The sequence below is a fragment of the Pseudomonas sp. AP42 genome, assembly GCF_001728935.1.
Classification (GTDB): Bacteria; Pseudomonadota; Gammaproteobacteria; order Pseudomonadales; family Pseudomonadaceae; genus Aquipseudomonas; species Aquipseudomonas lactis.
Window position 1 is genome coordinate 1 of sequence record NZ_LYSO01000039.1, and the last position, 49,127, is coordinate 49,127.

Here is a 49,127-nt window from a genome sequence, read left to right on the forward strand (position 1 = left end):
AAGTGGCCGTTACCGCAGCAATGGATATGTACACTATCCAACTGTGTTGACTGCCAGGCCGCCTTCGCGAGCAAGCCCGCTCCCACAGTTTGATCGTGGGGTGTCAGGTAGATAGGGGGCGGCTGGCAGGCTGTCATCGCAGGCAAGCCAGCTCCCACAGTTTGATCGCAGGGTGCCAGGTAGATAGGTGTCGCCTGTCAGGCCGTCTTCGCAGGCAAGCCAGCTCCCACATTTGGATCGTGGTGGGTCAGGTAGACAAGCATCGGCCGTCAGGTCGTCACGGGAGCAAGCTCCCTCACCACAGGGTCAGCTTGGTACCGAAGTTGTGTAAATACCTTGCCTCGTAAGGCCTTCAGGCCTTGCGCAACCAATAGCAGTACACGCCAGCAGCCTCTTCTTCCCGAACCAGCGTATGGCCCGCCAACCTGGCAAAAGTGCGGAAGTCACGCTGGGAGCCTGCATCGGTGGCGGTCACTTTAAGCACGGCGCCGCTGGCCAATCGATTGAGCTCCAGCTTGGCCTTGAGCAAGGGCAACGGGCAGTTCAGACCGCTGGCGTCGAGTTCGGCGTCACAGGCTACAACGTCGGTCATGGTGTTACTCCAGGCAAACATTCGGGCTGCTTAGAATATCTGGTCCCAAGCTCAGTGTCCGGCTACAGTAAGCTCTTTGTCGAAAGGCTTTGTGCATGACTTTTTTGCGCCCTACCCTGCTGACGCTGGCCTGCCTGCTGGCCTCCCCGGCCTTCGCTGACGACCTGCCGTCACTTGGTGACGCCAGCTCTGCCATTGTCTCGCCGCAACAGGAATACCAACTGGGCCGCGCTTGGCTGGCTTACCTGCGCGGCCAGGTCTCGCAACTCAATGACCCGCAACTCAAGGATTACGTCGAAACCAGCGTGTACAAGCTGGTGGAGACCAGCCAGGTCAATGACCGGCGCCTGGAATTTATCCTGATCAACAGCCCACAGCTCAACGCCTTCGCGGCTCCGGGTGGGATCGTCGGGGTCAACGGCGGTTTGTTCCTCAATGCACAGACCGAAGGCGAATACGCGTCGGTACTGGCCCACGAACTGGCGCACTTGTCTCAACGCCACTTCGCCCGAGGCGTGGAAGCGCAATCACGCATGCAACTGCCGATGATGGCTGCCCTGCTTGGCGGCATTATCGCCGCCGCTGCGGGTGCCGGCGATGCCGGTATCGCCGCGATTGCCGGCTCACAAGCCGCCGCGATCCAGGAACAGCGCCGCTTCTCCCGCCAGAACGAGCAGGAGGCCGACCGTATCGGCATCCTCAACCTGGAGAAAGCTGGCTACGACCCGCGCTCCATGCCCACCATGTTCGAACGGTTGATGCGCCAATACCGCTTCGACGCCAAGCCGCCGGAGTTCCTGCTGACTCACCCGGTCACCGAATCGCGTATCGCCGACACCCGCAACCGCGCCGAACAAGCCAAACCCGGCGGCAAGGAAGACAGCCTGCGCTATCAATTGATTCGCGCGCGGGTACAACTCAAGTACGAAGACACACCAGGCCTGGCTGCCAAGCGCTTCCAGGCGCAGCTGGACGAAAACCCTAAAAATGACGTGGCACGCTATGGCCTGGCCATCGCCCAGATCAAGGGCACTCAACTCAAGGAAGCACGGGAAAGCCTGGCGCCGCTGCTGGCCAAGGCGCCCAACGACATCACCTACAACCTGGCCCAAATCGAACTGGACATCACCAGCAACCGCATGCCGGATGCGCAGCAACGTACCGACCGCATGCTCACCCAGTACCCCAGCAACTATCCGCTGAACCAGGTACGGGTAGACCTGCTGCTTAAACAGAACCGTACCGCCGATGCAGAAAAGGCACTGGACGGGCTGCTCAAGTCGCGCCCGGACGATCCGGACGTGTGGTATCAGGTCGCCGAAACTCGCGGCTTGTCCGGCAACATCATTGGCCTGCATCAGGCCCGCGCCGAATATTTCGCACTGGTGGGGGATTTCCAGCAAGCGATCCAGCAGTTGGACTTTGCCAAGCGGCGCGCGGGCAGTAACTTCCCGCTGTCCTCACGCATCGACGCCCGTCAGCGTGAACTGATCGAACAAGAGCGCCTGGTAAAAGGCATGATGAGCTGAACCCGCCGCCCACAAAAAAGCCCCGCTGCCGTTAACCGGCAGCGGGGCTTTTTTTATGGGGCTAGCGGATTACTCGGCCAGCTTGAAGGTGATGAAGCTGGCACGGCCTTGACGCAGGACGCGCATCGACACCGAGCGATTCTTCGGCAACGCCTTGGCGATGTCGGCGAATTCCTTGGTGGTGTCAATTGCCTGGTTGTTCAAGTGAGTGATCACGTCACCCGGTTGCAGGCCGATCAAGGCGGCTGGGCCGTCCTGAACTTCCTTGATCACCACACCGCTTTGCAGGTCGAAGGTTTTCTTCTGCTCGGCGGTCAGTTCAACCACGGCGATACCCAGGCGGTTACTGCTGCGCTCGGCACCGGGCTTGGCGTTACCCAGGGCATCCAGGGTCGCGCCTTCTTCCGGGATTGCCCCTACGGTCAGTTCGACGTTCTGGCGCTTGCCATCACGAATCACTTCCAGCTTGGCTTTGCCGCCAGCCTTGAGCGCGCCGACCAGATGAGGCAGGTCCGCCGACATGATGATCGGCTGGCCGTTCATGCTCAGGATGACGTCACCCACTTTCAGGCCGCCTTTGGCCGCGGGGCCATTGTCCTGAATCTGCGCAACCAGGGCACCGGCCGGCTTGTCGAGACCGAAGGACTCAGCCAGGTCCTTGTTCACTTCCTGGATGACCACGCCCAACCAGCCGCGGCTGACCTTGCCGCCGCTTTTGAGCTGATTGGAGACGTCCATGGCCACATCGATCGGGATCGCGAAGGACACACCCATGAAGCCACCGGAGCGGGTGTAGATCTGCGAGTTGATCCCCACCACTTCGCCGGCCAGGTTGAACAGCGGGCCACCGGAGTTACCCGGGTTGATCGGCACGTCGGTCTGGATGAACGGCACGTAGTTTTCGTTTGGCAGGCTGCGACCGATGGCGCTGACGATGCCTTGGGTAACGGTGTGGTCAAAGCCGAACGGCGAACCGATCGCGACCACCCACTGACCGGCCTTCAGGTCCTGGGACTTGCCCAGTTTAAGCACCGGTAAATCCTTGCCATCGATTTTAAGCAAGGCCACGTCGGAACGTGGATCGGTGCCAATCAGCTTGGCCTTGAGTTCACTGCGATCGGCCAGGCGCACGAGAATTTCATCGGCATCGGCAATCACGTGGTTGTTGGTGAGGATGTAGCCATCAGGCGAAATGATGAAGCCGGAGCCCAGGGATTGGGCTTCGCGCTGGCCACCACCGCCACGGGGGGAGCGCGGTTGCGGCATCCCTCGCTCGAAGAACTCGCGCAGCATGGGCGGCAAGCCTTCCAGGTCGGGCATCTGCTGGTTCGAGACCTTGCGATCCGGCAGCTTCTGCGTGGTACTGATGTTCACCACGGCAGGCGAGGCCTGCTCCACCAGTTGGGTGAAGTCAGGCAACTCGACCGCTTGCGCAGGTAAGGCCTGACCCAGCACCAGCACTGTGGCGACTATGGATAAGTAAGACTTCAAACGTGGTATCGACATACAGCTCCCGTTACGACGAGCAGGGTTAAGCGACAGGGTTCAATAAACGCCGGATACGGCGACCGGCATTTTTGTTCCGCGAACAAACAAGGCCAGAGCCATCAAACCCTGACCTATAAAAAACATGGGAAGTTTTTGCAAGTGAAAATGCTGATCCAGAAATTTCATACGCCCAGCGTCCAACCAAATTCGGGCTCAGATTGAAAGAACAGGATGAACATAAGATTAACAATCTCAGGGCTTGGCGGCGGCCTTTTCACCACGCACCGACAACGCGATGCGTTCCGCAGTGCCGATGGGAATTTCGCCCACCACCGTGACCATCATTTCGCCATCGACCGTATTCAAACGCCGCGAGACTGCCACGGTTGGCCCAAGCTGAGCGCGGGTTTCATTCACGTCAGCGCCACTGGCCGACTCGAGAAACACCGAAAAACGCGCGAGCCCATCGTCATACATCAGGCTGTCGACGGTAGATTTCGTTTGGGGATCTTTGCGCGTAGCGCTGCTGATCTGTTGGAAACCAGGCGGTAGCCAGTCCAGATGCCACCTTTGCGTGGCAGACAGGTCAGGTGTTTTAGCGGCAGACATTGTTACCGGTGAACAGTCGCTGCTGGGCTGCAAGTCCTGGTCAGAAGGAGTAGCCGAAGTATCCAGGCGCGTGAACTGAAAACGCTCCAACAACTGCCCTTGATCGTTGAGCAGCAAGGACTTGAGCGGCAGCGCAGTCTCACGATCCAGGTGTAATTCAAACCCATAACGGTAAGGGTCACGCGCACTGATCGAGACAATCACCGCATTACGACCAGCCACGCGGGATTTGCCAATGACGGCCAGTTCATAGAATGGATTGAGTTTTTTGGGATCGAGAATACGCGAGGGGGCATCAGAAGAATGACCGAGGCTGGCAACCAACGCGCCACTGACGCATTGCGCCCGGCCGTCTACCCGAACCGCTTCCTGGGCGGAGCCGTCAAGCTGCAACAAGCGTTCACGGACATGACCATCCTGGACGCGGTGCCAGATGTCATGGGTGGAAAAACTGCCGTTACGTTCGTAGACAAACGTACCTTCAAAGCTTTGCTGCTGCTCTGCACGCCCAAGTCGAGTCAGCCAGTCTTGGGCTTCATCGGCATGGGCGGATAGTGCAAACCAACTACTGAGAAAAAGCGCAAGGAGCGGTATGGCGCGCATAGGGCTCCTTAGCGAATCAGCGGTTTTCCTGGCTCGCTGCACGAGCGTATGGCAGAGCGCTTTCAGTGCCTTTGGCGGCCGATTCCTGCGCATGTTGACGCAGGTAGCCTGGAAGGCGCTGATCCTGCCAGCCGGATTGCCCCTGAAGTACACCATTGGCCATAGGGCCGGTGGTATCGGTGCTTTCCTTGTAGCCAGCCAGCACGGCAGGGCCTTTGACTTGCGGACCGGCCATGACCGGCTGCTGAGTCTGTTGGGCCAGCTCGTTGCCTGCGATCTCGTCCTGGTTGTACAGGCGAACACCTGCCAACACAGCAACGGTCACCGAGGCGGCCACTGCCAGACGACCCAGGCTGCGCCATGGACCACGCGAGGCTTTTGCCGGAACGGCTTCATCAGCCAGTGCAGCAGAAACGGCCGCAGCAATATCCAGACGAGGGATTAGGAGATCCTTGTGCATCACCGCCCGAGCGACTTGGTAACGAGACCAGGTATCACGGGTTTCGGCGTCATCAAATGCATTGAGCACTCGACGAAGTTCCAGTTCATCCGCTTCGTTATCCATCACTGCGGACAGCGATTCCTGCAGGGCATCACGACTCATGGCGGTTCCTCTCTTGGCTGTCGCCGCTGTCTTTAGTTTTCCTGCAACAACGGTTGCAAGGCTTTGTCGATGGCTTCCCGGGCCCGGAAAATCCGCGACCTCACAGTCCCCACCGGACATTGCATGACGCTCGCAATGTCTTCGTAACTCAGACCATCGAATTCACGTAAAGTTAACGCCGTACGCAAATCTTCTGGCAGTTGCTGAATAGTGCGATGGACGGTGCCTTCGATCTCGTCGCGCAGCAATGCACGCTCCGGCGACTCGAGATCTTTGAGGCCGTGATCACCATCGTAAAATTCTGCATCTTCTGAACTGACATCACTGTCTGGTGGGCGACGACCGCGTGACACCAGATAGTTTTTCGCCGTGTTAATGGCGATGCGGTACAGCCACGTGTAAAACGCACTGTCACCGCGGAAATTTCCAAGTGCACGGTAAGCCTTGATAAAGGCTTCCTGTGCAACGTCCTGCGCTTCATGGGTGTCGTGCACAAACCGCACGATCAACCCGAGAATTTTGTGCTGGTATTTCAGCACTAGCAGATCAAATGCTCGCTTATCACCGCGCTGTACGCGCTCGACCAGCTGCTGATCCTCTTCCTGGGTTAGCATGAACACTCCTCGTTGTACTTGAAGGAGGCTTGCATAACTAAACGATCAGGCTTGCAAACATAGACTCGGGCTTTTCGCAAAAGTTCTCCCCCTTCAAGCAAGTTTCCGGCATGCACTGATTTGGCACACACGAAAAACGCAGCACGGTCGGTGCCGGCTGCGCGAATAATCTTGTCGCCGGTTTCGTGACGCGTCCAATGCTCCCGACGGGCCAATAAACTCAACGTTTTCCCAGCTTTCGGGCAACCTGCTATTGAGTCGGGGCTCATGCAAAAAGTTCCCGTCCCGCCAACCGGCCGTTTCCCAAAGCTGCGCAGCATAATCTCACAATGCCACGAAGGCGTGGCTATTGTGCCGCTCCACCCCTCTATATACTAGTGGCCCGTGTGACCCTTTGATTCGCCGATCCAGGCGTCCTGTTTGCGCCCCCTCTGGATCGCTTTTTGCGGAATCCGTCAAATGAGCCAACAGTTTCAACACGATGTCCTGGTTATCGGTAGCGGCGCCGCCGGCTTGAGCCTGGCCCTGACGCTGCCCAGCCATTTGCGTATAGCGGTTTTGAGCAAAGGCGACCTGGCCAACGGCTCGACCTTCTGGGCCCAGGGCGGTGTCGCCGCAGTGCTGGACGACACCGACACCGTGCAATCCCACGTCGAAGACACCCTCAACGCCGGCGGCGGCCTGTGCAATGAAGACGCCGTGCGCTTCACCGTCGAGCACAGCCGGGAAGCCATCCAATGGTTGATCGACCAAGGTGTACCCTTCACCCGTGATGAACATGCCGGCAGCGACGACGGCGGCTTTGAGTTCCACCTGACCCGTGAAGGCGGCCACAGCCATCGCCGAATCATTCACGCCGCCGATGCCACCGGGGCTGCGATTTTCAAGACCCTGCTCGACCAGGCCCGCCAACGCCCCAACATCCAATTGCTGGAGCAGCGCGTCGCCGTCGACCTGATCACCGAAAAACGCCTGGGCCTGGCGGGCGAGCGCTGCCTGGGCGCCTACGTACTCAACCGCACCAGCGGTGAAGTTGATACCTATGGCGCACGCTTCACCATTCTCGCCTCGGGCGGCGCCGCCAAGGTCTACCTCTATACCAGCAACCCCGACGGTGCCTGCGGCGACGGCATTGCGATGGCCTGGCGCTCGGGCTGCCGGGTCGCCAACCTGGAGTTCAACCAGTTCCACCCCACGTGCCTGTATCACCCGCAGGCCAAGAGCTTCCTGATCACCGAAGCCCTGCGCGGTGAAGGTGCGCATTTGAAGCTGCCCAATGGCGAGCGCTTCATGCAGCGCTTCGACCCACGCGCCGAGCTGGCGCCACGGGATATCGTCGCCCGCGCCATCGACCACGAAATGAAGCGCCTGGGTATCGACTGCGTGTACCTGGACATCAGCCACAAGCCCGAAGCCTTTATCAAGACCCACTTCCCGACGGTCTACGAACGCTGCCTGACTTTCAATATCGACATCACCAAGGGCCCGATCCCCGTGGTACCGGCCGCGCACTACACCTGCGGGGGCGTAATGGTCGACCAGCATGGCCGCACCGACGTGCCGGGCCTGTATGCCATCGGCGAAACCAGTTTCACCGGCCTGCACGGCGCCAACCGCATGGCCAGCAATTCACTGCTCGAATGCTTCGTGTATGCGCGCTCGGCGGCAGCGGACATTCTTGAGCAACTACCGCGCATCCCGGTACCGGCCGCCCTGCCCCGCTGGGACGCGAGCCAGGTTACCGATTCGGACGAAGACGTGATCATCGCCCACAACTGGGACGAGCTGCGGCGCTTCATGTGGGACTATGTGGGCATCGTGCGCACCAACAAGCGCCTGCAACGGGCGCAACATCGAGTGCGCTTGCTGCTGGATGAGATCGACGAGTTCTACAGCAACTATAAGGTCAGCCGCGACCTGATCGAATTGCGCAACCTGGCCCAGGTGGCCGAGCTGATGATTCGTTCAGCCATGGAACGCAAGGAAAGCCGCGGCCTGCATTACACCCTCGACTACCCTCAGATGCTGCCCGAAGCCCGGGACACTATCCTGGTGCCAACCACCTACGGCGGCTGAACTTCAGGCGTACCCGCAGGCGCCGATGCACATCGGCGGCCTGCGCATCCTTGGGCACGCAGATGGACCGCACTCGCCGTTCACCCTGCACCCGGTAACGCAACACCACGATCAGCGGCAACGCCAGGCTGTCGGGCCGCAGTTGCACAGAGTGCCACCCGCGTGCGGCGCTCCATAATTGCCAGCCATCGTCGTCACGGCGCAGGCCACGAATCGACGAACGGTGAGTGAGCAGGATTCGCCGCGGTAATATCCAGGCACAATGAGCCAGGCATAACAGGGTGCCAAGGCTTGAGTAAGGCAGATTTAGAACCAGCAGGCTGCCCAACGCGATCAGTTGGGCAAGCACATAGGCCGCCAGCAACAGCCGCGAGGCCTGCCAGCGGCATTCGAAACGATTACTTGGGCTGGACACGGTCCAGGATCATCCGAACCATGCGCTGCAGCTCCGGGTCTTCGGATTCGGCGCGCTCCATGAACCAGCCAAACATGTCCTGGTCTTCGCACGTGAGCAACCTGACGTAGAGGTCGCGGTCCACCTGATTGAGCGTCGCGTACACCTCTTTGGTGAAAGGCACCAGCAACACATCCAGCTCCAGCATGCCGCGACGGCTGTGCCAGTAGAGGCGATTGATTTCTACATCTTCGACCATGGAGCCCTCCTAAATTAGAGCGCAAGTATACAGCCCCGACGACACCGGAACAGTCGGCTTTGGTCGACCGCGACGAAACTATGCATTTGCCGGACGCCCCTCTATGATGCACCCATGACTTTTTGACCTGCGATGACCCATGGCTGACTCCGCTTTTTTCTGCTCCCTGTCCCACGAAGGCGTTCTCGCCGTCCGCGGCTCCGATGCTGCCAAGTTCCTGCAGGGCCAACTGACCTGCAACCTCAATTACCTGAGTGATACCCAGGCCAGCCTTGGCGCGCGCTGCACGCAAAAAGGCCGGATGCAGTCGAGCTTCCGCATCCTGCTACAGGGTGATGGCGTACTCCTGGCCATGGCCACCGAGTTGCTAGAGCCGCAGTTGGCGGATTTGAAAAAGTACGCGGTGTTCTCCAAGTCCAAGCTCACCGACGAAAGCGCTGCCTGGGCGCGCTTCGGCCTGGCTAACGCAGACGCGGCCTTGACCGCTCTGGGCCTGGAACTGCCGGTCGAGACCGACAGCGTGGCACGCAACGAGGCATTGATCGCCGTCCGCGTTTCCCCGGGCCGTGCCGAACTCTGGGTACCTGCCGAACACGCCGACACCGTGCGCAGCCAATTGGCCGCACAATTGCAGCAGGCTGACTTGAATGCGTGGCTGCTTGGCCAGATCCGTGCCGGTATCGGCCAGGTGATGCCCCAGACGCGCGAGCTGTTCATCCCGCAGATGCTCAACCTGCAAGCCGTGGGCGGCGTGAGTTTCAAGAAAGGCTGCTACACCGGCCAGGAAATCGTCGCGCGCATGCAGTACCTGGGCAAACTCAAGCGGCGCCTGTATCGCCTGAGCCTGGAAACACCCGAACTCCCCGAGCCAGGTACTCCACTGTTTTCCCCCAGCCATAACAGCGCAATCGGCGAAGTGGTCATCGCCGCAAAAGCTGACCAGTCGATTGAACTTCTCGCGGTGCTGCAAGCCGAAGCTGCCGACAGTGGCGACGTGCGCTTGGGCACCTTGGAAGGCCCGGGCTTGCACCTGCTTGACCTGCCCTACCAACTGGACCGAGATCGCGAGATCCAGCGTTAATCGCCGTACTTTTTTGCAGCACCCTAGAGAGCATGAATGAACAAGCTGGCGGAAAAAGTCCAACAAGCGTTGGTAACGGCCATCGATAACGATGACCTGGTTCTGCCGACATTGCCGGAGGTGGCCCTGAAAATTCGCCAGGCCGCCGAAGACCCGGAGATCAGCATCAGCCACCTGAGCAAAGTGATCAGTCGTGACACGGCCCTGTCGGCGCGCCTGATCAAAGTGGTCAACAGCCCGTTGCTGCGGGCCAGCCAGGAAGTCACCGACCTGCACACCGCCATCACCCGGCTCGGTACCAACTACAGCAGCAACCTGGCTATCGGCCTGGTGATGGAGCAGATCTTTCACGCCCGCTCCGAGGTGGTCGAACAGAAAATGCGCGACGTGTGGCGCCGCAGCCTGGAGGTGGCAGGCGTGAGCTACGCCTTGTGCCGTCGCCACAGCCAGCTCAAGCCAGACCAGGCGGCGCTGGGTGGCCTGGTGCATCAGATCGGCGTGCTGCCGATCCTCACGTATGCCGAGGACCATTATGAGCTGCTGGCCGACCCCGTCAGCCTCAACCACGTCATCGACAGCATCCACCCGGTGCTGGGGGACAAGCTGCTACGGGTGTGGGACTTCCCCGAGATGCTGGTGAACGTGCCAGGCCAATACCTGGACCTGACACGCGACTCTGCCAGCCTGGACTACGTCGACCTGGTGCAGGTCGCCGCGCTGTACTGCCACCGCGGCACCGACCATCCCCTGGGGAGCGCGCCGATTGCCACATTGCCGGCCCTCATGAAGTTACGCATAGACCTGCACAGCGACGCCCTGCGCAGCGAACTGGACGAAGCGCGCTCGATGTTTTACTGATCAACCCGCGATAAAACTCACGCGTACCTTAAGCCCCGCCAGCTCGCCATCATGCAGGCTGATCTGCGCCAGGTGCGCACGGCAAATCTCCCCGACAATCGCCAACCCCAAGCCCGAGCCCATGCCCTGCTGGCTGCGTCGATAAAAACGCTCGAACACCCGGTCCCGCTCATCCAGCGGGATACCGGGGCCGTCATCTTCCACCTCCAGCACCGCCGGGGCCGTCACCCGCAGAATCACATTGCCGCCGGGTGGCGTATGGGCCAAGGCGTTGTCCACCAAGTTGCTCAGCAACTCGTTGAGCAGCGTCGGTTCGCCACGCAGCCATACCGGCTCATCGGCCTCCAGCGCCAGGGCCACGCCTCGCGCGTGAGCCAGCGGCGCCATGGCCATACCGAGCTCACGGGCCAACTGGCTTAAATCGAGCAACTGCGCACCGCCTTCGGCAATGGCGCGGGCACCGTTTTCGATGCGGGCCAGAGACAACAACTGATTGGCCAGGTGCGTCAGGCGGTCGGTGCCCTGAGCGGCCGTTTCCAGGGTGCTGCGCCAGGTGGCCGGTTCTTCGGCGCGCAGGCCCAGCTCCAGCCTGGCTTTGAGCGCCGCCAACGGTGTGCGTAGCTCGTGGGCAGCGTCGGCAATAAACTGCGCCTGGCGCTCGAACTGCCCGCGCAGGCGTTCGGTGAAATGGTTGAGCGAGCGCACCAGTGGGCCGAACTCATCCTGAACTTCCACCAATGGCAGGGGCCGCAGGTCATCGGGCTGGCGCTCTTCTACCGCCGTGCGCAGGCGTTCCAGCGGGCGCAGGGCGGCGCTTACCGCGAACCACACCAGCAACAATGCGCCGATGGCGAGCATACCCAGGCGCAGCAGGGTGTCGGCCATCAGGCTGCGGGCCATGGCCACCCGCGCTTCGTCGGTCTCCGCGACACGAATTTCGGCCATGCCATTCATGTTCGGTTCCGAGACGGCCTTGAGCAGGCTCACCACCCGTACATGCTGGCCCAGGTACATGGCGTTGTAGAACCGCGCCAAGGCTGGGTAATCGTCGGTGCGGGGCGTGCCGGGCGGCGGGCCGGGCAGGTTTTCGTAACCGGAAATCAGCTTCTGATCAATGTCATTGACCTGGTAATAAATGCGCCCGGCACTGTCGTAGGCAAAGGTGTCCAGGGCGACATAAGGCACATTGGCGCTGAGGGTGCCGTCCACCTGGGTCAAGCCGGCGGCAATGGTGCGCGCCGAGGCCAGCAGCGTACGGTCATAGGCGGTGTCGGCGGCTTCGCGGCCGTTCCAATAAGCGCTCATGCCGCTGGCGAGCATCAACAGCACCAGCAACAGCGCCAGGTTGCACAGCAAGCGCCAGCGCAGGCTGCTGGGCTTATGCATCACGGGCTTCCAGCAAATAGCCAAGGCCGCGGAAAGTGACGATGGCGATGGGCTGGCCATCGAGCTTTTTGCGCAGGCGATGCACGTAGATCTCGATGGCGTCGGGGCTGGCCTCCTCGTCCAGGCCAAATACCTGGGAAGCCAATTGCTCCTTGCTCATCACGCGACCCGGCCGGGCGATCAAGGCTTCGAGCACTGCTTGTTCTCGGGAGGTCAAGGTCATCAGTTCGCCCGCCACTGTGAAGCGCCGGGTATCGAGGTCGTACACCAACACACCGCAGGTCTGCTGGCGCTCGCCGCCCAACACGCTGCGCCGCAACAGTGCCTTGACCCGCGCTTCAAGTTCCGTAAGTTCAAACGGCTTGGCCAGGTAGTCATCGGCGCCCAGGTTCAGGCCGTGCACGCGGTCTTTTACATCACTACGAGCGGTCAGCATCAGCACCGGCAGGTTTTTTCCACGCGCCCGCAAACGCGCGAGCACCTCGAAGCCATCCAGGCGCGGCAACCCTACGTCCAGGATCGCCGCAGCGTATTCCTCGCTGCTCAAGGCCAGGTCCGCCGCCACGCCGTCATGCAACACATCAACGGTCAAACCCATGCTCTTGAGCGCTTGGGCGACACTTTCGGCGAGCTGCAGATGGTCTTCAACCAACAGGACACGCATGGATTTCTACCTCATTCAGGGGTGGTCGGCGCCACGCTTTGCCCGGCAGTTTACAGCCGCAACCTGGCCTGTGAAGCCCGAAAACATTGAAAGGCGATTGAAAGGTTAGTGAAAGCTTCGCCCTTTAGCATCCAACCACGGTGGTCTATGCCCGCCGAGTTGCCTGACCCGTAGCGCCCGAAAAACGCCTCGAAGCGTTTTCGCCAAAATAAGAACAATAACGGAGTACACCACGATGCTGTCGACCCAGCCACAGGCTTGCGCGCCTGTTCGCTCTTCCCGCCTGACCCATACCGCCCTCGCCAGTGCCGCCGCCCTTGCCGGCTTTGCGCCGCTCAGCCAGGCTGCCTTCTTCGAAGACAGTAGCGCGACCCTGGAAACCCGCAACATGTACTTCAACCGCGACTTTCGCGACGGTACCAGTGCGCAGCAATCCAAGCGCGACGAGTGGGCACAAGGCTTCATGCTCAATGTGCAATCGGGCTACACCGACGGCACCGTCGGCTTTGGCGTGGATGCGCTGGGCATGCTCGGCGTCAAGCTCGACTCCAGCCCCGACCGCACCGGCACCGGCCTGCTGCCGACCCACGATGACGGCCGCGCCGCCAACGAGTACGCCAAGCTGGGCCTGACCGGCAAAGTGAAAATCTCCGCCACTGAGCTTAAGATCGGCTCGCTGATCCCCGAACTGCCGATCCTCAAGCCCAACGACGGGCGCATCCTGCCGCAGACCTTCAACGGTGGCTTGATCACCTCCAAGGAATTCAAGAACCTGGTGTTCACCGGTGGCCGCCTGGACAAAGCCAAGGACCGCGACGACACCAACTACGAAGACATCGCGCTCAATAACAAGAACAGCCGCTTTCTCAGCGGTGCCACCGGCAAGCACTTCAACTTTGGTGGCGTCGACTACAAGTTCGCCGACAAGATCACCGGCAGCTACCACTTTGCCCAACTCGACGACGTTTACCGCCAGCACTTCCTCGGCATGGTCGCATCCCGCCCGATGGGCCCTGGCACCTTCGGCGCCGACCTGCGCCTGGCGATCAGTGATGACACCGGCTCGGCCCGCGGCGGCAATATCGACAACACGTCCCTCAACGGCCTGTTCAGCTACGCTCTCAATGGTCATAAGCTCAGCGCCGGCTACCAGCACATGTCAGGCGACAGCGCCTTCCCGTATGTGGATGGCAGTGACCCGTACCTGGTCAACTTCGTGCAGATCAACGATTTTGCCGGCGCCGAAGAACGCTCCTGGCAAGCACGCTACGACTACGATTTCGCCAAGCTGGGCATTCCGGGCTTGAGCTTCATGAGCCGTTACCTCTCGGGTGACAACATCAAGCTCAAGAACGGCGAGACCGGCAAGGAGTGGGAACGCAACAGCGAGATCAAGTACGTGGTGCAAAGCGGCACGTTCAAAGATGTAGCCGTGCGCCTGCGTAACGCCACCTATCGCTCCAACTATTCGGCCCGTGACGCAGATGAAATGCGCTTGCTGGTCAGCTACAGCGTCGCACTTTGGTAGTACCCCCCTCATAACAAAAACGATGGAGATCACCATGACCCTTTCACTGCGTAAATTTGCCCTCGCCGCCGGCTGCATGCTGTTCGCCGGCCAACTGCTGGCCGCCGACGAACCCAAGCGTCCGGAATGCATCGCCCCGGCCTCCCCTGGCGGTGGTTTTGACCTGACCTGCAAGCTGGCGCAAAGCGCGCTGGTGAACCAAAAGCTGCTGACCAAGCCGATGCGTGTGACCTACATGCCAGGCGGCGTGGGCGCGGTGGCCTACAACGCGGTCGTGGCCCAGCGCCCTGCGGACGCCGGCACCCTGGTTGCCTGGTCGAGCGGTTCGCTGCTGAACCTGGCCCAGGGCAAGTTCGGCCGTTTTGATGAAAGCGCCGTGCGCTGGTTGGCGGCAGTGGGCACCAGCTATGGCGCCATCGCGGTGAAAAGCGACTCGCCCTACAAGACCCTCGATGACTTGGTCAAAGCCTTGAAGAAAGACCCAGGCAGCGTAGTGATCGGCTCCGGCGGCACCGTCGGCAGCCAGGACTGGATGCAAACCGCGCTGATCGCCAAGGCCGCCGGGATCAACCCACGCGAGCTGCGTTACGTCGCCCTTGAGGGTGGCGGTGAAATCGCTACGGCCTTGCTGGGTGGCCACATCCAAGTGGGCAGTACCGACATCTCCGACTCCATGCCGCATATCCAGAGCGGCGACATGCGCCTGCTGGCGGTGTTCTCCGAGAAGCGCCTGGATGAGCCAGAGATGAAGGACATCCCCACCGCCAAAGAGCAAGGCTACGACATCGTCTGGCCGGTGGTGCGTGGCTTCTACCTGGGGCCAAAGGTCAGCGATGCCGACTACGCCTGGTGGAAAGACGCCTTCGACAAACTGCTGGCCTCCGAGGAGTTCGCCAAGCTGCGTGACCAGCGCGAGCTGTTCCCGTTCGCCATGACCGGCCAGGAGCTGGACACCTACGTGAAAAAGCAGGTGGCAGACTACAAAGTGCTGGCCAAAGAGTTCGGCCTGATCCAGTAAACGCCCCTCTCTTGTGTAATGCCCCTGTAGGAGCGAGCTTGCTCGCGAAGAACCCAAGGACATCCACGTGCGTCCAGACAGCACGCGTTATCGTTGACGTTTTTCGCGAGCAAGCTCGCTCCTACAAGAGGGGCCTTGGAGTTTTCTATGCTCTTACAACGCATTTTTGCCGCGGTGCTGTTACTGGCCTGTATCGGCCTGGCACTGATGGCCTGGCCGTATCAGGCGGCTTTTTCCTACGAACCTGTAGGGCCAAGAGCCTTCCCGCTGCTGCTGCTCGGGCTGATGGGCCTGGCGCTTGTCTACATGATGATTCGTCCACAGGCGACCAAGCATACCGACGACGAACCGGCGCTGGATCGACCCACGCTGATCAAGATCGGCATCTGTGTGGCCCTGTTGCTGGTGTTTGCCGGCACATTCGAATCCTTGGGTTTCATTCTCAGCAGCATGCTGATCGGTATTCCGATGGCACGGCTGTACGGCGGCCGCTGGTGGCCCAGCGTGGTGATCATCACCTTGATGAGCGTCGGTCTTTATCTGCTGTTCGATAAAACCATGGACGTACCGTTGCCCCTCGGCCTGCTCGACGTTCTGGAGAACTGATATGGATACTTTTGGCTATTTGGGCCAGGGTTTCGGCATTGCGCTGAGCCCCTATAACCTGGTGACCGCGTTGTGCGGCACCCTGATCGGCACAGTGGTCGGCCTGCTGCCGGGCCTGGGCCCGATCAACGGCGTGGCACTGTTGATCCCCATCGCCTTTGCCCTGGGCTTGCCGCCCGAGTCGGCGCTGATCCTGCTGGCAGCCGTGTACCTGGGCTGCGAATACGGTGGCCGCATCAGTTCGATTCTGCTGAACATCCCGGGCGAAGCGTCCACCGTGATGACCACCCTCGACGGCTACCCGATGGCTCGTAAAGGCCTGGCTGGCGTGGCACTGTCGTTGTCGGCCTGGAGTTCGTTCATCGGCGCGTTTATCGCCACCTGCGGCATGGTGCTGTTCGCCCCGCTGCTGGCCAAGTGGGCGATTGCGTTCGGCCCGGCGGAATACTTCGTGTTGATGGTGTTTGCGATTGTCTGCCTGGGCGGCATGGCCGGTGACAAACCGCTGAAGACCTTCGTGGCGGCGCTGATCGGCTTGTTCCTTTCCTGCGTGGGCATCGACGCCAACAGCGGTGTATACCGCTTTACCGGCGACAATATTCACCTGACCGACGGCATCCAGTTCGTGGTGCTGGTACTCGGCCTGTTCTCCATCAGCGAGATCCTGCTGCTGCTGGAAAAAACCCACCGTGGCCAGGAAGCAGTGAAAGCCACCGGGCGCATGATGTTCAACGTCAAGGAAGCCTTGTCGGTACTCACCGTGAACCTGCGTTGCGGCGTGTCGGGCTTTATCATCGGCGTGTTGCCGGGTGCCGGTGCGACCATGGCGTCGGCCGTTGCCTACATGACCGAGAAACGCATCGCAGGCGCGAGCGGCAAGTTCGGCCAAGGCGACATGCGCGGCCTGGCCGCCCCTGAAACCGCGATTGGCGCATCGGTCTGCGGCGCCATGGTACCGATGCTGACCCTCGGCGTTCCGGGCTCGGGCACCACGGCGGTGATGATCGGCGCCCTGTCGCTGTACAACATCACTCCTGGCCCGCTGCTGTTTCAACAGCAACCGGACATTGTCTGGGGCCTGATCGCCTCGTTGTTCATTGCCAACATCATGCTGGTGGTGCTCAACATCCCGATGATCCGCATCTTCACCCGTATCCTCGCCGTGCCGAACTGGGCGCTGGTGCCGGTGATCGCCATCATCACCGCGATTGGCGTGTACGCCGTGCATGCCACCACCTTCGATCTGTTCCTGATGATCGCCATCGGCATCTTCGGCTACATCCTGCGCAAGCTGGACTTCCCGCTGTCGCCGCTGCTGCTGGGCTTTATCCTCGGCGGCCTGATGGAGCAGAACCTGCGCCGTGCGCTGTCGATCTCCAACGGTGCGCTGGAAATCCTGTGGTCGAGCCCGATCACCTTTGGCGTCTGGGTACTGACCGCAATCATGCTGCTCGTACCGTTGCTGCGTATCTGGCGTAAACGCGTGCAACAGCGTCGTGCCCTGGCCGATGTCTGAGGTCACCTTTAAACATTGGTGGGGAACACCGCTGGTCGGCCTGGCCGGCGGTTACCTGGCCAGCCTGGTGGGCTGGCCGTTGCCGTACATGGTCGGCTCGTTGCTGGCGATCATCCTGGTGCGTTGCCTCACGCCCTGGCAGTTGGCAGAGATTCCCGGCGGGCGCAAATGCGGCCAATGGGTGGTGGGCATCGGCATCGGCCTGCATTTCACCCCGGTGGTGATCGAGCAGGTGATGAGCCACTTCGGCCTGATCTTCTTCGGTGCACTGGTCACCAGCTTGTCGAGCGTCGTGGGCGTGTGGTTGATGCGCCGCAGCGGTGAAGACCGTGCCACAGCGTTTTTCTCCAGCATGCCGGGCGGCTCCGGCGAGATGGTCAACCTCGGCGCCCGCAATGGCGCGGTGCTCAGCCGGGTGGCGGCCGGGCAAAGCCTGCGAGTGCTGGTGGTGGTGTTGTGTGTGCCGGCGATCTTCAAGTATTTGCTCGGGGGCGGCGCGCCGCAGTTTCATCCAGCGCCCGTGGACTGGGCGTGGCTGGCCGTGCTGTTTCCGATGGGTGCGCTGGTCGCCTGGGGCTGGCAACGCTTGCGCCAACCCAATCCCTGGTTGTTCGGGCCGTTGCTGGTGAGTGCGGTGGCCAGCGTGACCTGGGACTTGCACATTGGTCTGCCTGATGGCGGCAGCCAGATTGGCCAATGGCTGATCGGCAGCGGTTTGGGTTGCCACTTCAATCGGCAGTTCTTCCGCCGCGCGCCGTCGTTTATGGGCCGCACCTTGATTGGAACAGCCTTGACCATGGCGCTGGCCACGTTGGCAGCAGTGGGGTTAAGTGCATTGACCCAATTGGATCTGCGCTCACTGACACTGGGCATGATGCCTGGCGGCATTGCCGAGATGAGCCTGACGGCGGAGACGCTGCAATTGTCGGTGCCGCTGGTGACGGCGATGCAGGTGATGCGCTTGTTGTTTGTGTTGTTTCTGGCGGAGCCGTTGTTTCGGCATTGGAATCGTCAGGCCTGATCTTTCTCGAGGGACGGCCCTTCATGGGCCACACCGTTCGTCGCTACTGTCAATTCTCACAGCTAGTCAGCTCGCATTAATAAACTTTGAATGGTTTTACCCCCCCCTCACCGAGGTGGAAATAGGGGTACCCCGCCATCTCAAGGAAGCTGACCATGAGCCAAGATCTCGAAGCTTTAGAGCACAACCAACAACTCGACCTCACCAACTGCAGCGAAGTGGATATTTCTCACCCGCAGGTCATTTCTCGCGTCCCCTTCGCCAGCCTTACACCCTACATACCGAATCTGACGCAACCTGTTGTCGGCTTCTTTGGCGGCGTCAATAAGGCAGCTCTGAACGTTCAACGAGAGAAAGGCCTGTTGTGTATTCTGCTTCCCTATCTGAACCAGGCAGAAGGAGATTACGTCGAGCTCTATTGCCGAGGCATTCAAGTCGACTTCCACAACGTAACCAGCTATGAAGCCGATAATGGCTTGCAAATACCACTCTACATACCCTATTTACGCCTCCCAGACGGGCCCGTAGAAGATGTATTTTTCAGGGTAACGCCCAAAAATGGCAACGTGGAGGAAACCGCACACTTCAGGTTAAAGGTCGACACCCTTGAGCCCGGTGGGCGTGACAACATCGCTAGCACGCCTCAAAATGACAACCTGCCCAAGCCCATCTTCCCTGCGGGCATCATTAACAACGGTGTGAAAGAAACAGACGCCCAGCTTGGGGTAGAGGTTACCTTCAATAGATACCCGATAGACGACTCGCTCCCCACGGGGCATCACCGCGCAACACGTGACAATATTCGCCTGAGTATCGGCGGAGTCATCAAAGACTTCCCAATAACGGAAGGCGAAGCAGGCAGTACCGCGCCTATCAAGCGCTTCATATACAAGCAAACCTGGGATGAAGTCGGCAGCGGGCAACACGTATGTGAGTACGAGGTAGTCGACGAGGTCGGTAACTACTCGCTGGGGTGGTCCCCCATGCAGCTTATTTCGGTCTACCTCAAGGGCGCGCCAGATCCCCTGAAAAAGCCATATATAGAAGATGCCAATGAGAACGGCGAATTGGACCTTGACCAGTTGCACGGTCAAGACGCCACTATTGTAGTGCAAGTGCGCGACGAGGATTTTCTGCGCAACGATTTAATTCGTATACAGGCTGAAGGGCGTACACAGGATAACGTCATCATCACGAAGTACTACGAGCATGAGGTGTTGAGCCTCACACGAGATGCGAGGATCCCACTTCCTTTCAATGATCTATTGCCCTTGGTAAAAGGCAGTTTACGTTTGCGTTACGAACGTATCCGCTTTGGCGAAGAGATAAAGAATTCGGACATTGAGGTGGTGAATATCATCGGCCAGGGAAGTGGGATAGGGCTTGCTCCTCCCTTGGTGATTGAAGCGCCTGATGGGAATTTGCCCGCCGACCTTTTAACTGTCACGGTATACATAAATACTTATACGGGACAGCAACCGACTGACGCCGTTACGCTCTTGTTGTATGGCACCTATCCCAACGGTGCGGGTTACTACCGTGAAATCGGCCCTCGACGTGCAAACGAGGGACCAATCGTTATCCGGTTGATGAATGGACCAAACGGCGATATTGCCAAACTTGAAGGTGGTACGCTCGATATCGCCTATCGAGTGGAGCCCGAGAAAGGAGCTAAACGTGAGTCCGAGGTTACGCACATTGAGGTCGGGGACAATGTAGCCTCATTGCCAGCGCCCTTTGTCGAGGAAGCACCGCCACCTGACTTCATCTTCAACCCTGATGAATCCCTCTATGGAGCGACCATCGTTGTCCGTAGAAATGTTGCGTTCACCTTGGACAGTATTGTTTATCTTCACTTTGAGGGTAGCGGGCCCAATGGGGCTCTTCCACCTATAGAGTTCAAGATCACTAAAAACTGGCTTAACAAAGACCTGTATTTTGATATCGATCGCGCAACCGTTCTGAAAAGCCGCGATCGTACGGCGAGCATCTATTACACGTTAGTGAAAGAGTATGAACGGATGCGTTTTTCACATGCGGTCATTATGAAAATCGGCGCTCCATTGAACCTTCCAGTACCCGAGATTTTAGAAGCGACGAAGATTCCTGATGAAGATCGCGCAACGATCAATCCAGAGCACGTATTGACCTTGAATGTTTTCACGATCCGGGTCAGATTCCCAATGCTTTTCGATGATCAAATCATCGCGTACTTCGAAGGAGTTCAAGGTATAGGCTCTCCTCTCATTCCATCACAACTGGGCAACCCCGCCCAGGGTTTTGTCGACTTTACTGTGAACAACAGGGCTATCGCGGCCAACCTAGGCCGATCATGCTCAGTTCGATATAAAGTACTTCGTGCCGGCGGCACTACCGATTCGAAGATATTGACGTTAGATGTTCAATCGCTGTCGTCGGATTTACTGAAGGTGGTGAGCGTACCCGAAGCAGTAGGCGGTGTGATCGACGCCAACGGCTATAACAGCGTGCTTGCGCTTAACTATCCCTTTATGAATGTGAATCAGGAATTCTGGATCGACTTGATAGGTGAAAAAAACTATGAATTGCGCCCAGGCAGGATGGTGACACCAACAGAGTTTGCAAACAAAAGAATCGTAGAAGAAATACCCACCGAGTACCTGGGTAGCCTGTCGAATGAAAGCGACCTGCGTATTGACGCTCGGGTATCTTTGAACGGACTAGGTTCCAAAGACTCGGCGATACCTCTGGTGACACCGCCTGCGTATCGAATCAAAAAAGCGGTGGGTGTGATTGCTCATATTTATGTTGGCGCAGGTCCCAGAAGACTGACACTTAGCCCTGATGGGAGCAGGCTTTATGTTGCCAACGAAACTTCTCATACTGTTTCCGTGATTTCTACGACCACTCTTAAAGTTATCAATACGCTCTCCGGATTCAATAGACCCCATGCAGTTGCGGTGAGTCCTGACAACGGACGGCTCTACGTAAGCAATTTGGGCACGCAACGGGTGACCGTCATTAATACAAACAGTTATGCCGAAATCAATCAGATCCCAGGATTCGCCGCCCCTTATACCATCAGCCTGAACACGGATGGAACACGCCTATATGTTTCTTGCTACTCATCTCATGCGGTATATGTCCATGACACCAACTCAGGATTGCGGATTGGAACGCTCAGCGGCTATACCTACGCTGCGGGACTGGCTTTTAATCCCGGCAATACACGCCTCTATGCAGGGGCCTACACCAATGTCAACATCATCGATCCACCGTCACATACTCAAGTTGGGGCTATAAGGGGCTTCTCCATCCCTAGAGACATGGCATTTAGTCCGCACAATTCCACTTCCACCCCAACTTTGTATGTCGTAAACACAAACGCCAGCAACATCATAACAGTGAACGCAGGCACCAATATTATCCGCAATACTTTAACCGGGTTCAGTACTCCGTATGGCATAGCCATGCACGGCTCCCTTCCTTTTGCCTATGTCACCGACTATGGCAATAACAGCTTAAAAATAATAGATACTCTTTCAGAAACGGTTATTGATGCTATAACAGGGCTCAACCAGCCCTTTGGCGTTGCCTTATCCCCTAACAACGCAAGGATCTTTGTAAGCAATTACGGAGGTGCCTCAGTAACAGTTATCAGCACTTAACACTCAATTAATGCGCCATAAAAATGCCTCACCCTTTTAAAAGTGAGGCATTTTCGACCGATAAGTACTTTGTTAGAAATCGTACCTCAGCCCCACATTCACCCCCCAAGGCTGATCCACACTCTTGCCCATGCTGCGCTCCACGTCCGCATGTACTTTCCAGTTTTTCGACACGGCCATGGCAAGGCCGGCCGCCATTTCAACGCGGGTCCCCGAGAGGTCGTTGTTGAAGCTGTTACCGTTGACCGCCACCTTGTTGCTCTGGTTGAACTCATGGGCCACCGCGGTACGCAGGTACGGTTGCAGCACGCTGCCAGCGTCCAGTTGGATGTCACGCCCAACGGTCACACCGGCCTTGCCCACTACCGAGGCAGTACGTGCGCCCTTGGCTTGCAGGCCGTTGTCCAACTCGTAGCTCTGGTTCTGGATGAACGCTGTGGCCAACTGGCCGTAGGGTTCAACGAAGAACCCGTCATCAAGTTTGATATTGCGCCCTACTTCAGCCGAAGCCGTGACCGCGTTTTGCGTGTAGTTGCCCTTGGCTTTCTTGCCATCGCTCATGGCGACGTTGGATTCGTTGTGCAGGCGGTTGAACTTGAGTACGCCGTCGAAATAGAGGCCGCTTTCGGCATCCATCCAGGTCGCATAACCACCGACGTAGTAGCTGTCGACGGTGGCTTTGCTGCCGCGGCTCAGGTCCAGGTCCGAGGTGCTGTGACCCGCCATGAAGCCTGCCAGCCATTGACCGTCCCCACCAGACAGCGGCACATCGGCGCCCAGGGTAAAGCCCCGCTGGACCTGGTTGTATTGCACACCTTTGTCGCGGTTGTTGACTTCAAATTTATTGCTGTAGCCACGTGTCCACAGGCCGCTCGACGCACCGTTACTGTGACGCAGTTCGCCCATGCGCGTACGCAGGTTGGTCATTTCGCCATAGAGCACGCTTGGCGCTGCGTTGGCCAAGGCCAGTACCGAGTTGGTGCTAGGGCTGATCACCTTGCTGCCGGGGTCCAGCAGCCAGTCCTTGCCTTCGTTGTCATCGACCAGGCTATAGGAGTAGGTGCCGACATCCACCCGATTACCGACCAGGCTGAACTTGGCGCCGCCGTCTTCGGTGTGTACGACGTGCAGGCGATCGTCGGTCAGCGGATCGGCGCCGGTGCTGGCGATCAGCAGGCTATGGTCGCCCGACGACGTGCTAGTGACATTGAGGAAGTCGCCGGTCAAGGTGGCGAAGTCCGTGCTCATGACGAAGGTGCCGTTGCCCGACAGGTTGGCCACATCCAGTTGGTAGAACGTCCCGGTCTCACCGAACTTGACGTTACCGCCACCCAGGGACAAGTCGCCCACTTGCTGGTTGTCGACCATCACCCAGGTGGCATCAGTGTTGACCGCCAGCTTGTCGACATTCTCCAGGCGGCCGGTAAGCACCGAGCCATTGTTCAGGCCAACACTGGCACTGCCGCCGTTGTTGACGATATCACCCGTCAGAATGGCGTGGTCCAGGTTAAGGTCCAACGCGCTGTCGGCACCCACCTGAATATTGCCAGCCAACTCGCTGAAGCGCACGCGCATGTTGGCCGAGCCGCCCTGGGTCAGCTCGAGCATGTTACCGTTCTGACCCTGCAGGGACGAACCATTGGTCACGTCGATTTCAGCCGTGATCGGCCCCAGCACAGTAATCGCGGGGCCATCGAGGCCGGTCACACGCGAGCCGTCGAGTATCAAATGAGGCGACTCAAGGGCAGTTGCACTTTCAAGGGACATCACAACGCCCGTGGTACCACCGGTAATTTCGCTGCCCGTGGCGATTGCGGCCCCTCCCAGGAGCCTCAACCCTTGCTGGCGTTGGCCCACCAGCACAGAGTTGTTCAACTCCAGAAGGCTATGGGACGTGACGTTGGCCCCATAGGTCGCTCCAGTGATTTCACTATTGTCGACTTGTGCGTAGGACCCCGTGGTCGTGCCCACCTGGCGAGCCACGTTCAAGCCGCCACTGGTGTGGCTGGTAATGCGCGCGTCGGAAATAGTGGCGCTTGAGTTGCTGAGCGCAATGGCCGCCTGGGAGCCATGGACAGAACTCACGTTGGCGCCTGTCAACGTCAAGGTCGACCCACTCGTCGCACGTATTTCTTTAACGTTGGCGTTCTTGTGAACAGTAAGCGTCGCACCATTCCGGGCCAGATAGTCGCTGGCTGCGGACCCCGGGCGGACGTCATATTTGCCGCTGCCCACCGTTCCGTCCACCACAATCGTCGACATTGCCTGTTGACTCAACAGGCATAACGGTGCGGCGGCTACGAGCTTGATGATCGATGATAAACGCGAATAACGAAAACGCGGGGAAGTAGGAGAAATCATGTTGTGTAGCCTCAGAATTAAGTACCAGATCGAACCCGGAACCCGTATCGAAGAGGTTTCCGTTTTCCACGGTGCAGAGACTAATAACGTGAGTTCCCAAAGAGCGTAGGACTTTCCTTAAGGTGCAAATTTGATAAAAAACCCCACCCCATCAAGCGAGAGGGTGGGGCCCCAACAGTCGATCAAAGCGTACCTTTGACGCGCGACGCGTTCGGAACACAATAGCCAGGAATGTTGCCTCCCGAACCAACCAGATCCCAGGCTGCCTTCACCTCGTCGGACCTGCCCCGGTCTCCCGTGGAGGGGCGCAGGAGCCTCCAACGCACACCGACGATGCCTCGGCCATTATTGCCCGTGACGTCCTGAATCCAGACCTTCAAATCCAGCGGGACGGTCAAGCCAAGATTGACATGCTCACTGTTGAGTTCGAATTCAGGAGTCTCTATGGGGGCACCGACAGGCGTGCCAGGAGCATTGAACGCGTATCTGACAGCCTCGATAACCACTTTGTCGCCAACCATGAGGAGCCCGGGATCCAGAATTTTGACAGGCACACCTAGCCAAGGCTGCCTGGCACAGTTAATGGCATAGGTGAAGTTCGGGTTGCCTGTAATAACCGTGGCATTTTCAAAGGTCACGGGTGTCAAGCTACCGATATTGAAGATATCCACAACAACATCTTGATTCGGAGAATGCTTATAGTTGATGGCATCCCGAATAACGCAGTGGGTTTCAATGGTGCCATTGCCCTTGGCATCGATAGTGGCCCACGGCACGGTAAAAGGCACCGGAAAGTCGACCGCTTCCGCCCCAGTTACCGGGTAAGTCCCAACGACATCCCCTCCATAGACATAGTCAATGAAATCACCCGTTTCCAGCCCCGACGGTAAGGTAAAAGTGACGGTGGCATTGAAGTTGCGATCTTTCTCGGAAAGACGGTTAGCGGGTTTGGGGTCGGGGCCCCCACCGAGCAGAACAGGCTGTGCCAAGCTTGGGTCTACAGGGCCTTCACCAGGGTTCTGCCCACCGGGCTCACGCAGGTCGACATCCACTTGCACCACAGCTGCGTTGTAAGTGGGACTGCCTAGGCGCTCAATCATGACTCTGATATCCGCCGTATAAAAATTCCCGCCTGCCGCGATAGCTGCAAAATGTGCCGGGATGTCAATTGGGAAAACAGGCATGCCAATAAATTGGCGATAAATCTCGACAGTCCCCCATAAAACGACCAGGGTGTCGTTCTGCAGATGGCCGGTGAGGCTTGCCAACCGCACCGTTGCACCATTACGGGCCTCTTCTTTATCAACCAATGGCGCTTCCAACACACTGACGAGACCAAACACGGGCGCTTCGTTCAGACTCACTTGAACGAAGTTTGGAATAGACAACGTAGTCGTGTTGCCAGACCGATCTGCCAGGTTATATCTCACGTCTATCGAACCTGACCGTTCAAGAATCGTTGCGGTTGGAATAACACCAGTAATGTCACCTGTCACTGGCACGTCATCCTCGATCGCAACGATATTGCTCCCCACAAGCATTCGATAAGTATCACCGCCACGCCGGTCTGCAGGCGTGGGAATGGTGAATTCCAAACCTGGTTTACCCGCAAGAAAGGCTGGGGTCAGTTCGGTGCCGTAATCTTCTATCATGACCCTCGAAGGTTGATTGCCATAGTTAGGGTCCTGCGTATCTACGTAAACCCGATTGATGTTGTAATCAACGTCATTGCCGCTGAGGTTTAGAACATGAACGCGGATGTCTTTGACACCGTTGGTTTGCAAGGCCGACTTGGGCCCCAAATTAACAATTACCGGATCAGGTACAGCATCAGCGGCGCCGTAGGTATCAATGAATATCGGCCGGTCATCCACATAGACGGTGAGTGTATCGAACGGATTGATAAAACCGGTACGGTCCCACAGGCCAACCTCAAGACTGAGTCCGCTCAATTGAAGCGCCCTTGGCACCACATTCCGGTGGTTGTCGCCAGCAATAGCCGGCAATAAACCGGGGATCACCGGAGCAGGTGAATAGGTGGGATCGGGAACGGGATCTTCCCACTCTTCCATGGGACCTACAGGGTCGTGACTAACAGGTTTACTGGATGGGTTGGACATGATTCAAACTCCTCAAAAGAATAAGTATCTGTCCGGGTATAAAACGACGGTAAGACTAAACACCCGGGTGTCATTTTCTAAACGTATACCGACCCTGCAGAGGTCTGAATTGGCAAACCTGCTGGCGTCTCATTCATTTAATGGCATTTCCCTTTAACGCGTAACTGTCAAACTTGACAGTACCCCTTGCGGCTCGACTGTGATGCTCACCACCACGAGCACCTCTTCCATTACAAGCGCATTACCTCCTTCTCACTACGCCTGATCGTCCGACACGCAAGGCGGTAAATTTAGCCGGATCAGTGAGATAAACACCAACCTACGCTCGGAATATCCCATGCCTGCACCTGCCGGTTTGATGATCTGGTAGCGCGCAATCGCAGAGCCATGCCGAGGGTTGGTTTGCCCTTCTGGTGGCTTGATCAGCCCCGGAAGCAAGATGTAGGGGTCAAACGGAACCTGAAAGACATACCCATCACGGGCTTCTTGTGGCGTCAGCGTATGGCTGAAGGACTTGATCGTTTCAGGAATGACACCACCGGCAAAACCATTAGTGTTCGCATAACTGGCCCAATCCAAAATCACCTCATCGCCGCCGTCCAGGAGATCGATATCCCCAGGCACTTTAACGCCGACGCCGTTGACCCAAGGTCGCAGAGCGCAGTTGATAAACCCGGCACCTGGACCGGGCCCGTACTCGACTCCTACATACTCAAGCGGTTTTAGCCCGACGAGCCGCACGATATTGACCATTACCGGCGTGTCTGACGCGCGTTGCCGGTTGACCCCGTTGAAGGTCCAGTAAAAGAAAGGAACCCAACCTGTACCTAAAAGCTCGATGATGTCCCAGTCGACGAGCCACTCAATTTCCCGACCCGCGCTATCCCCCGCTTGTACGGTGTAGGTCGCGATGGGCCCGGGAAAGCTTCCCGCCATTAATTCCAACGTTTGACCAACATCGGGCGCGCCATACAACGCGGTAATCACGCGTACCGGCTTACCCTCGTCATTGATAGTCAATTGGTTGTCACCATCTACGCCCTTCACTGTCACCACATCCAACAATAAGTTGATAGGGTCTGGGTTATCAGGGCTCACCGGCCCGGCAACCGTCAGGTCCACTGAGGCAAAGCGAGTGGTCGATGGCCTGGAAGGGGCATTCCCTCTTTGCCAGCGGTATTCCGCCCTCACAACCCCAGAAACAAACTCGTAACCGCCGGTAGCCAACACTGAATAGGGAATCGGTACTTTGATAGGCCAAACCTGAGTGGCAGAAATCTCGATAGGATCCAGCGCAATTAGATCCCATGACGGTAGGAGACGATCGCCCCCTGTGGAGCCGAACAGTTCGAGGATATTCATGACTACCCCGCCGTCAGCACGGGCGTCACTGAGGGTGATACGCCCGTCATCCAACTGCGGAATTTCAACAGGCCGCAGATCGATAGGGGTAGGCATCAGATTGATTAGCAAAGGAGCGGCACGGGAAGGTCCCGATTCACGGCCCGAACGATCTGTCAAATAGTACTGAGCGTTGTATTCTCGGTTGGCCAGACCGCGAAGAACGGCACCTGGGAAATGAACCTCAATAGGCAGAGTTCCATCCTTGTGTGCCTGAACAATGGTGGTCGTGGCAACAATGGCCAACTGTCGCGGACGCTTGCGCAAGGGCTTCAGAAAAGGCAACGGTATTAAAGAGGCCTCTACCACATCACCCAGGCGTATATCCGGCCAGATCGAATCAATGGTAGCTGTCACCCTGTCTTGATTGGCGGGATCATCCAGATATGCATCAGTTACGCCGTCGTCTTCGATGACCTGCGGGAACCGAAAACGCGGCCCCCGCAGTCCATTATTTGGCCCAACCTTGTCACAGTCCAATACTGTCGGGAACGATTGCTCCCCTGGATTACCGCTAGACTCTCTGAGTCTCACCTCGTAGCGCAATTCATGCAGGCCCGGTACGTCCATGAGCTGGGAAGGTACCAATGAGTCAGCGTCAGGCAGGTCGCTAGCATCATAAGGCGCTACCAACCGCTTCTCATCGAACACCGTGCCATTCCACAACCACTGGACGAGAGTGACATCGCCCGGATCAAGCACACCCCCGCCGGGCCACAGTACAGGCACCTCAACCCGCAAGCCGGTGCTTTGAAAAAATACCGGTACTTTATGACCGAGGTCATCAGCCTCAAGGGGTAATACATCAGGCACGACAGGTGCATCCAACACCAGCACACCTGTTTTTGCCCCACGACCGGTAGGTGGGGTAAGCAGACCGTATTCAGACATATCGACTCTCCTAGACGATCATCAATTTGAGGCCCTTGCCCACCTAAGGGCGCTGACCCCATCCAGAGACCACGCAGAGAAGTTAAGGCGACTTGCCCTAAGCGGATACTGTCAGAACTAACAGGCGGCTGCGCCTCCCGAAGGTTAGGCCCACTTGGTCAGAGTGACAAATTCGTTTCGAATCATCGATTTGATGAGTTGAGACGGCATTGCGCCGCCTCGCACGTATCAGACAGACGGCAACACCCAATTAATCGGTGCCTGGCCATTCTGTTCAAGAAACTTGTTGGTCCGGCTGAAATGCCCACACCCCAGAAACCCGCGATACGCCGACAAGGGCGACGGATGCACCGAGGTCAGCACCAGATGTTTGGTGGCATCTATGAGCTTCTGCTTGCTTTGAGCATGGGCGCCCCACAGCAGGAACACCAGGTGCGGCTGATGCTCGCTGACCACTTCGATAATCCGATCGGTGAAGAACTGCCAGCCTTTACCCGCATGGGCGTTGGCGTTGGCGCGCTCCACGGTCATGGTGGTGTTGAGCATCAGCACGCCCTGGTCGGCCCAGCTTTGCAGGTAGCCGTGGTTGGGGATGTCGATGTTCAGGTCGCGCTTGAGTTCTTTGTAGATATTGACCAGCGACGGCGGCGCCGGCACGCCCGGTTGCACCGAGAAGCACAGGCCATGGGCCTGGCCAGGGCCGTGGTACGGATCCTGGCCGAGGATCACCACCTTGACCTTGTCCAGCGGCGTCGAATTGAGGGCGTTGAAAATCAATGGGCCGGGCGGGTAGATCTCTTTGCCAGCAGCATGTTCCTGGCGCAGAAATTCGCGCAGTTGAGCCATGTAGGGCTTCTCGAACTCCTCACGCAGAGCGTGTTTCCAGCTGGGTTCGAGTTTGATACGGTCGCCATCGGTCATAGTTCAATTGTCTTGTAAAAAAGAATGAGGCGAACCCTAGGAAAGCCGACCCCGCTTGTCAATTGATCTGACACAGCACCGGCACTTTCCCACGAAGGGATCATACTCATCCTTCACCTTCTCGATTGAGGTCACGATGAACCTGCATTTCGAAGAACTGACCGGCAATGGCGGCGCTCGCATCGGCATCGCCAGCCTGGATGCGCCAAAGTCTCTCAATGCCCTCTCCCTGCCGATGATCCTGGCCCTGGATGAGCGCATGGAGGCTTGGGCCAAAGACCCGCAGATCGTCTGCGTGCTGCTGCGCGGCAACGGCGCCAAAGCCTTTTGCGCCGGTGGCGAAGTGCGCAGCCTGGCTCAGGCTTGCCGTGAGCAGCCCAGCGAAGTTCCGGCTCTGGCCGCGCAGTTTTTTGCCGCTGAATATCGCCTTGACTACCGCCTGCATACCTACCCAAAGCCGTTGATCTGCTGGGGCCACGGTTATGTGTTGGGCGGTGGCATGGGCCTGTTGCAAAGCGCCGCCGTGCGTATCGTCACCCCGAGCAGTCGTTTGGCCATGCCCGAGATCAGCATTGGCTTGTACCCGGATGTGGGTGCCAGTTGGTTCCTGTCGCGCTTGCCGGGCAAGCTCGGCTTGTTTTTGGGCCTCACTGGCGCCCATATCAACGGTCGCGACGCGCTGGACCTGGGCCTGGCCGACCGCTTCCTGCGCGATGACCAGCAAGACGAATTGCTCGATGTCCTGCTGCAGCTGAACTGGCAGGAACAGAGCGCGATGCAGCTCAACAGTCTGCTCAAGGCGCTGGCCCAGGAGGCGGACAGCCAGCAACCCGAAGCGCAATGGCTACCGCGCCGCGCACAGATCGACGAATGGCTGGATGTAGGAGATGTGCGCTGTGCCTGGCGCGCCTTGAGCCTGCTGCGCGACCACAGCGACCCGCTATTGAACCGCGCCGGCAAAACCCTCAGTGAGGGCTGCCCGCTGACGGCGCATCTGGTATGGGAACAGCTCCAGCGCGCCCGTCACCTCTCATTGGCCCAGGTGTTCGAGATGGAATACACCCTGAGCCTCAACTGCTGCCGTCATCCGGAGTTCGCCGAAGGGGTTCGGGCGCGCCTGATCGACAAAGACCAGACGCCTCATTGGCATTGGCCGGATATCAACACACTGCCGGAAGCGGTGGTGCAGGCGCACTTTGACAAGGCCTGGGAAGGTAGGAATCCTCTGGCGGATTTATCTGACTACTGACAGGTCTGTACGCTTGTCGTTGACCGTGAAAGCGCAATTGTCCGGCTGGCTGTCCGTGCAGGTGTACACCGGCAACTTGAACGCATCGGGCTGTAGCTCCCAATACAAGGTGCTGGTCAACGACATGTTGATAACCTCATTGCCCTTGCGTGGCCTCAACGCTACCACCCCGTTCCGACTGGTGCGGTAGATGCACTTGTCCATGTAGCCGTTTCCTCTCTCCTCGCCCTCGGCCGGCATGAACACTGCGCCAATGAATCCGTCGATAACACCACGAGACGCAACCCTCGGGCTTTGCCAGTGCAGGCCATGGTCCTTGGCGCGATAATGGCCGTCGGCGTATGCGATCTGCGTTGTATAAGGACAGCCCTGCTCCGCTCTTGCCGGTGCAATGACGTAGCTCATCAGCAGTAGCACGCAAATCAATTGTTTGAACATAGGGGTTCCATCTGCTCAGTCTCACCACGCAAAAGCACTCGGCTCTGCGCTAGTGAAGTACAGCTAGCACCTCAAAGATAGCTGTTAAATCTGACAGTACGGACGTACGGTACCCATAAAAAGCGGCGCATGATGCGCCGCTTGTTTTTCAAGATATTAACGGTGCCCTCCGCGGCCACCTCCGTGGTCGGAACCACGTCCACGTCCGCCATTGCCCCAGCGGTCGCCCCATCCATGGTTTTGGGAGGGCCGGTAGCCGGCGCGGGGGTAATAACGCGGGGCTGGTTGGTAGTAGCGCGGCGCCGAGTAATAGCGCGGCTGTGGCGTATAGTAACGGGGCGCTGGCGCGTAATAGCTGCGCCCGGAAGGGTAATAACGCGGGCCGCCGTAGTAGTAGGCGGGCGCCGGTGCGGTGTAGACCTCGGAGCGATAGTAGGTAGCGCCTCCATCGTAGTAGGGCACGCAGGCTGAAAGGGTCAGGCCGAGCAAAGCGATAAGCAGCAGTCGTCGATACATGGCGGCCTCCTGGACCGCGGAAGAGCTCCTCCAGCGACGCTGGCGAGCGGCATTCAGCCTTCACTGAATGACGAAACATCTGACATCAAAAACAGAATCTGGTGCGTTCGCGACACAAGTGGAAACATCTGTTTCAGACGAAGTGAAGCCCCGCCAAACAGCCATGGTGATGGAATGCCGCTCAGCCGCGCTGTATCGTGCAATAACTAACGCGCCCTACCCGATTCCCTTCTGAACCGACCCATGACCACACCGACCCTCTGCCCCGCCTGCGGTGCCCGCAACGACTGCTCCCTGGCCGACCCGCGCACGGCCGATCAGGCCTGCTGGTGCTACAGCGTCATCATCGACACGGCGGTACTTGAAGCCCTGCCGGATGAGTTGCGCAATAAAGCCTGCCTGTGCCCGCGCTGCGCCCAAGTGGACGAACAGTTGCGTACCCGCCATGCGCGTTGATCGCTTCCTCAGCAACCTGCCACAGTTCAATCGCAAGCAAGTGCGCCTGTTGCTGGTGGAGCGTCGGGTGACCGTCGAGGGTGTTGCGGTCAGCGATCCGCACCATGACGTCCGGGAATTCAGCCAGGTCTGCGTGGACGGTGAAATCCTGCAAGCGGGCAAGCCGGCGCGTTATTTCATGCTGCACAAACCCCAGGGTTGCGTCAGCGCCACATCAGACCCGCAACACCCCACGGTCCTGGACCTGCTGGACGAACCGGACAAAGCCGACCTGCATATCGCCGGGCGCCTGGATTTCAACACCACAGGCCTGATGCTGATCACCAACGACGGCCAATGGTCACGGCGCCTCACCCAACCGCAGACCAAGTTGCCCAAGGTTTACCACGTGCACACCGAACAGGACATCGGCCCGCAGTACGCGCAGACGTTCGCGGCAGGGGTGTATTTCGCTTTTGAAGATCTCACTACCCAACCTGCCGAACTTGAACTGCTAAGCCCTAGAACGGCCCGGTTGAGCATCATCGAAGGCCGCTATCATCAGGTGAAGCGCATGTTCGGGCATTTTGATAACAAGGTGACCGGCCTGCACCGCGAGCGAATGGGCCCCTTGGTGCTGGATACGTCGCTTGCGCCGGGCCAGTATCGGCCACTGACTGACGACGAAATCCGACAAGTCTGACGACCGTTCAGCCGGTGATGGCAAAAAACCAGCCGCTTGCCTTGCGACCTGCCTTCGGTGCTGCTTGAATCAAGGCGTCAGCCAGATGATGACTGACGAGTCGCCCTATAACCTCCAAGAAACACCTTGCCTCGCCCGCGCTTGATCCACGGGCCCTCCCGGCAAACCGCCCGCCATAACAACACCCGCCGGCCAGCCGTCATCGGACCGACATGGGCTCTCGTTTTCCAGGCGTATGCCTACCTGTCATAAAGCTCGTGCAGAGTGATTTGCGCGCACTACCCGCTTGCCAGGAGTCTTACGACATGAGGCCAGAAATCGCTGTGCTGGATATACAGGGTCAGTATCGGGTGTACACGGAGTTCTATCGCGCGGACGCAGCGGCAAAGACCATTGTCTTGGTCAACGGCTCCATGGCGACCACAGCGTCCTTCGCTCAAACCGTGAAAAGCCTGTACCCGCAATTCAATGTGGTGTTGTACGACCAGCCCTACGCTGGCCGTTCCAAAATCCACAACCGTCATGAGCACATGCTGACCAAGGAAGTCGAAGGCCAGATCCTCCTGGAACTGCTCGACCACTTCGCCGCTGAACACGTGCTGTCCTTCTCCTGGGGCGGCGCCGCCACATTGGTCGCCCTTGCGCACCGGCCCCGTCGGGTGGAAAAAGCCGTGATCAGCTCATTCTCGCCAGTGATCAATGCGCCCATGCGTGACTACCTGGAACGGGGCGTCGACTACCTGGGCAACCTCGACCGCGACCGTGTCGGCCACCTGGTCAACAGCACCATCGGCAAGCACCTGCCGTCGCTGTTCAAGCGCTTCAACTACCGCCATGTCAGCAGCCTGGCCGCACACGAATATGGGCAGATGCATTTTCACATCAGCCACGTGCTCAACAGCGACCGGCAGTGCTACCTCAAGGCCGCCAGACAGATCGACATTCCGGTGCTGTTCTTGAACGGCGAATGGGACGAATACACCAGTGCAGACGACGCCAAGCTGTTTGGCCAGCATGTGGCCAAGAGCAGCTTCAGCACCATTCAGGCGACAGGACACTTCCTGGACATGGAACATAAAGCCGCGTGCCGCGATAGCCGTGAGGCCGTGGTGGGCTTCTTGAAAGGGCAGCGGCCCGCCAGCCCGTTGCGATATAGCCAGGGCCAGGCGCAGCATGCATGGGCGCTTTGAAATCAAGCCTGACACTGTGGCGAGCAAGCTTGCTCGCCACACGCAACTCTCACATTTTTCAAAGAAAAACTTCAAATCCAGCCGAACATCTGGTACAAAGTCAGCCGCTCTGAGCGGGTATAGTTTAGTGGCAAAACGAAAGCTTCCCAAGCTTTAGTTGAGGGTTCGATTCCCTCTACCCGCTCCACCTCTTTCCTAACCCATTGATTTGTATGAAATCCACTGGGTAGAAAGCGAGACAGTCACGCAGTCCTCCTACAAAGGGCTCCTACAACGTGACGCAACGCAACAACCTCTACCGCCGTTCGAGCGGAATCTACGTCCTTCGCGTCACCGTCCCGGCTCGCTATCGCGCTCAATTGGGTCAAAGAGAAATTCACTCGTCTACCCGAACCACTGATCACAGCGAAGCAAAGGCTGTAGCATTGCACCTATTGGCGCGATGGCATTCATGCATGAGTGAGCTGAATCTAGTGAACGAGACAAAAGTGATCGAAGGCAGTCCGCTACTAACTGGAGCCGGATTCATCAGCATTCAAGATTTCTGTGAGACCTTCGAGGTTTCAGCCGAGTTCGTGCTTCAAGAGATTCTAAACAACAATATTTTTGTCGCATGCAGACTGAACGCCCAACCAGTCTATTGGGTTGACGACTACACCAAGGTGGACCGGGAGGGAGAGAGGGACACAGACGGTTTCGTCTTGAATAGTGCCTTTACAGAGGGTAGACCGAGAACGTTCACTGGATATCTAAAACCGTTCCATCGCACTCATACAATTTCTAATTTGATTGAATTCGGCTTCTCCGATGAAACTGCATTCCGCTTCAAAACAAACACTCTAGCAGCGGCATTCTGCGACCTACCCGGTATTCAGCTCACTACAGCCTCTGTGTTCATTACGAAGGTCCAAGCCGAAAGAATCAGGGCTCCTTGGGTGAAAGCCCTAAAAGGCAAGGCTGCCTTGCTAGCCGTCACCTCATCACCAACGCTAATTACCTCAGCACCAACGGCAATTACATCAACTCCAACACCTACCCCAGCACTGCCCTGCGAGTGCTGTAGACCTGATCGCGCCAAGCAGCTCGTTTCTGCATTGGTAGAACAGTTCCTAACGAAAAAGCAGGCAAACTGGAAACTCGATCAGCAAAAGAAAATGGCAACCCACTGCGGAGCATTTGTCGAGCTAATGAGCGACCCTCCATTAGGTGCTCTGAACAGACAATTGATTTGGGACTACGAGGCAAGACTCCGAAAGATGCCAGCGGACAAGCATCACGCTGCTCGTCGTCACGGAACTGATGAATTGAATCGACTGATCGCCTTGGCTGAGGAAAATGGAGAAGAGCTTCGTTCATCTGCAAGTGTCGAACGCTATATGGACTCGCTCTCAAGCATGTTCGCATGGGCAGTCGACAACATGATCCTCACTCACAACCCTGCGAAGAGAGCTATCGAAAAACGAAAGAAGGTCACACGAGATCAGGATGACCGCTCGCTATTCGATAAATCTGACCTTGATAAAATCTTTTCGGTGCAATGGTTTATAGCCGGGACCGGTGAACGGAACAAACAAGGCCGCTTCCATCTGTTTCGCCCTCACTTTTACTGGCTTCCTTTACTAGGGCTTTACACTGGAGCAAGGCTGAACGAGCTCTCCCAGCTCTATATTACCGATGTAAAAGTGACTGAGTCCGGGGTGCATTATGTAGATTTCAATCTCGACGGCGAAGACAAAATAGACCTTGACGGTTCCGACAAAACATTGAAGACCGTTAACTCTAAACGCATCGTTGCTCTGCATCCGCATCTAGTCGAGCTAGGTTTGCCAGACTATGTAAAAGCCCTCTCAAAAGCTGGATACACTCGACTTTTCCCTGAGCTCAAGCACGATGCAGTCAAAGGCTACGGCAAACCGGCGGGTAGCTGGTTCAATGGTCGTTTTTTAGGCAAGCAGTTGGGCATGCCAAGAAATGGGATGCGCACCTTTCACTCGTTCAGGCACACATTTATTACTGCATTGAATGAGCTAGAGGTTCCGCCAGACATCCAATCTCAACTAGCAGGGCACAGTAGAGGCGACAACATTACCGCCGCTCGCTATAGAAAGGACGCTGAAGCTGAAAGATTATTAAGTTATGTGAAGCAACTCTCATTCGAGCTTCCACCGATCATGCCATTTGTCATCTCGGATGGTATCCATGCTGTAAAGGATGCATTGAGACGCAAAATAAAATCTTCAACAGACCGATATAATGCAAAACCAGAAAAGTAAGTGAAAGCATAAGACAAAACTTGACCTTGATATGCGCTATAGCTAAAGATCAAGTAACCCGCAGAAAAAATAAAATCGCATCAACACCGTGCAAAAATCGCGTCAAAAAAAGAAGTCACCCAATTCACTTTTGAAGAAAACCAAGTTACAAGAGGCGCCCACGCACCGGGAGTAAAATAGTTAAATGTCGACACTGTGATAATCGTAGTTACCAACAGCAAAACAATCAGCGTAGTGGGAATCCAATAAGAATGTAGATTTATCCTCCTATCTAGTGCTGCGATCATTCCTTTGAGTTGAAGGTAGGTTGGATTAGCTCGTTGCTTTAAGGTTTCACGCTCATGAGCGAGCTCTTGCTTAATTTGCATCAACGTATTCACTTGACTCGCCAACAACATCAATGCAATCACTGCAAATATAATTGATCCTGCAAGAAGTGCCCAGTTGACTGCAACCAGAGCAGTATCACTCTTCATTTGACTAGCCAACAATCCTTGCCCTACTGGAATAGCAATAAGTTTGTTCATTATATCTGAGCTTGCCCCGTTGACCTTAACAACGAAATCAAGCTTTTTCTTCTCAAATTCCTCTCTAACCTTGTCAAAACTAAAACCAGAAATATAGAGATCAAAGTCAGCGTCGTAAGCCAACTTGATTTCCCTAAAACGCCTCAAAAACTGGGGGAATCTATCAGACTCTAACTCTTGATCAAAAAACCGAGTAATAACTCTTTTAAATATATCTGGACGCGCCGCCTTATGATGCTCCTGAAACAACTCATCTCGAAGTTTTGATATTTCAGCATCGCTAGGAACATTTGCCAGCGACTTCACGTCATAATGTAAAGGCATGATTATTTTTCGCGTAGCAAAAAAAATGGCCTCCCCTGCCGTATTTGCTTTAGCCTGAGTTACATCTGCAATACTTTTAAGCAACGCAATCACTTTTATCGTGCGTTGATACGCAAGCAGAGATTCATTAGTAGTCAATTCCCAGGAAGCATAATCTTCTTCAATCAAATAATAATCGGCAGGAGCCTTACCGAGAAACTCTCCTTGATTGTAACGGAGTAGCATTTCAACATTATTAGCAATTACCTGGGTAGAGCTGACCATACCATGAACTATAAAAACAAACTCGGCATGCTCAGGCAGCGTAGATACCGGCTTTGTTGTATCTACGTCAGAGACACGAAGGGTATGATCCCACGGACCCGATTCAATAGATTCAATCCATGCAACCGTATCCACAGACCGAACCGCAGTTATTATTAAATCTGAGCCGGCGACATGCTTGCTTTTAGCATGACGACATAGCTCAACTATAGAATTAAAAGCCATTACTTAACCTTCACGCAACTCTGCGATCAGTCGTTCAGGTGCATTATCTATAATGACCTGATCCCCTTCGATGCGAATATGCTGCTGCTTGAAGTGATAGGTTGTTTTCAACGTCAACTCCTTGCTTTTAAAGTTAATATTTGACAGAGCCTTAAGTGCTGTCCTATCAGGTATAAAACCTGTAGATGGCTGCTCTGCATGACCATTGATAAAAGTCAAAAAGATTTCAGGGTTTTCTGGCCAAACGGTATTTGCAAGCGCGTCAAACGACAGAGTAGCTGTGGGATCTTGTCGATGAAGAGCTTCAACATAATCGTAAGCTCTCTGTTGCAAATCTGGAGCGAAATCCGGCTGAATTGCATTAGCTTCAATTTGATGAGTAACAAAATCCTTCACAACCCTAACCAACTTTTTCGATTCAATCTTAGAATCTTGATCTATTTTACAACCGATAAATTCCTTAAAGTAGTCGGATGGATTGTCCTTATCCTGCTTCATGACAAATGTTAAATACCGTTCCTCACCATTCTGCCAAGCTTGTAAATCCACCCGTGCGGCAACTTGAAGATGGTCGACATTTAGATAGTTTGACTCCACTACTTCTCGTAGATTCGCAGAGAAAAACGAACCACTCTCCTTGTTTAGCTTCGCAACCAAAAACATGTCGCGTTCATTGTGCGTATATCTGACATACATCAGAAATCCACCAGACGCGAAAGTGATGTCATTGATTATTTTCCTCAGACGCTCCATTGCGATATTTGTAAACTCTAGAAACTGAACCTCTCCATTCATGAATCCTTGCAGGTTAGGGCAGAATCGAAAATTCTCTGTGTCTTGCTCAAATGAGCCGGAGTGCCGAGAACATCGGCTGTTATAGCTATGTAACACCTTCGTTAGAAGGCCGTTCAGAGAGTCGCTTCTGGTGATTTCACCTTCTTCCGGCGGCTTTACCGTGGCCCCCTGCACATTTCTGATTTTGATCAGCTCGTGCACCGTTGCGTTCAATATTTCCATTTTTTCTGAGGCCTTCCATTGTCTGATGACGTTTCTAGAAACGCGTTGATAAAGGCACTATGCCACAATACGACCGTTTTCTGGCATCCCTAAAATCACCTTGCGCCCCTGACAGGAAAATAGCCTTGGCTTTTCTGACAGGCCATCCTATTTTCGACACCGTATTCCTACAGGAGAAAATAGCAGATGGCCACTTTTGCATACGGACGCGTATCAACCGCCCTCCAGGACGCAGAGAACCAGCGCATGGAACTCGCCAATGCCGGTTGGTCTATCGACTATTGGTTTTCGGACACCATCAGCGGCAAATCAGCCTCTACTCAGCGCCCCGCATTCAAAGAGTTGCTGACGAAGATTCGGGATGGCGAAACCTTGCTTGTAGCTAAACTGGACCGATTGGGCCGGGATGCTATCGATGTGCTCCAAACCGTCCGCGACTTAGGGGCAAGGGACATCAAGGTTGTCGTGCATCAGCTAGGGTCAACGGACCTGACCTCACCGGCAGGAAAGCTTCTACTTTCTATGCTTGCTGCGGTTGCCGAAATGGAAAGAGATTTGCTGATTGAAAGAACACAAGCAGGACTTGCTAGAGCAAAAGCAGAAGGGACGACTCTTGGGAGGCCTTCTAAAATCACGCCTGAACAACGTTCGAGAATACTGCTGGAATTGGCGCAGGGAGAAAGCGTAAGCGCCCTAGCACGCTCATACAGCGTCTCAAGAGCGACCATTTCGAGCCTTGCTAAGCGCGAGTCAAAGACTGAGGCAAAGATGGATTAGGGCATACAACCTGCTGCATCATGGATCTGATATGAGCAAGGTGGCCTGACGATTTTTTTTGCGTTAAGGTGAGATGGCGGACAGCCACCACGGCCACGCTGCTAATAGAAACGCACTACGCCACTTTCCTTCACCACAAGAGTCAGCACATCAGTCGGTGAAACGAGTAATAATTGCAACATGCAGCAGATTTGAACACCTGAATCTCTTATCACCCCTAAACCACAAGAAATATATGACGACTCATAAAATAGAGCCTCACAGGATAACAAAGCCAATTCAGTTGCTCGCCGCGTGGATAATTGGCCTAATCCTTACAGACTCGATCTTTTTGTATAGCGCTGTATCTTTCGAGCCGGGAACCTGGGAGCGCGGGGCGCTTGTTATCGCGTCCATACTCAACGTCCCTGGCTTTCTTTTTGCCTTATTCCTTCTTCAAACCAAATTCCGCGCAGAGCTTCAGGAGGATACTTTTTATCACGAATATATAAATAAAAAGACTGCGATTCCTCAGCGCATAGATAAAGATGTCATCCAGGACAGCAGGATAGATGAGCTTGAGAAGATCCTAAAACGTTCTCACTCAAGCATTTCCGCCCAACAACAGACCCCAAACCCAGAGCAATTCGACTGGGACAGTTGGCCCGTTGGTATCAACGGCCTACATCCCCAATACCAAGAAATTCGCAAGGCACTTCGGGCTCACTCCATCCACGTTTCGAGCATATTTGGAACTGAGGATGACTCAAGCCTGCCAAAAAAATGGGTTATTGCACTCAATCCTGCTATACCTTTCCATCAAAAAATTCATCTACTGAGAACTTTAATTCCATTCAATTTCGATGGATTCGAATTTCATATACCCGTCCGGGAAGCTGACGAAGATGATGATGTTTATATAGGTGGATACGGATTTGGAGATTATTGCGAATTCAATGACAGCCTCAAGGATTTAGTCGCCGACGATATTGAAGAGGTCGACTTTCAGCATTACTACAATCGGAATAGAATTTCTAACAGGCTCCTCGCTGAATCTACATGATCACTGCTTTGAGCCTTCAGCAGCGGCAATAGTGCGTAAGTTAATAGGGCCTAACCTTGATGCCAAATCTCAAAGCGAGATTGAGCAATCTCCGTATGACATCACCATATGCAAACTAACGCACCACTGCCCAAGGAGCTTTAATTGTTATAAAAAGCAAGCGGATTTCTAGGGCATTGACAATCCCCCCATTAGTTTTTAGGCCACTTCCTGTTTCTTCGCTTTCGGTAGTGTGCTGATACTCACGACCGTCCGCTTCTGTCCAGCCATCGCTACAAGGTTTCCTGGTGAATTCGAATGCAAACAGGTAATCAAGCCCAGGCAAGGGCCCATAGCAGACTCGCTTATTGCTTAGGTCGGAGATACTGAACCTGACATGCAGTTCAGGTAATAAAGCTTACCCACCCGGTCCGGAGTGAAAACTGGATCTAACGCCCAGACGCCCTTTAGGATCGCTTCGACAAAACTGAATGTAATTATCTTAGGGGCCCTATCGGACTTGTGGTGGAGTGCACTTTTCGAGCGAACCGCCAGAGCCTCATACGTAGTGCCCTTGAGTTTCTCTGTAGCTGCTGATCGCGCCAAAGCAGAGATACTCCGACAGAACGTCTCATCATCGGTAGCGATTTGGCTGATCCCTTTTGCTTTGGCCGCACCAGTAAGTGCCAGCGCCACCAGCAGAGTGACATTAATCTTCTTCATATCACATCACCGAACACGCTTGATAAGTGATCACCACCAGCTCATCCGGCGTTTTGTTTTTAAAGTCTTTGTAAACAGCAATCAATAGTCCCCTCATAAACCCGATGTTGTCGTCGGTGACGCCTTTAGCGCCCACAAGGCTATCAATCCTTTTATTCCACACGCTTCTTGATACGCCAGCATCACGCTCAACGGCCATTTTTTGAGCCATTCCAGACCACATGCGACAGCTTTCTTCCTCCGTTGCGGCTGGCGTGCTGGTGACACAGAGCATAGATATTAGGATCAACGAAAAACGTAGGTGTCGTAGCAACGGTCGTTCAGAGTTCATCCTGTTGACTTCCATTTTCCATTTCCCCCTGATGATCATGGTTCCGGTTCACTCCCTGAGTGCTTGATGACTGGTTTAAAATGTCACGAATAGAGCGTGGGTAATTAGTATCACATACCAGCCAAATACTGCGTATGAGAATTTCATTACGACAGCGCTTCGGGCAGCGATTCAGAGAGCTTAGGCTTGCGAGCGGGCTTAGCCAGGAGGCATTTGCAGACCACGCCTCAATGGCCCGGTCATATCTCAGCCGCCTTGAGAGGGGTATGGCGAACCCCTCCCTAGATGCGATTGAGGGGCTTGCGAAAGCCCTCGGGGTAGATCCCAGAGAGCTTTTCGAGATCGTTGAGCCAGCGACTCCCCAGGACGTTGCAGAGGTGCCCTATGCATCAGATGGGACATGCTTTCATCGAGAGCTAGCGAGCCCCCGGGACGGAACATTCCGGGTGGGCGAAAAAGGTGGAGAGATTCGGCTCACCTCATTTGAGGATGCGGTAGAACATCTTCGACAAATGCCGGTCGCCAAATGGCGTCGCCCTAACGATGCGGGTAACTGGGGATTGGTGTCGGCTGTTCGTTGGGGGAAACCAAGAGCCCAAAAGAAGCGCTAAAGCGTTAACTTCATCGGGGGGAGCCTAACGCAACAAAACTCATGAAATTCTGTTGCGTCACAGTAGCGTTTTGTTGCGTTACGATCTTCGCGCTAGGGCTACAGCGCTTGTATTCCGGTGGCTACAGCCGGTTTCTTCGAAGAGCAGTAGCAGAGACGTTAAAAACAAAAAAAGCCACACGATGTTGACGTGTAGCTTTTGATTTTATGAGCCTTCCGGTAGAGAAAGGTTGTATTTCCCCTAACCCGTTTCAGATGAACAGGCTAGGGAGCCAACCTCGAAGTCCACCGGAGGCAATGCCTTCCGTTTAGAGTCTCTCTGACGTCTGTAGCTGAGCTTTCACATTCATCATGATAAGGCGTCTAAGGTTTCTCATGATGCTGCGCTCGACTCGGTCTCAGCTGCCTTATGGCATCTCCTCCGATAACCCCTGTGTCGCAAGCTTCTGGGGTCCGCCGTGACTGCACGGCTTTAAAACAATGCCCGAACGTAAGGAGCCCGATAGAACATTGAGTGATTTAATATGTATACCAAAGCAGACATTTCAAATCAACATCTATCGGCTCTGCCTTGCCTTTCTCCGAGCCCCCCCCTGTCTCGCTAATATAAGGATTGACGCCGGGAGCAAGAAAACAATGGCCACAATGCCTCTTGCTCCCCCACTCGATCCTAGGACCTCCAATCTGTTGGCTTCGCGATGAGCTGCGGTAAGCGACAAATGCCCTATTCCCTCTCCTACAAACAGCTCCTACAATCTCCCTCCATACATCCTAAATATCAATGACTTACGTGACATATGGGTTTGGGCTCGATTCCCTCTACCCGCTCCACTCAGATTTGCACTTGCGTCAGGAGGGTTCTGGCGCAAGATGCACAAAAAACCGGTCCTTGGTGACCGGTTTTTTTATGCCTTGGATTCGGTCTTCAGCGTTCCTAGCCTGATGGCGTGAAGTACCTTGCAATACCTCCAAGCGGCATCATTTCCGCGTGCCCATACACTTCAACACCTATCGAAATCCCGAACATCACCCGTTGGTAGGTAGAGTGTTGATAATTTTATAGCTGTGGGTATAGCCACCACCAAAACCCACCAGAAGGAGGGCAAGAACATGCTTTACCCCATTGCAATATCAACCGGCGACGCGGACCACGCCTGGGGCGTGGAAGTCCCGGATATTCCTGGCTGTTATTCGGCCGGCGAGGACCTGGATGACGCCATGGCCATGGCCCGCGAAGCCATCGAAGGGCACTTCGAGATCCTCGCAGAAGATGGCGCGCCGATCCCCAGCGCGCAGAAAGTCACCGTGCATGCCGCCAACCCTCAGTATGCCGGTTGCACGTGGGCTGTGGTGGACATCGACGTGACCAAATACCTGGGCAAAGCTCAAAAGCTCAACATCACCCTGCCCGGCTATCTGTTGAATCGCATCGATGAGTACGTGTTGAATCATCCACAGGAAAAAAGCCGCTCGGGATTCCTGGCGTCCGCAGCGCTCAAGGTATTGCAACAGGAGCGGTAGTTACGCCTAAGCAAAATCTTACGGCAAGGACGGCAACACCTCGCGATGATGTAGGCTCATCGGCCAAGAGTTCGGACACATGGCAATGCTGGACACCCAAAAAAACACACCCAAGATCATCCTGCGCCAAGTCGTCGGCTGGGTGTTGGTGTTGCCACTGCTGGCCTCGTTTGCAAGGCTGCCCTTTCCTCTCGGATTACTCTTGGAAATAGGCGTGATTGTCGCGTCGGCTTACGGGGTGAAACTGGCCTGGCGTCACGCGACCCGACGCGTGGCAGTATTGGCTTTGATTATCACCCTGCTCAATATCATTTCTGCGTTCATGCTAAGCACAGCATCTGTGCTCAAGGCGCTCTACATAATCTCGTGGCTTTACTGGTCCCCCTACTACGCCGATTGGGTTTACTGGAATTTCTAGACGAGCGCAAAATTTGACCGCAAGAAACGTAGTTTCCAGGCACTCTGATGGCACTACAGTGACGTCGTCCCCCTTCACGCCCCTTCAAGGAGCCTGCCGATGACTTACCACTACAAGCTCATGCCTTCCCCTGTCGGTGAACTCACCCTGGTGGCGCGCGATGGCAAACTCAGCGCAATTCTCTGGGAAGTAGAACGCGCCAACCGCGTACGCCTGGGTGGATTGATCGAGGCCCACGACAGCCCGGTGCTTTTGGAAACCGAACGCCAACTGCAGGAATACTTTGCCGGAACGCGTAACCAGTTCGAACTGGCACTGGACTTCACCGGCACCGACTTTCAGAAACAGGTCTGGCAGGCACTGCTGACCATCCCCTTCGGCGAAACCCGCAGCTATAGCCAGATCGCCCAGCAGATCGGCAACCCCAAAGCCGTGCGCGCTGTCGGCGCCGCAAATGGGCGTAACCCGATCTCGATCATTGCGCCCTGCCACCGGGTGATTGGTGCTTCTGGCGGCTTGACCGGCTTCGCGGGCGGGCTGGCGGCCAAGCAGTATTTACTGGCGCTGGAAGGCACCGGTCAAGGTGAACTGGCGTTATAGGCCGCGTCCAGAACGGGCCTGAACTCGGCATAAAAAACGGCGGCTGGATTCTCTCCAACCGCCGTTTTTCATATCAGGCAGCAGCCTCAACCGTCGCCTTGATGGCCCTTGCCATAGGTCGAGGCCAGGGCGCGGGCTTTTTGCAGGCGCTCTTCAAGCTTGGGCAGCGTCTCATCCACCAATGCCTTTATCTCCGGCACATCCGACGCGGCGCCCTCTTTCTGGAACAGGGCAATGGCGTCTTCGTTCTCCTTGACCTGCTGCGCGGTATAGGCAGCGTCAAAGGAATCGCCGTCCTTGAGTTCTGGCATCAGGGTTTCGGCTTTATCGACGATCTTCTCTCGCGGGGCCACTGGCAAATCCAGCTTCTTGGCGATCGCCGCCAAGTGCTGGTTGGCCAGGGTGCGCTCGTTGATGACCTCGATGGTGTAGTCCTTGATTTCCTGGGATGAGGTCTTGGCGTGGGCCATGCGACTGGTTTCGATATCGGCCATGCCTTTGGCCGAAGCCTGCTCGATGAATTCTGCAGGCGACTGGGCGAAAGCATTGCTGGCGCCGAGGCCCAGCAGCATCGCGAAACTGGCGGTGCGTAACCGGATAGCCATGCGGCTCATGATGGGTTCCTCCAGGGCAAAAATAGGTGCGGGGGCATACACCCCGCCCTGAATTCGAATTTTCAGGGCGGCAAAGGTTTAGAAAAAACTTCCCCGTGCGACGAACGGTCGTCGCCGCCTCAGGCAGCCTTGCTGCCGAACAGGCCCGGCAATGCATGCGCCAAGGCGTTGAGAGCAAAGCCGATAAACATCACGCCGCAGAGCTTGGTGATCAGAATTTCATGGCGTTGATACAGCGTGCGCACCCGCTGGGCACCCACCACGCCGATCAGGATTGCGTAGGCCAGCAAGCCACCGATAAAGCTCAGCAGAATCAAGGTCGGCAGCATCGACCAGGTCAACAACTCGGCCCGGCTGGACAGCAACGCGGTGAAGGTCGCTACGGCCACCGGATAGGCCTTGGGGTTGGTCAAGCCAAACAGAATACCGTGCCAGAACGGGTGCCGCGCGGCGCCCTGAGGGGCATCGCTGCTGCGGCGTTGGGTACGGATCGCACGCCAGCCCAGCCAGAACAGATACGCCCCGCTGATTACGCCGAGCACATCAAAGGCACTGCTGCCGACTTCCCGCGCACCGACGATGGCAATCAGCGCCGTGCTGCACCACACCACATCCCCGAGCAAATGCCCGCACAAAAAACCCGCCCCTGCACGCCGGCCACGGGCCGCACCAATGCCGAATACAGCCAGGACACCGGGGCCAGGGGTAATGCCGTAGATAAAACCCGAAGCCAGCACGGCAAGCAGCAAGGATGGGGTCATGGATAGACGCTCCGACAGACGCTAAAAGGTGATTGATTCTGCATGCTTCACCGCGACGGGTAAAACTTCATTCCAGCATAGGGCTTGGCACGACAGGCTTGCAGGCGCGAGGCCAAATCGCCGACATGGGCCTCCAGCTTGTGGCCGTCGGGATCGAGGAAATAAAACGATGCGCCTTCGCTGCGGTTGTCTCGCCACTCCTGTACGCCCGCGGCGCGCAGGCGCTCGACCAAGGCGGTGAAATCAGCAGCATCGACAGTGAAGGCATAGTGGGTGTAATCCACTGCCGCAGCGGTCGAACGCAACGGGTCCAGCGACAGGCACAGCCAAAGCCCAGGCAGTGAGAGGTAGGCACCGTTGTCCCAGGTTGCGTCCAACTGCAGGCGCAGCAGGTCGTGATAGAAACTGACGCTGCGCGCTACATCGGTGACGGCCAGGGTCAGGTGGTTGAAACCGCTGAGCATGTAGGTTTTCTCGCGTTATCGTTGGTCTGCGGACAATACACCCACCACCCGGCCAATCAACCACTGCAACCCCGCATCCCCACCCCGCCGCGTATGCCAGGCCAGCTCAAAGGCAAACGAAGGGATATGAAACGGCGGTGGCACGGCCAGCAATTGCCGAGCGTCGATATTCAGTAAACCCCTAGACGACACCGTCAGAATCAAATCCGTGCCCTGGATCAACTGCGGCGCAACACCCCAATGCGGCAGGCTGATCGCCACATGGCGGCGTTCACGAATGGCCGTCAGTGCCCGTTCGATTTCCGGCGTGCCGCTGCCGCGCATCTCCAGCAGTACATGGGGGCGCGACAGGTAGGCCGGCAGGTCCAGCACCCCACTGGGCGCAAGACTGTCGCGGTCGACCAGGCAGGTGTAATGCTCTTCGAACAGCGGCGTAGTGCGCAGTTCGGCGGGCATGTCGGGGAATACACCCGCCGCCAGGTCGAGGTCGCCATTGAGCACACCGTCGACCATGCCTTCGCGGCTGGCCTGGATGATCTGCAAGTCGATAGCGGGCGCTTCCTGGCGTAGGACGCGAACCAGGCCGGGCAGGAATATCGCTGCGCTGTAATCCGACATCGCCACGCGAAAGCGGCGCGTGGCAGAAGTGGGATCAAAACGATTCGGTGCCAATAAGGCCTGCACCTGCGCCAGGGTTTCGGCTAAGGGTGCCGCCAACTCCAAGGCACGCGCGGTTGGCACCAGTGTGCCGCCCTGACGCATCAGCAGCGGGTCGCCTAGCATATCGCGCAGCCGCGCCAACGCATGGCTGACTGCCGGCTGGCTCAGGTGCAGACGCTCGGCGGCGCGGGTGACGTGCTGCTCGCTGAGCAAGGCGTCGAGGATCACCAGCAGGTTAAGGTCGATGCGGCGCAGATCATTCATCAGCTGCATGCCCAGCATAAGAATTTGGAATTTAAATTTGCGCGACGAATAACCTAGAGTCCAGCAAAACTTCTGGGAGCGTCGAAATGACTGTGTTGCATTGGGTAGGTTTGTTGGCGCTGGCGGTGTTCGCCGGTGCAGTGGTGCCGTTTCAAAGTGCGATCAACGCCAACCTCGGGCGCGGGCTCGGCCATCCTTTGTGGGCCACCCTGGCGTCGTTGCTGGTAAGCATCATCGTGCTGCTGCCGGTGATTGTGGCGCTGCGTTTGCCTCTGCCGAGCCTGGCCTTTATCAGCAAGGCACCGTTGTGGATGTGGGCCGGCGGTGCCTTTGGCGTGTGTTTCATTTCATTGGCGTTGATGCTGCTGCCCAAGCTCGGCGCATCAGGCTTCATTGCGCTGGCCATGGCCGGGCAGATTCTCGCCTCGTTGCTACTGGACCATTTCGGCCTGTTCGGCCTGGTGGAACGCCAACTGACAACCTCGCGGGTACTGGGCGCATTGCTGCTGATCGGCGGCGTGGCATTGATTCAGTTCAGCGGCGCTCAGCCGCCAGGCGATTGATCTGCGCCTGCTCCACCACCGGCTGCGGCGCGCCCTGGCTGGCCGCCTGCAACATCGCACGGCCGACCGTCTCGGTGCTCACCACCCAGTCCGGCTTTAGTCGCCGCACAAACGAAAGCACCGGCCCGAGCACGCTGTAGAAAGATTGATACAACGGCGTCTTCGAACGTACGCCGTGCAACGGCTGGATGATCCCCGGACGGAACAGATACACCGCCTTGAACGGCAAGCGCAGCAAGGCATTTTCGGTCTTGCCCTTGACCCGCGCCCACATCGACTTGCCGGCTTCAGAACTGTCCGTACCGGCGCCGGACACATAAATAAAGGTCATCTGCGGATTGAGCCGCGCCAGAGTGCTGGCCGCCACGAGGGTCAGATCATAGGTGAGGTGGGTATAGCGCGCTTCCTTCATGCCCGCCGACGAAACACCCAGGCAGAAGAAGCACGCATCAAAACCTTGCAGCAGGTTTTCCAGGGGTTGGAAATCCAGCATGTCGCTGTGCAACACCTGATGCAGCTTGCCGTGCTCCTGGGTCAAGGGCGTGCGGCCCACGGCCACCACTTCCTGCACATCAGCCGCCAGCAGGCACTCGCGCAGCACACCCTGGCCCACCATGCCGGTGGCGCCGAATAACAGAACTCTCATGAAAGGACCTCAGCGGCACGCCGCACGCTTGATGCTCGAATGCATTAGGCGTGTAGCTTAACCCGTGCAGCTGAAGGCTGCCCTTATCAAAACATAGGTATCTACACAACTTTGTAAGCTGTCGCAGCCGACGGTAACCACGATGCGAAGCGAGCCGCCCTTGATCTGCTTTTGATCTGCTTTTGATCTTGATCTCAGGCGCCCCG

Annotated in this window: 47 protein-coding genes, 1 tRNA gene and 1 pseudogene; 24 read left to right on the forward strand and 25 right to left on the reverse strand. The window is 56.6% G+C overall.

Annotated elements, in window-relative coordinates:
* Nucleotides 1-352: 352 nt before the first annotated feature.
* Entirely contained in the window at nt 353-592 is a 240-nt protein-coding gene (locus A7K61_RS15880) for a sulfurtransferase TusA family protein (protein WP_032892981.1), read from the reverse strand.
* A gap of 95 nt (nt 593-687) precedes the next feature.
* Between A7K61_RS15880 and A7K61_RS15885 the strand changes: the two genes are divergently transcribed.
* On the forward strand, nt 688-2,121 hold the full coding sequence (locus A7K61_RS15885; RefSeq protein ID WP_032892982.1) for a M48 family metalloprotease: 1,434 nt from the start codon (nt 688-690) through the stop codon (nt 2,119-2,121).
* A gap of 69 nt (nt 2,122-2,190) precedes the next feature.
* Here the strand turns inward: A7K61_RS15885 and A7K61_RS15890 are convergent, their stop codons facing one another.
* The 5 genes from A7K61_RS15890 to rpoE form a co-directional block, all read right to left on the reverse strand.
* Complete coding sequence (locus A7K61_RS15890; protein WP_014717365.1) at nt 2,191-3,627, reverse strand: DegQ family serine endoprotease; 1,437 nt, start codon at nt 3,625-3,627, stop codon at nt 2,191-2,193.
* 39 nt (nt 3,628-3,666) lie between these two features.
* Nucleotides 3,667-3,795 carry a hypothetical protein gene (locus tag A7K61_RS33780; protein WP_256557875.1) on the reverse strand — a complete coding sequence of 43 codons (129 nt, stop codon included), beginning with the start codon at nt 3,793-3,795 and terminating at the stop codon, nt 3,667-3,669.
* A gap of 66 nt (nt 3,796-3,861) precedes the next feature.
* The gene (locus A7K61_RS15895; protein ID WP_069557904.1) at nt 3,862-4,821 is read right to left on the reverse strand and encodes a MucB/RseB C-terminal domain-containing protein; all 960 of its coding nucleotides are present in this window, start codon (nt 4,819-4,821) and stop codon (nt 3,862-3,864) included.
* Between the two features lie 16 nt (nt 4,822-4,837).
* Nucleotides 4,838-5,425, reverse strand: a complete 588-nt coding sequence (locus A7K61_RS15900) for a sigma-E factor negative regulatory protein (protein ID WP_003189451.1) — start codon at nt 5,423-5,425, stop codon at nt 4,838-4,840.
* Between the two features lie 32 nt (nt 5,426-5,457).
* The gene (gene rpoE, locus A7K61_RS15905; protein WP_003172477.1) at nt 5,458-6,039 is read right to left on the reverse strand and encodes an RNA polymerase sigma factor RpoE; all 582 of its coding nucleotides are present in this window, start codon (nt 6,037-6,039) and stop codon (nt 5,458-5,460) included.
* Between the two features lie 459 nt (nt 6,040-6,498).
* Between rpoE and nadB the strand changes: the two genes are divergently transcribed.
* Nucleotides 6,499-8,115, forward strand: a complete 1,617-nt coding sequence (gene nadB / locus A7K61_RS15910) for an L-aspartate oxidase (RefSeq protein ID WP_060766073.1) — start codon at nt 6,499-6,501, stop codon at nt 8,113-8,115.
* Here nadB and A7K61_RS15915 read toward each other — a convergent pair.
* Both A7K61_RS15915 and A7K61_RS15920 read right to left on the reverse strand, forming a co-directional pair.
* Nucleotides 8,084-8,530, reverse strand: a complete 447-nt coding sequence (locus A7K61_RS15915; RefSeq protein ID WP_069557905.1) for a protein YgfX — start codon at nt 8,528-8,530, stop codon at nt 8,084-8,086. The genes nadB and A7K61_RS15915 overlap by 32 nt on opposite strands.
* Complete coding sequence (locus A7K61_RS15920) at nt 8,514-8,768, reverse strand: succinate dehydrogenase assembly factor 2 (RefSeq protein WP_014717362.1); 255 nt, start codon at nt 8,766-8,768, stop codon at nt 8,514-8,516. The genes A7K61_RS15915 and A7K61_RS15920 overlap by 17 nt, the downstream gene beginning before the upstream one ends.
* A 139-nt stretch (nt 8,769-8,907) precedes the next feature.
* Between A7K61_RS15920 and A7K61_RS15925 the strand changes: the two genes are divergently transcribed.
* Together A7K61_RS15925 and A7K61_RS15930 are read left to right on the forward strand one after the other, a co-directional pair.
* Nucleotides 8,908-9,849 carry a folate-binding protein YgfZ gene (locus tag A7K61_RS15925; protein ID WP_069557906.1) on the forward strand — a complete coding sequence of 314 codons (942 nt, stop codon included), beginning with the start codon at nt 8,908-8,910 and terminating at the stop codon, nt 9,847-9,849.
* A gap of 36 nt (nt 9,850-9,885) precedes the next feature.
* Nucleotides 9,886-10,707, forward strand: coding sequence for an HDOD domain-containing protein (locus tag A7K61_RS15930; RefSeq protein WP_047710297.1), 822 nt, complete (start codon nt 9,886-9,888; stop codon nt 10,705-10,707).
* On the opposite strand, the gene A7K61_RS15935 is transcribed toward A7K61_RS15930, so the two are convergent.
* On the reverse strand, nt 10,708-12,093 hold the full coding sequence (locus A7K61_RS15935; protein WP_003189439.1) for a sensor histidine kinase: 1,386 nt from the start codon (nt 12,091-12,093) through the stop codon (nt 10,708-10,710).
* The gene (locus A7K61_RS15940) at nt 12,086-12,757 is read right to left on the reverse strand and encodes a response regulator (protein ID WP_044272794.1); all 672 of its coding nucleotides are present in this window, start codon (nt 12,755-12,757) and stop codon (nt 12,086-12,088) included. The genes A7K61_RS15935 and A7K61_RS15940 overlap by 8 nt, the downstream gene beginning before the upstream one ends.
* A gap of 235 nt (nt 12,758-12,992) precedes the next feature.
* Between A7K61_RS15940 and A7K61_RS15945 the strand changes: the two genes are divergently transcribed.
* The 6 genes from A7K61_RS15945 (at nt 12,993) to A7K61_RS15970 (ending at nt 22,093) form a co-directional block, all read left to right on the forward strand.
* Complete coding sequence (locus A7K61_RS15945; protein WP_044272793.1) at nt 12,993-14,285, forward strand: OprD family porin; 1,293 nt, start codon at nt 12,993-12,995, stop codon at nt 14,283-14,285.
* A gap of 28 nt (nt 14,286-14,313) precedes the next feature.
* Entirely contained in the window at nt 14,314-15,303 is a 990-nt protein-coding gene (locus A7K61_RS15950) for a tripartite tricarboxylate transporter substrate binding protein (RefSeq protein WP_169918518.1), read from the forward strand.
* Between the two features lie 147 nt (nt 15,304-15,450).
* A complete protein-coding gene (locus A7K61_RS15955) occupies nt 15,451-15,909 on the forward strand; it encodes a tripartite tricarboxylate transporter TctB family protein (protein ID WP_044272791.1) in 459 nt (152 codons plus the stop codon).
* 1 nt (nt 15,910) lies between these two features.
* The gene (locus A7K61_RS15960; protein ID WP_047710295.1) at nt 15,911-17,425 is read left to right on the forward strand and encodes a tripartite tricarboxylate transporter permease; all 1,515 of its coding nucleotides are present in this window, start codon (nt 15,911-15,913) and stop codon (nt 17,423-17,425) included.
* Entirely contained in the window at nt 17,418-18,446 is a 1,029-nt protein-coding gene (locus A7K61_RS15965; RefSeq protein ID WP_069557907.1) for an AbrB family transcriptional regulator, read from the forward strand. Before A7K61_RS15960 ends, A7K61_RS15965 begins: the two co-directional genes overlap by 8 nt.
* Before the next feature lie 155 nt (nt 18,447-18,601).
* Nucleotides 18,602-22,093, forward strand: a complete 3,492-nt coding sequence (locus tag A7K61_RS15970) for a YncE family protein (protein ID WP_069557908.1) — start codon at nt 18,602-18,604, stop codon at nt 22,091-22,093.
* A gap of 72 nt (nt 22,094-22,165) precedes the next feature.
* Here A7K61_RS15970 and A7K61_RS15975 read toward each other — a convergent pair whose 3' ends face one another.
* The 4 genes from A7K61_RS15975 to ung form a co-directional block, all read right to left on the reverse strand.
* Nucleotides 22,166-24,454, reverse strand: coding sequence for an autotransporter outer membrane beta-barrel domain-containing protein (locus A7K61_RS15975; protein ID WP_069557909.1), 2,289 nt, complete (start codon nt 24,452-24,454; stop codon nt 22,166-22,168).
* Between the two features lie 182 nt (nt 24,455-24,636).
* Nucleotides 24,637-26,574, reverse strand: a complete 1,938-nt coding sequence (locus tag A7K61_RS15980; protein WP_047710292.1) for a hypothetical protein — start codon at nt 26,572-26,574, stop codon at nt 24,637-24,639.
* 255 nt (nt 26,575-26,829) lie between these two features.
* Nucleotides 26,830-28,866 carry a hypothetical protein gene (locus tag A7K61_RS15985; protein WP_047710291.1) on the reverse strand — a complete coding sequence of 679 codons (2,037 nt, stop codon included), beginning with the start codon at nt 28,864-28,866 and terminating at the stop codon, nt 26,830-26,832.
* 228 nt (nt 28,867-29,094) lie between these two features.
* Entirely contained in the window at nt 29,095-29,787 is a 693-nt protein-coding gene (ung, locus tag A7K61_RS15990; protein ID WP_069557910.1) for a uracil-DNA glycosylase, read from the reverse strand.
* 136 nt (nt 29,788-29,923) lie between these two features.
* On the opposite strand from ung, the gene A7K61_RS15995 reads away from it, so the two are divergent.
* Nucleotides 29,924-31,036, forward strand: coding sequence for an enoyl-CoA hydratase/isomerase family protein (locus tag A7K61_RS15995; protein WP_069557911.1), 1,113 nt, complete (start codon nt 29,924-29,926; stop codon nt 31,034-31,036).
* On the opposite strand, the gene A7K61_RS16000 is transcribed toward A7K61_RS15995, so the two are convergent.
* Nucleotides 31,022-31,474, reverse strand: coding sequence for a DUF3757 domain-containing protein (locus tag A7K61_RS16000; protein ID WP_069557912.1), 453 nt, complete (start codon nt 31,472-31,474; stop codon nt 31,022-31,024). The two genes, A7K61_RS15995 and A7K61_RS16000, sit on opposite strands and share 15 nt — an antisense overlap.
* A gap of 156 nt (nt 31,475-31,630) precedes the next feature.
* Entirely contained in the window at nt 31,631-31,990 is a 360-nt protein-coding gene (locus tag A7K61_RS16005) for a hypothetical protein (protein WP_069557913.1), read from the reverse strand.
* 243 nt (nt 31,991-32,233) lie between these two features.
* Between A7K61_RS16005 and A7K61_RS16010 the strand changes: the two genes are divergently transcribed.
* The 6 genes and pseudogenes from A7K61_RS16010 to A7K61_RS16030 all read left to right on the forward strand — a co-directional run bounded on the left by A7K61_RS16010 (nt 32,234) and on the right by A7K61_RS16030 (nt 36,591).
* The gene (locus A7K61_RS16010) at nt 32,234-32,446 is read left to right on the forward strand and encodes a cysteine-rich CWC family protein (protein ID WP_069557914.1); all 213 of its coding nucleotides are present in this window, start codon (nt 32,234-32,236) and stop codon (nt 32,444-32,446) included.
* A complete protein-coding gene (locus A7K61_RS16015; protein WP_069557915.1) occupies nt 32,436-33,128 on the forward strand; it encodes a pseudouridine synthase in 693 nt (230 codons plus the stop codon). Before A7K61_RS16010 ends, A7K61_RS16015 begins: the two co-directional genes overlap by 11 nt.
* Nucleotides 33,129-33,433: 305 nt before the next feature.
* Nucleotides 33,434-34,318 (forward strand): alpha/beta fold hydrolase, encoded by an 885-nt coding sequence (locus A7K61_RS16020; protein WP_032893003.1) that lies wholly within the window; start codon nt 33,434-33,436, stop codon nt 34,316-34,318.
* 113 nt (nt 34,319-34,431) lie between these two features.
* A tRNA-Gly gene (locus A7K61_RS16025) sits at nt 34,432-34,505 on the forward strand.
* Nucleotides 34,506-34,593: 88 nt separating this feature from the next.
* Nucleotides 34,594-34,710, forward strand: a pseudogene (locus A7K61_RS34235) (hypothetical protein); the annotation flags it as partial.
* A gap of 63 nt (nt 34,711-34,773) precedes the next feature.
* On the forward strand, nt 34,774-36,591 hold the full coding sequence (locus A7K61_RS16030) for a site-specific integrase (RefSeq protein ID WP_083263105.1): 1,818 nt from the start codon (nt 34,774-34,776) through the stop codon (nt 36,589-36,591).
* Nucleotides 36,592-36,671: 80 nt separating this feature from the next.
* Here the strand turns inward: A7K61_RS16030 and A7K61_RS16035 are convergent, their stop codons facing one another.
* Nucleotides 36,672-37,931 (reverse strand): hypothetical protein, encoded by a 1,260-nt coding sequence (locus tag A7K61_RS16035; protein ID WP_139129505.1) that lies wholly within the window; start codon nt 37,929-37,931, stop codon nt 36,672-36,674.
* A 3-nt stretch (nt 37,932-37,934) separates the two neighbouring features.
* Nucleotides 37,935-38,948 carry a nucleoid-associated protein gene (locus A7K61_RS16040; RefSeq protein ID WP_069557918.1) on the reverse strand — a complete coding sequence of 338 codons (1,014 nt, stop codon included), beginning with the start codon at nt 38,946-38,948 and terminating at the stop codon, nt 37,935-37,937.
* A 186-nt stretch (nt 38,949-39,134) separates the two neighbouring features.
* On the opposite strand from A7K61_RS16040, the gene A7K61_RS16045 reads away from it, so the two are divergent.
* Together A7K61_RS16045 and A7K61_RS16050 are read left to right on the forward strand one after the other, a co-directional pair.
* Nucleotides 39,135-39,725 (forward strand): recombinase family protein, encoded by a 591-nt coding sequence (locus A7K61_RS16045; protein ID WP_069557919.1) that lies wholly within the window; start codon nt 39,135-39,137, stop codon nt 39,723-39,725.
* Between the two features lie 235 nt (nt 39,726-39,960).
* Complete coding sequence (locus A7K61_RS16050; protein ID WP_069557920.1) at nt 39,961-40,767, forward strand: hypothetical protein; 807 nt, start codon at nt 39,961-39,963, stop codon at nt 40,765-40,767.
* Between the two features lie 351 nt (nt 40,768-41,118).
* On the opposite strand, the gene A7K61_RS16055 is transcribed toward A7K61_RS16050, so the two are convergent.
* Entirely contained in the window at nt 41,119-41,469 is a 351-nt protein-coding gene (locus A7K61_RS16055; RefSeq protein ID WP_069557921.1) for a hypothetical protein, read from the reverse strand.
* A gap of 1 nt (nt 41,470) precedes the next feature.
* Entirely contained in the window at nt 41,471-41,680 is a 210-nt protein-coding gene (locus A7K61_RS32505) for a hypothetical protein (RefSeq protein WP_139129506.1), read from the reverse strand.
* A gap of 254 nt (nt 41,681-41,934) precedes the next feature.
* Between A7K61_RS32505 and A7K61_RS16065 the strand changes: the two genes are divergently transcribed.
* The 4 genes from A7K61_RS16065 (at nt 41,935) to A7K61_RS16080 (ending at nt 44,949) form a co-directional block, all read left to right on the forward strand.
* Complete coding sequence (locus A7K61_RS16065; protein ID WP_069557923.1) at nt 41,935-42,411, forward strand: helix-turn-helix domain-containing protein; 477 nt, start codon at nt 41,935-41,937, stop codon at nt 42,409-42,411.
* 1,109 nt (nt 42,412-43,520) lie between these two features.
* Nucleotides 43,521-43,931 (forward strand): type II toxin-antitoxin system HicB family antitoxin, encoded by a 411-nt coding sequence (locus tag A7K61_RS16070; protein WP_069557924.1) that lies wholly within the window; start codon nt 43,521-43,523, stop codon nt 43,929-43,931.
* Nucleotides 43,932-44,016: 85 nt separating this feature from the next.
* Nucleotides 44,017-44,349: a hypothetical protein gene (locus A7K61_RS16075; RefSeq protein WP_044272865.1), complete on the forward strand. Its 333-nt coding sequence runs from the start codon at nt 44,017-44,019 to the stop codon at nt 44,347-44,349.
* Nucleotides 44,350-44,448: 99 nt separating this feature from the next.
* On the forward strand, nt 44,449-44,949 hold the full coding sequence (locus A7K61_RS16080; protein ID WP_069557925.1) for a methylated-DNA--[protein]-cysteine S-methyltransferase: 501 nt from the start codon (nt 44,449-44,451) through the stop codon (nt 44,947-44,949).
* An 86-nt stretch (nt 44,950-45,035) separates the two neighbouring features.
* Here A7K61_RS16080 and A7K61_RS16085 read toward each other — a convergent pair whose 3' ends face one another.
* The 4 genes from A7K61_RS16085 to A7K61_RS16100 form a co-directional block, all read right to left on the reverse strand.
* On the reverse strand, nt 45,036-45,563 hold the full coding sequence (locus A7K61_RS16085) for a DUF4142 domain-containing protein (RefSeq protein WP_003189402.1): 528 nt from the start codon (nt 45,561-45,563) through the stop codon (nt 45,036-45,038).
* 119 nt (nt 45,564-45,682) lie between these two features.
* Nucleotides 45,683-46,324, reverse strand: coding sequence for a LysE family translocator (locus tag A7K61_RS16090; RefSeq protein WP_032893071.1), 642 nt, complete (start codon nt 46,322-46,324; stop codon nt 45,683-45,685).
* A 47-nt stretch (nt 46,325-46,371) separates the two neighbouring features.
* The gene (gene fos, locus A7K61_RS16095; protein ID WP_047710284.1) at nt 46,372-46,788 is read right to left on the reverse strand and encodes a fosfomycin resistance glutathione transferase; all 417 of its coding nucleotides are present in this window, start codon (nt 46,786-46,788) and stop codon (nt 46,372-46,374) included.
* A gap of 15 nt (nt 46,789-46,803) precedes the next feature.
* On the reverse strand, nt 46,804-47,730 hold the full coding sequence (locus A7K61_RS16100) for a LysR family transcriptional regulator (RefSeq protein ID WP_069557926.1): 927 nt from the start codon (nt 47,728-47,730) through the stop codon (nt 46,804-46,806).
* Between the two features lie 68 nt (nt 47,731-47,798).
* Between A7K61_RS16100 and A7K61_RS16105 the strand changes: the two genes are divergently transcribed.
* A complete protein-coding gene (locus A7K61_RS16105; RefSeq protein ID WP_069557927.1) occupies nt 47,799-48,275 on the forward strand; it encodes a DMT family transporter in 477 nt (158 codons plus the stop codon).
* Here the strand turns inward: A7K61_RS16105 and A7K61_RS16110 are convergent.
* Nucleotides 48,247-48,921, reverse strand: coding sequence for an NAD(P)H-binding protein (locus A7K61_RS16110; protein ID WP_034135066.1), 675 nt, complete (start codon nt 48,919-48,921; stop codon nt 48,247-48,249). The genes A7K61_RS16105 and A7K61_RS16110 overlap by 29 nt on opposite strands.
* Nucleotides 48,922-49,127: the final 206 nt, after the last annotated feature.

Excerpts from the sequence above, each read along its gene's own strand:
- A7K61_RS15880 (WP_032892981.1), bottom strand. The coding sequence starts at position 592 with ATGACCGACGTTGTAGCCTGTGACGCCGAACTCGACGCCAGCGGTCTG.
- A7K61_RS15885 (WP_032892982.1), top strand. The coding sequence starts at position 688 with ATGACTTTTTTGCGCCCTACCCTGCTGACGCTGGCCTGCCTGCTGGCC.
- A7K61_RS15890 (WP_014717365.1), bottom strand. The coding sequence starts at position 3,627 with ATGTCGATACCACGTTTGAAGTCTTACTTATCCATAGTCGCCACAGTG.
- A7K61_RS33780 (WP_256557875.1), bottom strand. The coding sequence starts at position 3,795 with ATGAAATTTCTGGATCAGCATTTTCACTTGCAAAAACTTCCCATGTTT.
- A7K61_RS15895 (WP_069557904.1), bottom strand. The coding sequence starts at position 4,821 with ATGCGCGCCATACCGCTCCTTGCGCTTTTTCTCAGTAGTTGGTTTGCA.
- A7K61_RS15900 (WP_003189451.1), bottom strand. The coding sequence starts at position 5,425 with ATGAGTCGTGATGCCCTGCAGGAATCGCTGTCCGCAGTGATGGATAAC.
- rpoE (WP_003172477.1), bottom strand. The coding sequence starts at position 6,039 with ATGCTAACCCAGGAAGAGGATCAGCAGCTGGTCGAGCGCGTACAGCGC.
- nadB (WP_060766073.1), top strand. The coding sequence starts at position 6,499 with ATGAGCCAACAGTTTCAACACGATGTCCTGGTTATCGGTAGCGGCGCC.
- A7K61_RS15920 (WP_014717362.1), bottom strand. The coding sequence starts at position 8,768 with ATGGTCGAAGATGTAGAAATCAATCGCCTCTACTGGCACAGCCGTCGC.
- A7K61_RS15925 (WP_069557906.1), top strand. The coding sequence starts at position 8,908 with ATGGCTGACTCCGCTTTTTTCTGCTCCCTGTCCCACGAAGGCGTTCTC.
- A7K61_RS15930 (WP_047710297.1), top strand. The coding sequence starts at position 9,886 with ATGAACAAGCTGGCGGAAAAAGTCCAACAAGCGTTGGTAACGGCCATC.
- A7K61_RS15935 (WP_003189439.1), bottom strand. The coding sequence starts at position 12,093 with ATGCATAAGCCCAGCAGCCTGCGCTGGCGCTTGCTGTGCAACCTGGCG.
- A7K61_RS15940 (WP_044272794.1), bottom strand. The coding sequence starts at position 12,757 with ATGCGTGTCCTGTTGGTTGAAGACCATCTGCAGCTCGCCGAAAGTGTC.
- A7K61_RS15945 (WP_044272793.1), top strand. The coding sequence starts at position 12,993 with ATGCTGTCGACCCAGCCACAGGCTTGCGCGCCTGTTCGCTCTTCCCGC.
- A7K61_RS15955 (WP_044272791.1), top strand. The coding sequence starts at position 15,451 with ATGCTCTTACAACGCATTTTTGCCGCGGTGCTGTTACTGGCCTGTATC.
- A7K61_RS15960 (WP_047710295.1), top strand. The coding sequence starts at position 15,911 with ATGGATACTTTTGGCTATTTGGGCCAGGGTTTCGGCATTGCGCTGAGC.
- A7K61_RS15965 (WP_069557907.1), top strand. The coding sequence starts at position 17,418 with ATGTCTGAGGTCACCTTTAAACATTGGTGGGGAACACCGCTGGTCGGC.
- A7K61_RS15970 (WP_069557908.1), top strand. The coding sequence starts at position 18,602 with ATGAGCCAAGATCTCGAAGCTTTAGAGCACAACCAACAACTCGACCTC.
- A7K61_RS15975 (WP_069557909.1), bottom strand. The coding sequence starts at position 24,454 with ATGATTTCTCCTACTTCCCCGCGTTTTCGTTATTCGCGTTTATCATCG.
- A7K61_RS15980 (WP_047710292.1), bottom strand. The coding sequence starts at position 26,574 with ATGTCCAACCCATCCAGTAAACCTGTTAGTCACGACCCTGTAGGTCCC.
- A7K61_RS15985 (WP_047710291.1), bottom strand. The coding sequence starts at position 28,866 with ATGTCTGAATACGGTCTGCTTACCCCACCTACCGGTCGTGGGGCAAAA.
- ung (WP_069557910.1), bottom strand. The coding sequence starts at position 29,787 with ATGACCGATGGCGACCGTATCAAACTCGAACCCAGCTGGAAACACGCT.
- A7K61_RS15995 (WP_069557911.1), top strand. The coding sequence starts at position 29,924 with ATGAACCTGCATTTCGAAGAACTGACCGGCAATGGCGGCGCTCGCATC.
- A7K61_RS16000 (WP_069557912.1), bottom strand. The coding sequence starts at position 31,474 with ATGTTCAAACAATTGATTTGCGTGCTACTGCTGATGAGCTACGTCATT.
- A7K61_RS16005 (WP_069557913.1), bottom strand. The coding sequence starts at position 31,990 with ATGTATCGACGACTGCTGCTTATCGCTTTGCTCGGCCTGACCCTTTCA.
- A7K61_RS16010 (WP_069557914.1), top strand. The coding sequence starts at position 32,234 with ATGACCACACCGACCCTCTGCCCCGCCTGCGGTGCCCGCAACGACTGC.
- A7K61_RS16015 (WP_069557915.1), top strand. The coding sequence starts at position 32,436 with ATGCGCGTTGATCGCTTCCTCAGCAACCTGCCACAGTTCAATCGCAAG.
- A7K61_RS16020 (WP_032893003.1), top strand. The coding sequence starts at position 33,434 with ATGAGGCCAGAAATCGCTGTGCTGGATATACAGGGTCAGTATCGGGTG.
- A7K61_RS16030 (WP_083263105.1), top strand. The coding sequence starts at position 34,774 with ATGAGTGAGCTGAATCTAGTGAACGAGACAAAAGTGATCGAAGGCAGT.
- A7K61_RS16035 (WP_139129505.1), bottom strand. The coding sequence starts at position 37,931 with ATGGCTTTTAATTCTATAGTTGAGCTATGTCGTCATGCTAAAAGCAAG.
- A7K61_RS16040 (WP_069557918.1), bottom strand. The coding sequence starts at position 38,948 with ATGGAAATATTGAACGCAACGGTGCACGAGCTGATCAAAATCAGAAAT.
- A7K61_RS16045 (WP_069557919.1), top strand. The coding sequence starts at position 39,135 with ATGGCCACTTTTGCATACGGACGCGTATCAACCGCCCTCCAGGACGCA.
- A7K61_RS16050 (WP_069557920.1), top strand. The coding sequence starts at position 39,961 with ATGACGACTCATAAAATAGAGCCTCACAGGATAACAAAGCCAATTCAG.
- A7K61_RS16055 (WP_069557921.1), bottom strand. The coding sequence starts at position 41,469 with ATGAAGAAGATTAATGTCACTCTGCTGGTGGCGCTGGCACTTACTGGT.
- A7K61_RS32505 (WP_139129506.1), bottom strand. The coding sequence starts at position 41,680 with ATGGCTCAAAAAATGGCCGTTGAGCGTGATGCTGGCGTATCAAGAAGC.
- A7K61_RS16065 (WP_069557923.1), top strand. The coding sequence starts at position 41,935 with ATGAGAATTTCATTACGACAGCGCTTCGGGCAGCGATTCAGAGAGCTT.
- A7K61_RS16070 (WP_069557924.1), top strand. The coding sequence starts at position 43,521 with ATGCTTTACCCCATTGCAATATCAACCGGCGACGCGGACCACGCCTGG.
- A7K61_RS16075 (WP_044272865.1), top strand. The coding sequence starts at position 44,017 with ATGCTGGACACCCAAAAAAACACACCCAAGATCATCCTGCGCCAAGTC.
- A7K61_RS16080 (WP_069557925.1), top strand. The coding sequence starts at position 44,449 with ATGACTTACCACTACAAGCTCATGCCTTCCCCTGTCGGTGAACTCACC.
- A7K61_RS16085 (WP_003189402.1), bottom strand. The coding sequence starts at position 45,563 with ATGAGCCGCATGGCTATCCGGTTACGCACCGCCAGTTTCGCGATGCTG.
- A7K61_RS16090 (WP_032893071.1), bottom strand. The coding sequence starts at position 46,324 with ATGACCCCATCCTTGCTGCTTGCCGTGCTGGCTTCGGGTTTTATCTAC.
- fos (WP_047710284.1), bottom strand. The coding sequence starts at position 46,788 with ATGCTCAGCGGTTTCAACCACCTGACCCTGGCCGTCACCGATGTAGCG.
- A7K61_RS16100 (WP_069557926.1), bottom strand. The coding sequence starts at position 47,730 with ATGCTGGGCATGCAGCTGATGAATGATCTGCGCCGCATCGACCTTAAC.
- A7K61_RS16105 (WP_069557927.1), top strand. The coding sequence starts at position 47,799 with ATGACTGTGTTGCATTGGGTAGGTTTGTTGGCGCTGGCGGTGTTCGCC.
- A7K61_RS16110 (WP_034135066.1), bottom strand. The coding sequence starts at position 48,921 with ATGAGAGTTCTGTTATTCGGCGCCACCGGCATGGTGGGCCAGGGTGTG.